Origin of the sequence: Pseudomonas monachiensis, assembly GCF_047345015.1 — a bacterium.
Classification (GTDB): domain Bacteria; phylum Pseudomonadota; class Gammaproteobacteria; order Pseudomonadales; family Pseudomonadaceae; genus Aquipseudomonas; species Aquipseudomonas monachiensis.
Genome location: NZ_CP178857.1, coordinates 1,401,901 through 1,457,915, shown reverse-complemented (window position 1 = coordinate 1,457,915; position 56,015 = coordinate 1,401,901). Strand labels below are relative to the sequence as shown.

Below are 56,015 nucleotides of genomic sequence, written 5' to 3'. Positions count from 1 at the left end.
AAAAGCCAACTCAGCCGAAGCTGAAATTCAGTAGTTTTTCCAGGCAGGCAGGGGAACAGCACAAAGCAGCTGATCAGCCCGAAATGCCAACGCCTGGCGGTGATACGACTGCGCACACCGGCGTGCTACTGACAGGTGGGGGGTAATGACTGATCTGCCCGGGCTGCTGATTCCCGCACGGCACGACGCCAGCGTTGACCGCTGAATCGACTACCGCGTTGATGAGGGATGCAGGCATTGGGCTGATCTTTTCTCGAAGGATAAAAAGTGAGTCCGAAACTCACCGTGCGCCGACTATAACCAGCGTACGACATGGATTGCAACGACTCGGCAACGACAGTCGGCACAGAGTCCGCATTGTGCGGTGGAGGAGCACTCAGGGATTACGTGAAGATCCATAAAAAACCGCTCACAACGAGCGGTTTTTTATTCTGTCTACGGCTTCAGCCGAACAACCAATACCCCAACAACGTCGCCACCGCCACCGCCAGCACCGGACGTAGTACGCGGTAGGCCTTGGGGTTGCGCCGCTTCAATTGCTTGACCACGCCACTGAATTTATCACTGGAACTCTTGCTCCAGGCATAGACCCGGTTAATCCCCCCCACACGCTCGTCGTCCAGGTTCTGAGGGGCTGTGGCGCGACCCAACCAGGTGCTGACACCGCGATTGACTCGGGTCATGAAGCGATTGCTCAGTGGACGCTCGATATCGCAGAACAGAATGACACGGGTCTTTTCCGTTTCATTCTTGACCCAGTGCACGTAGGTCTCGTCGAACATCACGTCTTCACCGTCGCGCCAGGCGTAAACCTGCCCATCGACAAAGATGCGGCAAGCATCGGAATTGGGGGTGGACAGGCCCAGGTGATAACGCAGGGAGCCGCCAAACGGATCACGATGCGGGTTGAGGTGGCTGCCGCCCGGCAGCAGCGCGAACATTGCACCTTTGACGCTGGGAATGCTGTTGACCAGTTCCACGGTTTTCGGACACAAGACCTCGGCGGAAGGCAGCGGTTTGTCATACCACTTGAGATAGAAACGTTTCCAGCCCTTCTTGAAGAACGATCCGAAACCGGCGTCGTTGTTCTTTGCCGCCGCGCGGATATACCCCTCGTCGAACAAGTGCATCGCTTCATCGCGAATCACCTCCCAGTTGTCCTTGAGCACATCCAGTTCCGGGAACTTGCTGCGATCCAGATACGGTTTCGAAGGCACACCGGAAAACAGGTACATCAAGGCGTTATAGGGGGCGAACAGTGCCGAATGGTTAACGAACTGGCGCAGAACCGGCAGGCGCGCCTTACCACGCAAATGCACATAGAGGGTGCTGCCGAGAAACAGCAACAACAACGATGCCTTCGCGGCAACCGATAAGGTCATCAACAACTCCTTTGAAGATAGACTGCACTGCACCACGTCTATTGCCCGACATGGCTGCCAGTATGATAAACACTACCGACCCGGTGAAAACCTGCACTTTTCAACATTCAATGTTAATGAATGTGCAACAAAGCATTTATTAACATAAGGTGCCTGAACGCTGGCTGATGTAATCCATCATCAACCGGACCAGTTCAATGGATCGCAACCAGCGATAACGCCTCAGCCATCACCGCCAGCCACAATCGGCCAATGTTTAGTGCTTACTGCTGATTCTCCTGTTCGGTAAACAGATCACTGAACAGCATGCTCGACAGGTAACGTTCACCGGAATCCGGAAGAATCACCACGATGGTCTTGCCCTGCATTTCCGGGGTCTCGGCCAGCCGAACGGCCACTGCCATGGCGGCACCGCAGGAAATCCCGCACAAGATTCCTTCTTCCTGCATCAAGCGCAAGGCCATGGCCTTGGACTCTTCGTCACTGACCAGCTCCACCCGATCGACAATCGACAAATCGAGGTTCTTCGGCACAAAACCGGCACCGATGCCCTGGATCTTGTGCGGGCTCGGCTTGATTTCGTCACCGGCCAGGGCTTGGGTGATCACCGGAGACACCACGGGTTCCACCGCCACCGAGAGTATCGGTTTGCCCTGGGTATTCTTGATATACCGTGAAACCCCGGTGATGGTTCCACCGGTTCCGACGCCTGCCACCAGCACGTCGACCGCGCCGTCGGTATCGTTCCAGATTTCCGGGCCGGTGGTTTTTTCGTGGATGGCCGGGTTGGCCGGGTTGTCGAATTGCCCCGGCATGAAGTACTTCGACGGGTCGCCGGCAACGATTTCACCGGCTTTCTCGATCGCCCCCTTCATACCCTTGGCCGGCTCGGTCAACACCAGTTCGGCGCCCAGTGCCTTGAGCACCTTGCGGCGTTCGATACTCATGGACGCCGGCATGGTCAGCATCAGCTTGTAGCCCCGGGCGGCGGCCACGAAGGCAAGGCCTATGCCAGTATTGCCGGAGGTGGGTTCGACGATGGTCATGCCCGGTTTGAGTTTGCCGCTACCCTCGGCATCCCAGATCATGTTCGCGCCGATCCGGCACTTTACCGAGTAACCGGGGTTGCGCCCTTCGATCTTGGCCAGGATGGTCACACCACGCGGCGCAATGCGATTGATCTGCACCAGAGGCGTGTTGCCGATGGAGTGGGCGTTGTCAGCGAAAATGCGGCTCATGGCTGGGTCCTTAACGACAGCATTGAAATAGGGCATCAAGGTAAGCCCTCTTGCCCGCAGGCGTCCAGTCAGGTCGAACGTCCGCTTATCAGTGCAGTCAATGGCTTTAGATCGCCAGAGATTTGCCGCCATGAAACGTCGATACAGTTGGCCCCTGCTAACCCTCATCGGCCTCGTTGTGTTGCTGATAACGCTCCACATCGCCTTGCCCTATCTGGTGCGCGACTACCTCAATGAGCGGCTGGCGAACATGGGCGACTACCGTGGCCAGATCACCGACGTGGACCTGGCCCTGTGGCGCGGGGCCTACAAAATCAACGGACTGAAAATCGTCAAGATCGATGGCAAGGTTCCGGTGCCTTTCGTCAACGCGCCGTTGATCGACCTCTCGGTCAGTTGGCATTCGCTGTGGTACGACCGGGCGGTAGTGGCCGAAGTGCAGTTCATCAATCCCGAGATCAACTTCGTCGACGGCGGGGCCAACAAGAAAAACTCCCAGACCGGCGAGGGTACCGACTGGCGCGCGCAACTAGGCAAGCTACTGCCCATTACCCTGAACGAAGTGCAGATCAACGATGGCAAGATCAGTTTTCGCAACTTCAACTCCAAACCACCCGTAAACATGAATGCCACAAAAGTGGATGCCAACATCTACAACCTGACCAACGTGGTCGACACCAAAGGCAAGCGTGATGCGCGCTTCAAAGGTAAAGCCCTGCTGCTGGGGCACGCGCCACTGGAAACCACGGCCACTTTCGATCCCTTGAGCGACTTCGAAGACTTCGAGTTTCGCTTGCGCACCACGGATATCGAACTCAAGCGTTTGAACGACTTCGCCGCGGCCTACGGCAAGTTCGACTTCAATGCCGGCCATGGCGACGTGGTGATCGAAGCCTCGGCCAGCAAGGGGCGACTGACCGGCTATATAAAGCCACTGCTGCGCGATGTTGATGTGTTCAACTGGCAGCAGGATGTACAAAACAAGGACAAAGGACTGTTCCGCTCGATTTGGGAGGCCCTCGTCGGCGGTACCGAGACCGTCCTGAAAAACCAGGGCAAAAACCAGTTTGCGACACGGGTTGAACTCAAGGGCAACGTGCATCAGAAAGATGTCAGCGCATTCCAGGCTTTTTTACAGATTTTACGCAATGGTTTCATCCAGGCATTCAATGCGCGGTATGAGCGACCCCAGCCGGATGCTGGCTAACTTTTGCGCGTGACGATGTACCGGCCGGTGTCTTCTGCCGCACGGGATGAATTCGTTTGCTGTTGCAGGAAGTCCCACCCCAGGCAGGCCAAGGCCAACGATCGCGGCACCGCTTCGCGACCACTGCTGTATCGGGTGATGCTACGGGTACTGACCCCCAGCGCTTCAGCCGCTTGATTTAGCGGCAACCCGGTGCGAGCACGCCAATCGATAAAGATTCGGGTGTTCTCGTCGGCTGCATTTTGCGCCAAGGCATCCAGGTAGAGAGTATCTGCACCAATCTGGATATCAAGTTCAGGCCATTCGACACTCCAGCCATCGTCACCCAACGCTACATACTCAAAAGCAACGCCCTGTAAAGGTTGCAGGCCTGGATAGGCATGCAGGTCGCGGCTCAAATCGAGCAGCAGCTGCTGGCCATCGATAAATGTCAGCGCCAGACGATAATCCGACAACGCTTGCACTGCCGATAGCCGTGGTCGTTTCATGGGTAGCATCGTTTCCAATCCTCCAGCAATTGAGTCTGGTGAGCTCTGACCCACTCCAGAGCTTCCCTGAGAATCAGCGGCGGCGCCTTGCCCACCATCACTTCGACAGTTTCCAGGCTCAACATGACGTCCAGCCCGCCACCCGTCAGATGAACGTGTGGCGGTGGATGATCCTTTTCGCGCAACTGAATGCGGTATGTATCTCGAAATCGGTATTTTGTAGACATGCCCGGCATGCTATCGCCAAAATGGCGATATCTCTATGCTGGCCAGTAACCGAGACTGAGTCAAGATGTGACGCCCCATTCAGAGACTGAATAAGCCGTCTGCGTTCACAGTCGACCGGGCAGCGCGTTATAGTCGGGGCTGACCATTTTATTGCGCCCCCGCCCTGCCTCGTTCAGGTCGGCGTTACCGTTCGAGGATTAGCAGATGAAGTTCGAAGGCACCCAGGCCTACGTCGCCACCGATGACCTGAAGCTGGCGGTCAACGCCGCCATCACCCTGGAGCGGCCATTGCTGGTCAAGGGCGAACCGGGCACCGGCAAGACCATGCTCGCCGAGCAACTGGCCGAATCCTTTGGCGCCAAGCTGATCACCTGGCATATCAAGTCCACCACCAAGGCCCACCAGGGCCTGTACGAGTACGACGCGGTCAGCCGCCTGCGCGACTCGCAACTGGGCAACGAAAAAGTCCACGACGTACGCAACTACCTGAAAAAGGGCAAGCTCTGGGAAGCCTTCGAATCCGAAGAGCGGGTGATCCTGCTGATCGACGAAATCGACAAGGCCGACATCGAGTTCCCCAACGACTTGCTGCAAGAACTCGACAAGATGGAGTTCTACGTTTACGAGATCGACGAAACCATCAAGGCCAAGAAACGTCCGATCATCATCATTACCTCCAACAACGAAAAAGAGCTGCCCGACGCCTTCCTGCGCCGCTGCTTCTTCCACTACATCGCTTTCCCCGACCGCACCACCCTGCAAAAGATCGTCGATGTGCACTACCCGGACATCAAGAAAGACCTGGTCAGCGAAGCGCTGGACGTGTTCTTCGACGTGCGCAAGGTGCCGGGCCTGAAGAAGAAACCTTCGACCTCCGAGCTCGTGGACTGGCTCAAGCTGCTGATGGCCGACAACATCGGCGAAGCGGTGCTGCGCGAGCGCGATCCGACCAAGGCTATCCCGCCGCTGGCCGGTGCGCTGGTCAAGAACGAACAGGACGTGCAACTGCTGGAGCGTCTGGCGTTCATGAGCCGTCGCGGCACCCGCTAAGAGGCTGATGCCATGCTGCTCAACCTGTTCAATGAAATGCGCGCAGCCAAGGTGCCGGTCTCGGTGCGCGAGCTGCTGGACCTGATCAACGCGCTGAAACAGCGCGTGACCTTCGCCGACATGGACGAGTTCTATTACCTGTCCCGGGCGATCCTGGTGAAGGACGAACGGCATTTCGACAAGTTCGACCGGGCCTTCGGCGCCTACTTCAATGGCCTGGAAAAGCTCGACGACCACCTGCAGGCACTGATCCCGGAAGACTGGCTGCGCAAGGAATTCGAGCGTTCGCTGACCGACGAAGAGCGGGCGGCAATCCAGTCCCTCGGTGGCCTGGACAAGCTGATCGAAGAGTTCAAGAAACGCCTCGAAGAACAGAAGGAACGCCACGCCGGTGGCAACAAGTGGATTGGCACCGGTGGCACCAGCCCGTTCGGCTCCGGCGGTTTCAACCCGGAAGGCATTCGGGTCGGTGATGCCGGCAAACGCCAGGGCAAGGCGGCTAAGGTCTGGGACCAGCGCGAATACAAGAACCTCGACGACTCGGTTGAGCTGGGTACGCGCAACATCAAGGTCGCGCTGCGTCGCTTGCGCAAATTCGCCCGTCAGGGCGCGGCGGAAGAACTCGATATCGATGGCACCATCGACCACACCGCCAAGGATGCCGGCCTGCTGAACATCCAGATGCGACCGGAGCGGCGCAATACCGTCAAGCTATTGCTGCTGTTCGACATCGGCGGCTCGATGGACGCCCATGTGAAGATTTGCGAGGAGCTGTTCTCGGCCTGCAAGACCGAGTTCAAGCATCTGGAGTACTTCTACTTCCACAACTTCATTTATGAATCGGTGTGGAAGAACAACATGCGCCGCACCTCCGAGCGCACGTCGACCATGGACCTGCTGCACAAGTACGGTGCCGACTACAAAGTGATCTTTATCGGTGACGCCGCCATGGCGCCCTATGAAATCACCCAGGCGGGCGGCAGCGTCGAGCACTGGAACGAAGAAGCCGGTTACGTGTGGATGCAGCGGTTCAAGGAGAAGTACAAGAAGCTCATCTGGATCAACCCGTATCCGAAGGACACCTGGGGCTATACCTCGTCGACCAATATCGTGCGGGATTTGATCGAGGACCAGATGTATCCGCTGACCCTTCGGGGGTTGGAGGAAGGGATGCGGTTTTTGTCCAAGTAGAAATTCGTCGCCTGTGAAGGCCTCTTCGCGAGCAAGCCCGCTCCCACATTGGTTTTGTGCACGACACAGATCAAATGTGGGAGCGGGCTTGCTCCGGGCGGCGATCCGACGAAGTTTTTAGCGGTGAGTGAAACGCTGCAAGTACTCGACCTGTTCGCGATGCGCCATTTCCTGCACCACCGGCCGCAACCGCACCTTCGCCCCCGGCAAACACTGCGCCAGCCTCGCCAGCGCCAACGGCGTCAACGCTCCCAATCGCGGATAACCGCCAATGGTCTGCCGATCGTTGAGCAACACAATCGGCTGCCCGTCGGGCGGCACCTGGACTGCCCCCAACGGAATACCTTCGGAAATCATCGGTTGGCCCTGGTACTGCAGCGCCGCGCCCAACAGGCGAATGCCCATCCGGTCGGCTCGGCTGTCGATGCTCCACACGCTGTTGAACGCATTGAACAGGCTCTGCCCGCCAAACTCGCCAATCTGCGCACCGAGCACCAGATCCAGCAATGGCTCACCGGTGAAATCCGGCACCCATTGGCCCGGCAACTCCCGGAGCAATACCAGCGAGTTCCCCGAGTAGCTCAAGGACGCGCCTTTACCCAGCGCATGGCCCATTCCGTCCAGGCCGCCGAGTTCCTCACGCACCACCGTCGCGCTGCTGCCCAGCACTTTCGGTGCATCAAACCCACCCGGCGCCGCCAGATAGGCCCGGGCACCGAGTAGCGGCCGGGTGAATTGCAAACGCTGACCTTTGTGCAACCTGAAACTGCGCCAAGGCGCCAGCGCCTCGCCATCCACCTGCGCACCCAAATCCGCTCCGGCCAGCGCCAGTACGCAATCATCCTCGGCAACGACGGTGAACCCGCCGAGGGTGATTTCGATCACCGACGCATCCAGTCCGTTGCCCAACAGCCAGTTGGCCCAAGACATCGAACGCCAATCGGCCGCTCCGCCCTGGGTCACGCCCAGATGCCGCACGCCGAATCGGCCGGCATCCTGCAACAGGCACAGCGCCGTACTCGCGTCAATCATCAGACGGCTCATGCCTGGGCCTCCAGTGGCGTATCGTCACCGCCCAGGTTAATGAATTCGGCATGGCCGACCGCTTCGAACCTTACGGTGTCACCGGGTTGCATCAAGCTGTAGCCGTCACGGTTGCGATCGAACAATTTGGTCGGCGTGCGGCCGATCAAATTCCAGCCCCCCGGCGACACCACCGGGTAAGCCGCCGTTTGTCGTTCGGCGATGCCGACACTGCCGGCGGCGACTTTCTTGCGTGGCGTGTTCAGACGCGGCGCGGCGAGCACCTCCTCCACCAACCCCATGAAGGCGAAGCCCGGCGCAAAGCCCAGGGCAAACACCTGGTACTCACGCTCGCAGTGACGACGGATCACCTCCTCCACCGCCAATCCGCTGCGTTGCGACAACAGGCTCAGCTCCGGCCCGACACTCAAGTCGTACCACACCGGCAATACATGGCAGGTACCGCGCGTACGCGCATTGGGCGACAGATCGATCAGTGCCAGGGCAATCAACTCGCGGGCCTGGGCGGGACTCAGTGCGTTCAAGTCGTAATGCACCATCAAGGTGGTGTAGGACGGCACCAGATCGATCAGATGCCCGGCGAATGCCGCGCGCAGACTTTCACTGGCCGCCAGCATCCACGGCATGTTGGTTTCGGCAATTTCATCGAACAGGCGCACCATCAGGCAATCCAGCGCCACAACCTCTACCCGCAGCTTCATGACGCGCTCTGCCGGTTCAAGGCTTCACGGATACGTTGCACGGCAGCGACCGAACTGGCGTTGTCGCCGTGCACGCACAGGGTATTGGCCTGCAAATGCAGGGCACTGCCGTCACTGGCGGTGAGCGGATCGCCACGGGCGATGGTCAGTGCCTGCCCGATGATTGTTTCCGGGTCGTGATGCACCGCTCCCGGCAGTTGTCGTGACACCAGCCTGCCGGCGCTGTCATAAGCACGGTCGGCAAAGGCCTCGAACCACAGGGTCACGCCGTATTCATCGCCCAGTTGTTGGGCGGCGCTGTTGTCGCGGGTGGCCATCAACATCAACGGCAGGTTGCGGTCATAGGACGCTACCGCTTGCAGCACAGCGCGCAGCAGTGTCGGGTTGGCCATCATGTCGTTGTACATCGCGCCATGGGGTTTGACATAGCTGACCCGCCCGCCCTGGGCCCGGCAGATACCGTCGAGGGCGCCGATCTGGTAATGCAGGATGTCTTGAAGTTCCTGGGTGGCATAGGCCATGGAGCGACGGCCGAACCCCACCAGGTCCTGATAGGCCGGATGCGCACCAACTTGCACACCGTGGCCGAGGGCCAGGCTGACAGTCTTGCGCATGATGCTCGGGTCGCCGGCGTGAAAACCGCAGGCGATGTTGGCGCAATCGATGAAGGGCATGATTTCCGCGTCCAGACCCATGGTCCAGCTGCCGAAACTCTCGCCGATGTCGCAGTTCAATAGCAGGCGGCTCACACTGAACACTCCTGTAGGCTTTATTCTTTTCAGCTGAGGGACATATCTATAAGACAGCCCCGCAGGTTATCAGTTACTGGGCGTCGAGTTGCTTGCCACGGGTTTCCGGCAGGCTCAGGGCCGCGAGGATCACCACGCCGTAGGAAACCGCCGCAAAGGCACCGATGCCTACACTCAGTGGCACGGTCTGGCTGAGCAGGCCGATCAGCAGCGGAAACAACGCCGCCAGCGCCCGGCCGATGTTGTAGCAGAAACCCTGGCCCGAACCGCGAATGCGTGTAGGGAACAATTCGGTCAGGAATGCGCCCATGCCGCTGAAAATCCCCGAGGCGAAGAAGCCCAGCGGAAAGCCCAGCCACAACATCACGCCATTGCTGACCGGCAGTTGGGTGTACAGCAAGACAATGGTGAACGAGCCCACGGCGAACAGGATGAAGTTCTTTTTGCGTCCGAGGATGTCGGTCAAATAGGCGCTGATGACATAACCGACGTAGGACCCGACGATCACCATTGCCAGATAACCGCCTGTGCCGAGTACGCTCAAACCGCGCTCGTTTTTCAGGAAAGTCGGCAACCAGGACGTGATCGCGTAGTAGCCACCCAGCGCGCCGGTGGTCAGCAACGAAGCGCGAATCGTGGTGAACAGCATGCCGGGGGCGAAGATCTCGTAGAACTTCGACGGATTGCTCGGCTCCTGTTTAGCCTTGGCCTCACGGTAGATTTCCGGGTCTTTCACCAGTCGGCGAACGAAGATCACGAAAATCGCCGGCACGATGCCAAGGATGAACAGCGCGCGCCAGGCGTCTTCCGGTGGCAATACCGAGAACAGTAGCGCATATAGAATCGCGGTCAGCCCCCAACCCAGCGCCCAGCCGGACTGCACCATGCCCACCGCCTTGCCACGGTCCTGGGCACGAATCACTTCGCCGATCAGCACCGCTCCGGCCGTCCACTCGCCGCCGAAACCGAATCCCATCAACGTGCGGGCAATCAGCAGTTGCTCGTAGCTCTGGGCAAAGCCGCAGAGGAAGGTGAAGAAGGCAAACCACAGCACGGTCAGTTGCAAGGTGCGCACACGACCGATGCGGTCGGACAGAATCCCCGCCACCCAGCCACCGATGGCCGAAGCGATCAGCGTGCTGGTGTGAATCAGCCCGGCCTGGCCGGTGGTGATGCCCCACATGGCAATCAGGGTCGGCACCACGAAGCTGAGCATCTGGGTGTCCATGCCGTCCAGGCCATAGCCGATCTTGCAGCTCCAGAAGGTGCGGCGTTCCTGCTGATTGATGTTGCGATACCAGTCGAAAGGTCCCGGGCGGGCCGAGGCTTTCGGAATGAAGGGGGTGTCGGGCGCACTCATGGCAAATCTCCGCGCTGATTTTATTGGTATTGTTCTGAGCCCCGACGACGCCTATCGTGGGAACCGGATGCGCCGATTTTTGGACGCGTGCCCCTGCTGCGTCCAACTAATAAAAACCCGCCTTAGACATAAGAAATCTTTATCCCATGAACCTGAAGTTTCTCGAGACCTTTGTCTGGGTCGCCCGACTCAAGAGTTTTCGCCTGACCGCCGACAAGCTCTTCACCACCCAGGCCTCGATTTCCAGCCGCATCGCAGTGCTTGAAGGCGAGCTCGGGGTAAAGCTGTTTTTGCGGGATTCACGCGGCGTAAGCCTGACGCCCGAAGGCCTCAAGGTGCTCGATTACGCCGAGCAGATGATGGACACCATGCAGGCACTCAAGCAGTCGATCGAGACCCGCTCGAGCAAGGCCGGACGGGTGCGCATCGGCGTGATGGACACGGTGATCCACACCTGGCTCAGCCCGCTGGTGGCGCAGATGACCGATCACTACCCACTGGTGGAAATCGAACTGGTGGCCGATACCTCGCTCAACCTCTGCGATCAGCTGCAAAAAGGCTTCCTCGATGTGATCCTGCAAACCGACCTGCTGCGCCAGGAAAGCGTGCGCAGCCTGGAACTGGCGAGCCACCCGATGGGCTGGATTGCCGCCAGCAACTCCCTGTACAACCGTGAGTATTCAGGCGTCGCCGATCTGGCGAAAGAGCGGATCATTACCTACTCGAAAAACTCTCACCCGCATCAGCAAGTGCTCGCCCTGATGCAGGCCAATGGCGTGACGGCGCCACGGCTGAATTGTGTGAACTCGGTGTCGGCGATTACCCGGCTGCTGCGCGACGGCTTTGGCATCGGCGCGTTGCCTCCGGTGCTGGTGGCCGAAGAGCTGGCACGGGGTGAACTGACCCTGCTGGACATCGATCAGCGACCACCCGACCTGCAGGTGGTGGTGTCGTGGCGAGTGGGCGTGGAATGGGTCGAGGAGATTGTGACGTTGTGTCAGCAAGTGCTGGAGGAATATGCGCGAAAGGTGGGAGAGCGCTACATGGTCTTGAGCAAACCCCTGGCCAGCCCCTGAAAAGGCGACCCCTAATGTCATAAGTAGTAATTGCTATCATTTGCATTAATATTTTGAAAATGTATTCTCTGCGCGCACTTAGCTAAATCACTGTCCAGAAGGAGTCGGACTCGATGCGCGCTTACACGCAAAAACAGCAGCAATTGCTCTCAAACTGGAGCGAAGCTCTCGGCACTCCGGCCTTCCAGTCCCAACGCATCACCCTCGACCATTTGAGCAATGCCCTGGAGCCCGCCGCGCAGCGCAGCTTCCAACGCCTGATCCAGGCGCTGTTTCGCGAAGGCCTGATCAACCCTGACGCCTGCGAATACGACGACAACAGCCGTTGCTGGTTGCCGCTTGGCGACGGTGCGCGGCTTTGCTTCGATCACCTGTCGAGCGGAAGAATGAACAGTTGGGACGTTCGCGGCAGCATCGTCCTGCACACCCCCGACAGCCTGCGCCACAAAATCCAGTTGCCCAGCGAACTGCTCGCTCACCTCGGCACTCAGCTCAACCCGCCCGCCTCCCCGCAGGTACTGGAACGTCTGGCCCGCGAACTGGACGATAGCTACAGCAACGACACCCTGTGCCTGGCGTTCCACCATGGATGGACCGAGCGCCTGAGAGAGCAGATCGACACCGAGCACGACGACAACTTACTCGCTTGGCTCAAAGCCAGCCCCGACCATCAGAACCCGACGTCATTGCTCGAACAGTGGGGCACGCTCGGCCACCCCTGGCATCCGAACTACAAGACCAAACTGGGCTTGAGCGCTGCACAGGTCATCGCGTTCTCGCCGGAATTCGAAGCGAGTTTTCCGATTCTGCTGTGCGCCCTGCACCGTCAGTACGCACACGTCGAGTCACTGGCCGGCACCGCCGATTACTGGGACTGGTGGCAGGGCCACTTCCCGCAGGCCGCTGAACAATTGCAGCACCATTTGCAGCAACGGGGCCTGGAGGCAGCGGACTATCTCCCGCTGCCGTCGCACCCATGGCAAGTCAATCAAGAACTGTCCAATTCGTTTGCCGGCGAGATCGCCGACAACCTGCTGATCGTCACCGACATCGTTGCCTTCACCGGCCACCCGACCATGTCCTTCCGCACGGTCGTACCTGAGGCCAGCCGCGTTGCGCCGATGGTCAAACTGCCGGTGGCCTTGCGACTGACCAGCGTACAGCGCACCGTGTCGCCGCGCTCGGCCCGGATGGGACCGCGCATCAGCCAACTGATATTGCAGATTCTCGATCATGAACCGCAGATTCAACGCCTGCTGAACATCGTGCCGGAGCGCATCGGCGTTCATTACGCGCCACAACCGGCCAATGACGAACGGTCCCGGCATGCCGCCGTGTTGTACCGCGACAACCCGCTGACCCTGCTGCAAGAAGGCGAACTGGCCGTGCCGGTCGGCAGCCTGTTCGCCGTCAACGAATTCGAACAACCGTTGCTGCGTGACTGGGTGCAACTGGCTCAGGGCCGTGAAGACAGCGAGGCCATGCTGGCGTTCTTCGATGATTACCTGTCGATTGCCGTCCCGAGCCTGCTGGGCATCTACCTGATGTATGGCGTGGCGTTCGAAGCGCACCAGCAAAACAGCTTCATGGTGATGGGTGCTGACGGGCAGTTGAATCGGCTGCTGCTGCGAGACTTCGGCGACATTCGCATTGATCGCAAAACCCTGCACGCCAAGGGTCTGGATATCCAGCTGCACGATCCGAAAATGACCCTGTTCGACGACGCCGGTTTTGTCCGCGACAAGCTCCTGCACACCACGTTCATGTGCCACCTCGGTGAGTTGACGTTGCTCTGCGCCCGCCACTGGAATGTGCCGGAAAACAGCCTTTGGGATCGCTTGGCCATGCACGTTGAACAGTGCTTCGAGAACGTGCGCGAGCACGTCGAACCGGCGCGCCGGGAAAGCGAGCGTCACGCCCTGCTGGAACAGGATTGGCCGGCGAAATCGTTCATGCGCATGCGCTTGCACGACAGCCACGCCGACATCGTCGGACGCCTGAGTAATCCGCTGCGAACCAACGCCAATGCTCGCTGATGGTCGTGCATTACGACTGCTGATCGTCATCCAGTTTGTCTCCATGGGCGCCATGGAAATGAGCGGCCCGTTCTGGCCCTTGCAGATCCAGCATCTGCTTGGACCAGAGGGCGCCGGCTACACCGCACTGCTATCGGCGCTGGTGTATGCCGGCCCGATGCTGGCGGCCATGCTGCTGACGCCAGCGTGGGGACGGTTGGGTGATCGCACCGGACACAAGCCGATGATCGTTCGGGCGTTGCTGGCACTTGCGCTGTGCCAGGGGCTGGCGGCGATTACCCTCGACCCGTGGCTGCTGGCGGGCATTCGCGTGATGCAAGGCGCATTGGCCGGTTTTCTCGCCGCCGCGCAAGCCTATGCCCTGACCTGTTGCGACAGCTCCCGGCGCGGTCACACCCTGGCCCGCCTGCAGTCGGCAACCGCCGTCGGCTCGCTGATCGGCCCGGTACTGGGTGGCTGGCTGATGGACATCTCGGGGTTTGCCCTGCTCTGTTATGGCGCGTCGGCGATTTGCCTGGTGTGTGCACTGGGGAGCTTTTTCCTGCCGGCCGACAAGGCGCGTGCCTCGACGAAGAAACCGGTTGCGCCTGTGGCCCTGCCTAAAGGCTGGCTCAGTGGAATCCTGTTGGTGATCGTGTTGATTCAAACCGCGAAGATGATGCCGCAACCCTTCTACGCGCTGTACGTCGCCGACATTCTGCGCGCGCCGGGCTGGCTGATTGGCGCTACTTACGCGGCGAGCGCCGCGACCCTGGCCATCTCCGCACCGCTGTGGGGGCGTCTGTTCGACCGCTGGCAGCCGGCTTACACCTTGCGCGTCATCGAAGGCGTTGCCTGGCTCTGCGCCCTGACGCTCGCGGCCACGGCACTGGCCAGCGAATGGCTGGGTTTTCTCGTCAGCCGGTTGGTCTGGGGCATCTGGCAAGGCGCACTGCTCCCCGTCGCCTATGCGCTGATCGCCAACACCGTGTCTTCAAGCCAGCAGGGTTTTGCCCTCGGCCTGGGCAACAGCGCGGCCAAGGCTGGCGCTCTGCTCGGTGCCGTCCTCGGCGGGATCGGCATGGGGCTGGTCGGGCTGGCCCACAGTTTCTGGTTGGTAGCGTTGACCTACGCACTGGCCGCCATCGGGATCCGCTGGGTGCGCTCTTTCAGCTCCACACCTGCCCCCGCAATCGTATCTGCCCACACTTATCACGACTAAAAAAAGACCACCTCATGACCCGAACCAAACTTTCCCTGTTGATTCCGTTGCTCGGCTCCGTCGGCGCCCAGGCCTGGGCCGAAGACACCGACCAGCAACCCGGCACCTTAAACATGCAGGCCACCGTCGTTTCCGCGACGCGCAGTGAAGCGACCATTGCCTCGATTCCAGGCTCGGTCCAGGTGATCGACGAACAACAGATCCGCCAACAGAGTGGCGCCGGGCGTCGGGTCTCCGACATCCTGGGGCAACTGGTTCCCGGCCTGGCGCCGTCCAGCGGCGGGATGAGCAACTTCGGCCAGACCCTGCGCGGGCGCAACATGCTGGTGTTGATCGACGGCGTGTCGCAGAACGCCACGCGTGACAACTTCCGCCAGCTCAACAGCATCGCACCGGCCAGTATCGAACGTATCGAGGTGGTTTCCGGCGCCAGCAGCATTTATGGCGCCGGTGCTTCCGGCGGTATCATCAACATCATCACCAAGCGCAATCAGGGTCAGGACCTCGCCTACAGCAGTAAACTGGGCCTGACCACCGGCAACAACCTCAACAGCAAGGGTTTCGCCTACGAGGCCTTTCAGAGTGCGACCGGGCGCAAGGATGCCCTGGACTGGTATGTGTCCGCCGACCTGACCCAGCGCAACGATCAGTACGACGGCAACGGCAATCGCATCCCTCAGGACACGTCCCAGGGCAGCAACATGGACACCGACACCTATGACCTGCAAGGTCGTTTCGGTTACGAACTGGATGCCGACAAAAAACTCAGCCTGTCGCTGCAGGACTACAAGGACCAGCAGGACACCGGCTACACAAAAGACCCGAACAACCGGCAAGAGGCCGTGGCGGTCAAAGGACTGAAACTCGACGACCAGCCCTACACCCATAACCAGGCGGCCAACCTCAACTACACCGACAACGACTTCTACGGCCAGGGCCTGCAAGTGGAAAGCTACTGGCGCCGGGCCGACGCGCTGTTCTTTCCGGACCTGTCGCGGGGCAAGGCCGGGATCTCCGACAACAACAGCGTGCAGGATGTGTACGGCCTGCGTGCAGCCATCGACACGCCGTTGCCGGCCATCGGCAGCGCCACGGGCAACCTGGTCTGGGGCGCCGACTATGATCACGAACGGTCCCGCCAGCGCGGTGACCAATACACCCTCAATGGGCTGACCTACACCAAGACCGGCACCACTTACGAGTTGGGCCCGGATATCGAAACCACCACCAAGGCGCTGTTCGGGCAGATGTCCTGGGACATCGGAGACTGGACCTTGCGTGGCGGCGTGCGCCGCGAATGGATCGAAAGCGATGTCTCCGACAGCATCGCCTACGGTCAGATCGTCCAGACCGGCGTACGCGCCATCCTGCCCGGTGACACCCTCAAATACGATGCCACGCTCTATAACCTGGGCGCGGTCTATCACCTGAGTGAACATCAGGACGTCTTCGCCAATTACAGCCAGGGGTTTTCGCTGCCGGACATCCAGCGCTTCTTGCGTGACGTGAACAGCACCTTCGACATCCAGAGCCTCAACGCCCAGGCCATCAAGGTCGATAGCTACGAGCTGGGTTGGCGCGGTGACTGGGACCAGTGGCAGGCCGACGTCACCGTCTATGAAAACACCTCGGACGTGACTCAGTTCTACGATGCCAATGAACGTGTCTTGCGTCTGATCAACCAGAAGGAGCGGGTTCGCGGCATCGAAAACAGCCTGACCTACCGCGCTACCGATCACTGGTCGGTGGGTGGCACCTATGCCTGGGCCAAAGGCGAAACCCAGCAGAACGGCAAATGGATCGATCTGCCGGCGACACGCATTTCTCCGGCCAAGACCACGCTGTTCGTCGGCTACACCGAAGACGACTACTCCCTGCGTCTGCAAGGCATGCACCTGGCCAGTTACGACGCCGCCGCCAAGGACAACAACGGGCGCGACATCGAAGGCTATACGCTGGTGGACCTGCTCGGCTCCGTGGACTTGCCGGTCGGTCGCCTGGAAGGCGGGGTGTACAACCTGACCGACCGCACATACGTCAACCTGTTCGCCCAGGCCAACGCCAGAGCGCCCTACCCCAACGCCGAAGGGCGTACCTTGAGCATGACCTATTCGATAGATTGGTAATCAAACAAGGAGCCGGCTTGCCGGCTCCTTGACGCTCAAGGGTGTTACAAGCCGCGCAAATCCCGCTCTTCGATCGGCCGGCTCTGGCGCAGACGCTTACCGCCCAACACCACCCAGTCAATCAGCCGGAACAGGCACTCGATCCCGAACGACAGCAGCAACGCGCCGCTCATACCCCAGACCATCGCTTCGGGCGTCAACAGGATCTGGTAGCTGTAGCCATTCCAGGTTTCCTTGCGGATATCCGGATCGGCAGCCAGCATCACCTGCAGGAAGCGGATGTACCACGGGCCCTGCATCGCCTGGAATTGCTTGTCCAGCGCCAGTTGACGAGTCAGCAGGTTGCTCAGGCTGTCGGCGTCACTGCGAAATATCGGGTCTTCGCTCGCGCGGTAGTGGGCCACCAAGGCTTGCATGTCCCCCTTGAAGAACTGATTGGCGGTGTTCTGGAAGCCGCTCAGGCTGGTCTGCGCCTCGATCAGGTGCGCCTCGACCCGTTTGGCATAATCGCTGATGAAGCCCGGCACCTGGACACCGATCAACAGGCCCGCCGCGAACAACACCAGCCGTAGATAACTGAGCAACATGCAAGGAGTCCTTATTCGGTCTGGCCCTGGCTGACGCATTCGCCGCGTCGCCACAGGCTCCATTGACCCGGTTCGTAACGGGTCCAGGTTTCGTTTTCGGTCAGGGGTTCGGTGGCGATGACGGTCACCACATCGTTCGGCGTGGTTTCGGCCTGAAAATCGACGATCACGTCGACATCTTTCAAGCGCGCCGGGCCAAACGGTGCGCGACGGGTGATTTGTGCCAGCTTGGTCGAGCAATAGCAGAACAGCCAGTCGCCGTCGCTGAGCAGGCAGTTGAACACGCCTTTGCTGCGGTACTCGGCGCAAGCGGCCACCAAGTCAGGCAGCAAGGCTTCGACCTCGACCGGCTCGGGAAACGCCGCACGCACACGGTTGAGCAAATCACAGAAAGCCGCTTCACTGTCGGTATCGCCGACCGGGCGATAGAAACTGGCCACTGGCTGGAAGTCCGCCAACTGGCCGTTATGGGCGAAACACCAATTGCGCCCCCACAGCTCACGAACGAACGGATGCGTGTTGGACAGGCAGACCTTGCCGACATTGGCCTGGCGGATGTGCCCGATCACCACTTCGCTCTTGATCGGATAGCGCTGCACCAGGTTCGCAACTTCCGACTCGCTGCTCGCAGCCGGGTCCTGGAACAGCCGCAGCCCACGGCCTTCATAGAAGGCGATGCCCCAGCCATCGCGGTGCGGGCCGGTACGCCCGCCGCGCTGCATCAGCCCGGTGAAGCTGAACACGATATCGGTCGGGACATTGGCGCTCATGCCCAATAACTCACACATGCTCGGACTCTCGCTCAATCGCAGGGGCAAGGTTACAGACGGGGTTCGACTCGCATCCGCTGAGGGCTGCTCGGCACAGGCGGACGACCGTAACGATCATCGCCGGCACCGCCAAACGGTTGATCGTCCTCGGGCTCATCGGCACGGGCGGCGGCTTTGGTGGCGGCCTCACGTTCCTTGCGGGCGTTGGAGGCGCGTTCGATAGGGAAACGGATCGCCACCAGCACCAGATAGAGGCCGAACGCGATCATGCTGTACATGAACAGATCGGAAATCGCCCGCCAGGCGTTGTTGCCGACCTTGAACAGCAGGTCGAGTGCGGTAATGGCGACAGCCGGTGCGACTTTGTCCTTCACCGGGTCGATGATGGTCGGGCTGAACAGCAGCACGGCCATCGCCAGCCGCAGCGGCTCGCGCAGCCAACGCCACATCCAGCGGGTCAAGCGCATCCACACCAACAGGCAGCCCAAAGCGGCGAAGGCGTAGAGGCCCCAAGCGATCAGATAGTCGTTCTCGGTCATGGTGTCCATGGCAAGGCAGGCAAAGAGGCGCTTATGATAACGGCTTTTCGCCCGTCAGGCTGCATCAATGCCTGACTGTCGGGTGCTATCCAGGTTGCCAAGCCCCTATTCCGTACACTGTTCGAGAGCCCTTCATGCCCCTATCCGCCACCATTCACGACGCTCCGATTGCCCGCAAGGCTGAAGGCTCCGATCCGTATGCCTGGCTGCAAGAGCGCGACACCGAGGCAGTACTCGACTATCTGAAAGCCGAAAACAGCTATCAGGAGGCGCAAACCGCCGACCAGGCCGGATTGCGCGAAACCCTTTTCGAGGAAATCAAGGGGCGGATTCTCGAGACCGATCTGTCCCTGCCCTCGCCGTGGGGACCGTATCTTTACTACACCCGCACCACGGCGGGCGATGAGTACGCCCGGCACTACCGCTGCCCGCGTCCGGCCGATGACAGCCTGACCCTCGACGAAAGCCGCGAACAACTGTTGCTGGACCCCAACGAACTGGCCAAGGGCGGCTTCTTTTCCCTGGGTGCGTTCAGCATCAGCCCGGACCATCAGCGCCTGGCCTACAGCATCGACTCCACGGGCGATGAGATTTACACGCTGTTCGTGAAGGAATTGTCCGATGGTCGTGTCAGTGAACTGGAATTCCAGGACTGCGACGGCAGCATGACCTGGGCCAACGACAGCCTGACGCTGTTCTTCGGCGAGCTGGACGACACCCATCGTCCGCACAAGCTGTATCGCTATCGCCTGGACGGCACGGCGGCCGAAGAAGTGTTCCATGAGCCGGACGGGCGCTTCTTCATGCATTGCTATCGTTCAAGCTCCGAGCAGCAATTGCTGCTGTCCGTGGGCAGCAAGACCACCAGCGAAGCCTGGGTCCTCGACGCCAACCAGCCGCAGCACGCTTTTACCTGCATCGCGCCACGGGTCGAGGATCATGAGTACGACGTCGACCACGGCGTACAAGACGGCCAATGGACCTGGTTCATTCGCAGCAACCGTGACGGCATCAATTTCGCCTTGTACACCGCCGCCGATACCGGAGCCGCGCCCACCGAAGCCGACTGGCAGAACCTGATCCCCCACAGCGACACGGTGATGATCGACGGGATCAGCCTGAACACCGGGGCCATGACCCTGAGCCTGCGGGTTGGCGGCTTGCCGGTCATTGAAGTTCACCCACAAGGCCGGGCGCCATATCGCGTGCAACTGCCGGATGCGGCCTACAGCCTGCATGTGCAAAACAGCCTGGAGTTCGAAAGCGACCGTATTCGCCTGCGCTACGAAGCGTTGAACCGTCCGGCGCAAATCCGTCAGCTTGAACTGGCGACCGGCGAGCAGAAAGTCCTCAAGCAAACCCCGGTGCTCGGCCCGTTCGATGCCGACGCATACGTCAGCCAGCGCCTGTGGGCCACCGCGCCAGACGGCACGCAAGTGCCCATCAGCCTGGTGATCAAACGCGCAGACCTGGGCAAACCCGTGCCGCTGTACCTCTACGGTTATGGTGCTTACGGCGAAAGCCTCGACCCATGGTTTTCCCATGCGCGCCTGAGCCTGCTGGATCGCGGCATGGCGTTTGCCATTGCCCACGTACGTGGCGGCGGCGAACTGGGGGAAGCCTGGTATCGCGCCGGAAAGCAGGAGCACAAGCACAACACCTTCAGCGACTTTATCGCCTGCGCCGAACACCTGATCGCCCAAGGCTTCACCACTGCAGCGCAGTTGGCGATCAGTGGAGGCAGCGCCGGTGGCTTGCTGATCGGCGCGGTGCTCAACCAACGGCCGCAGCTGTTTGGCGCCGCCATCGCCGAAGTGCCGTTCGTCGACGTACTCAACACCATGCTCGATCCTGACCTGCCCTTGACCGTGACGGAGTACGACGAGTGGGGCAACCCTGAAGAACCGGACGTCCATGATCGGATCAAGGCCTACGCCCCGTACGAAAACGTCACCGCGCAAGCTTATCCGGCGACCCTGGTGATCGCTGGCTACAACGACAGCCGCGTGCAGTACTGGGAAGCGGCCAAGTGGGTGGCGAAATTGCGCGCAACCAAGACCGACAGCAATCCCCTGCTGCTCAAGACTGAACTGGGTGCCGGGCATGGCGGGATGAGCGGTCGATACCAGGGATTGCGTGACGTAGCACTCGAATATGCATTTTTGTTCAAGGTTCTAGGCATTGCCTGAGGAACTTGGGCCGACGAACCGGTCTTAATTCCGCACAAGACAGGCCGATACACTGCATATCCCCATAAGAACGGCTCAACCCCGGAACAACAGACACTACAAAAAAGACCGTGACGACATGTCTGAACCAACCTTTCTGAACAACGAAATTCGCGACTGGCTGATGGATTGCGGCCTGTTCAATCAACTGCTGCCGGCGGACTTCGCCGCGGCTTCGGGCTATTTCAGTATCAGCACCATTGCCCAGGGCGAGGAGATTTTCCAGGAGGGTGATGCCGGCAGTTTCATGTGCATCATCCACACCGGTCAGGTGGCGGTGCAAAAAACCAACGCTGACGGGCAGCGAGTCACCATCGCCACGTTACGCAGCGGCCGCTCATTCGGTGAAATGGCCGTGCTGGATGGCGAACGGCGCTCGGCCAGTTGCGTGGCCGCGAGCAACTGCCAGTTGCTCAACCTGGGTAAGGACTCGCTGGAAAAGATGCTCAACGACGCACCGAAAATCGCCGCCAAAATCATCCGCGCCCTCGCCGTGTCCCTCTCCAAACGCTTGCGCATGGCCGACGGCCAACTGCTTTCGCAGCAGGTCTAGCCACCCGGTGACTTGGCTTTCGGCGGATTGGTCTCCAGGCCCGGCACGGGCTGGTCCTTGATCGGCGGGCTCGGCATCTCGATCGGCACCAACGGCGGACCGCTACTGCCGGGGCCGACTCTAGGCAAAGGCGCCGGGGTGATCTGCGGGTACGGTGTAGGCGTCGCGGTACCGGGCGAACCGGGCATCGGCGCGGGGCTGACGGGAATCGATTGCAGCTGTTGAGCCTGCACTGCAGTTATCGAGAGCGCGGCCAGGGCAATGACCGTTAGAATGGTGCGCTTCATCAATGGCTCCGTTGGCCTTGTCGTCATGAACAGGCTACTCCCAACTGCGTCTGTTTGCCCTCCCGAGTTCTGCCAATTTTCTTCAAGTGAGCCCCATGAAACGTTTCGTTCTGCTGGACACCACCCCCATCCCTGAAAACGGCGGCGCCCTGTGCCTGTTCGAATACGGCGAGGATTTTGTCATCAAGATCCAGGGCGGCGACGGCGGACAATTGATGAACACGCGCATGCACGGCTCCGAAGATGCCTTGGCCGAGATCCCGTGCCGCAAAGTCGCCGGCCGACCAGATTCACGAGTGCTCATCGGCGGCCTGGGCATGGGCTTCACCCTCGCTTCGGCGCTCAAGCATCTAGGCAAGACCGCCGAAGTGGTGGTCGCTGAATTAGTGCCTGGCGTCGTGGAATGGAATCGCGGGCCACTCGGCGAGAAAGCCGGAAACCCGCTTCAAGACCCGCGGACCGTTATTCGCATGGAGGACGTGGCCAAAGTCCTGCAGGCGGAGCCCCAAGGCTTCGATGCCATCATGCTCGATGTCGACAACGGCCCCGAAGGCCTGACCCAGAAAGCCAACAGCTGGCTGTACTCCGCCGGCGGCCTGAGCGCCTGCGCCAAGGCCCTGAGACCAAAAGGCGTGCTGGCCGTGTGGTCGGCCAGCGCTGACCGGCAATTTTCCGACAAACTGAAAAAAGCGGGTTTCAAGGCCGAGGAAGTACAGGTCTTCGCCCACGGCAACAAGGGCACCCGCCACACCATCTGGATTGCCGAGAAGCTCAAGGGCTAGGCTAAACTTCACCCTATAACCGTCATTAGTCTTTCTACAAAGGTGAACCCATGAGTTCGTCCACCCCGACCAACACTTCGAAGCTGGATCGCATCCTCGCCGACAACCAGCGCGACAAGGAAATGGGCTACCGCGACAAGGCCCTGAAGATGTACCCGCACGTCTGTGGCCGTTGCGCCCGTGAATTCTCCGGCAAGCGCCTGAGCGAACTGACCGTGCACCACCGCGACCACAACCACGACAACAACCCGCAGGACGGCTCGAACTGGGAGCTGTTGTGCCTGTACTGCCACGATAACGAGCACTCGCGTTATACCGACCAGCAGTATTTCGACGAAGGCTCGCTGAGCACGCCGAAAATCGCGAAGGCCACGCACAACCCGTTTGCGGCGTTGGCGGGGTTGATGAAGAAAGAAGACTGAAGTTCTTCGGTACCTGAACTGGCCTCTTCGCGAGCAAGCCCGCTCCCACATTGAATCGCGTCCGTCCGGACACCTCGGTCAACTGTGGGAGCGGGCTTGCTCGCGAAGACGGACGTCCACTCGCCACCAATCTCAAACCGAACACCCCCGCCCCAATCCCCGTATAATCGCGCTTTTTTCCCCAAAGGCACCCCGCTCGTGGCAGACAAACGGTACAGCTGCATTGGTTTGTATAACCCCAAATCACCGGAGAACGTCGGTTCGGTGATGCGCGCCGCTGGCTGTTATGGCGTGGCGTCGGTGTTCTACACCGGCAAGCGCTATGAGCGCGCGGCCGACTTCGTCACCGATACCAAGCGCGTGCACTACGACATCCCGCTGATCGGCATCGACGACCTGAAGAAAATCCTGCCCCTCAACTGTGTGCCCGTCGCCGTGGAACTGGTCGAAGGCGCCCGCCCGTTGCCGGAATATACCCACCCGGATCGCGCGCTCTACATCTTCGGCCCGGAAGACGGATCGCTGGATAAAGAGATTCGCGACTGGTGCGAAGACGTGGTCTACATTCCGACCACCGGTTGCATGAACCTGGCCGCCACGGTCAACGTCGTGCTCTACGACCGCATGTCCAAGGGGCTCAATACCCGCTCCGGGCCAAAATTCCGCTAATCGCCGCACATCCGATTGAACGAGCTGCCCGCCCCGGCTGTCAGCTTGACTATCGATCCCTGAAGCCTGGAGACAGACCATGAGCGAACTCAAACGCGTCGAGCGTATCGAATCCACCCCGTTCCAGAGCCCTTCCGAGCAGAATGTGCAGGGCTGGGAGCGCATCGGTTCCCTGGCCGGTGGCGTGGTGATGGTGGGCAAGGGGCTGCGACGTGGCGGGATCTTCGGCCTGATCCAGGTAGCCATCGGCGGCGTGGCCCTGGCCCGTGGCATTACCGGCCACAGCTCGGCGAAAAGCCTGCTGGAAAAGGGCCGCCAGGACATGAACAACGTGCGGGCGAAAATCCAGCGGGCGGGGGAAGAACTGAGCCAGTTGAAGGCCAATGCCGAGGCGGCGACCAAAACCGCCACCGTTACCGGCAATGATTCGTTGAAGTCGCCCAAAGCCGGGGTTTGATCAGGCTTGTCCGGCCGGGCTGATGGCCCTATCGTCGGAACGCCGCCCGGAGCAAGCTCGCTCCCCCAGGATTATGTGGCGTTCACAACATTTGTGTTCACCTCCAATCACTGTGGGAGCGAGCTTGCTCGCGATGACGGACTCACTGAATCAACTCGGTATTCAGTACCTTTGAAGAACCACCGATCACGCTCTCGCTGAGCTGAACAAACGCCTGGGTATCGATAACCCCCTGCCGCATCGCCCCGCGCAGCACATCATCCAGCGACCGCTTGTTGTGGGTTTTCAGGCGAATCTCACGATCCAGCTCCTGCAGCAACACCACCGCCCTGGTCACCTGAACAGTAGTGATCTGATCTCCACGCAGCGTGGTGACTTTCTGGCTGCTCCCGACCAGTTTGCCGTGCAGGCTCTCGTAGCGCTCATCGCTCATGCCGCCGGCCCGGCGCATCAGTTCGATGGCGTAATACTCGGCAAAGCCTTCGCTGATCCAGTCACTGCGCTGGGTGCCTTTGATCCGCCCGAACATCTGGGCCAATTCGCGGACCAGGGCACTGGTGCCGCTTTCGCTGACCAATGGCAGACGGCTGTTGAGGTAGATCGACTCGTGCGCCGACTGGCTGCCGCGCCACATTGGGTCATTGGCCCCGACGATCAGCAGTTTGCCCGGGTGTCGCGGATACAGCGCCTGCACTTGCGGCCAGACGAAGGTCAGCAGCGTCAGCACATCCATACGGCGCATGCCCTGCCCCAGCGGCGAGGCGACGGTGACCTCGGTCTCGCCCAGACGGGTACGGCGGCTGCCGAGCTGGCCAGCGAGCATCCAGCCCGTGGGCCGGTCGAACAGTCGGGAGGGGTTGTCGATACGGAATTTATTCGGGCCGATTCGTGGCCACGCAGTTTCAATGCTTTTCCAGCCACCGGGCAGCTCGAACTCCAGGCGTGCAACCAGTTCGATGCCGTCCTGTTGATCGAGTCTGGCAGCCGGCACCAGATCGTCGCCGCGCATCAACGCCCAGTTTGGCGTCATGCGCGTGTCAAAGCTGCCGTTCTTGCGCCCGTGGCTGATGTTCACGCGGTAGGTCAGGCTGGCCTTGTCGGCAGCCGGATGCCACACACCGCGCGCCGCTTTGCCGGGGGTCATCTGCCATTGGCCGTCAGCCTTGAAATCGCTGTAGTGGCTGCCATCGCCGAGGTCGAAATCCAGGCTGCGTACCGCCGAGCCCTGGGCGAGCGTCAGGCGCACTTCGGCCTGATCGCTCTGGGGCAACAGGCGCACGTGGTAATCCAGATTGACCTTGTTCGCAGCCCATACGGGCGAATTCACGGCCAGTAATCCAACGACCCACGCCTGCCGCCATCCCACAGCCATACACACTCCTTCGTGAAACGTTGAACCTCAGGCAGTCAGCCTGCGCGGAAAATCAGGTGATCTTCCCAGTCATCCTCCGGCACGCTGCCTTCGGCGAGCATGCGCCCGGACTGGGAAATCCGCTCGTGATGAACGGCATCGCGATCACCACACACAAGGTGATGCCACAACGGCAGGTCCTTGCCTTCACTGACCAGGCGATAGCCGCAGGTCGGCGGCAGCCATTTGAATTCGTCGGCCTTGCCCGGCGTGAGCTGGATACAGTCCGGCACGGAGTCACGACGGTTGGGATAGTCCTTGCACTGACAGGTTTTCAGATCCAGCAACTTGCAGGCGATGCGCGTGTAATAGACGCTGTTGTCGTCTTCGTCTTCAAGCTTTTGCAGGCAGCACAATCCACAGCCGTCGCACAGCGACTCCCATTCCTCTTGATCGAGTTGATCGAGGGTCTTGCGTATCCAGAACGGTTCTACTTTGGCGGCCATGGTTCGAGTATCGACATCAGGTGGTGAAAAGGCCGCCAGTCTAGTGCCCGTAGCCCCTTGGGCCAAGCATTGGCGACTGTCGGTAGAACGGGCTTGTCAGTTTTTGCGCCGCCAAGTAGGGTTTTGCGTTGCTCCCACTTTCAAACGTAGCCAGGAATCTCTTGATGAGTGCCAACCCACGCGTTGCCGATTACGCCATTCACCCTCAGTTCACCGAGCGCTGGTCGCCCCGTGCCTTCACTGGCGAAACGATTCCAGAGCAAACCCTGCTGAGCTTCTTCGAAGCCGCCCGCTGGGCACCCTCGGCCTACAACTCGCAACCCTGGCGTTTCCTTTACGCACGTCGCGACACGCCGAACTGGGAGCGTTACCTGGGCCTGCTGAACGAATTCAACCGCAGCTGGGCTCAACATGCGTCGGCCCTGGTGATCGTGATTTCGAAAACCACCTTCACCGCGCCTGGCGCCACCGAAGAAACCCCGGCCCTGTGGCACACCTTCGACACCGGTTCCGCCTGGGGCCACCTGGCCTTGCAAGCGAGCCTGAGCGGCTGGCACACCCACGGCATGGCCGGCTTCGACCAGGAGCTGACCCGCAAAGAGCTGAACATTCCTGAAGGCTACGCCCTGCACGCGGCCGTCGCGGTGGGCAAGCTGGGGGACAAGGCGAGCCTGGCGGATTACCTGCAAGCCCGTGAAGAGCCAAGCCCGCGTCGTCCATTGAGCGAGTTGGCGGCTGAAGGTGATTTCACCCTCTAACAGCAAAAGATCGCAGCCTGCGGCAGCTCCTACAGGTGTACACATAACCCTGTAGGAGCTGCCGCAGGCTGCGATCTTTTTTCGTTGCGCCTTAGTACCCGCGATCGAAATCCACTTCCCCGCGCAATGCCTCTCCCGCCTGATACGCCCGCAGGTTTTCGACAAACAGCTTCACCATCATCGACGGCGAAGTCGGTGCCGAGCTGTGGCCGGTCAGCAACAGGCCCCAGGCCGTCCAGAACGGATGACGCTGGGGCAAGGGCTCCTGACGGCACACGTCGATCACTGCGCCCGCCAGATGACCTTCCTTCAAGGCTTCCACCAGATCCGCATCGACCACCGCCACACCGCGTCCGGCGTTGATGAACAACCCGGTCGGTTTGAATTGCTTGAACAGCGCCGCGTCGTAGATATCGTGGGTTTCCACGGTGTTCGGCAGCAAATTGACCACGTAATCGACTTCGCCGACCAGCCGCGGCAGATCCGCCAGTGAACCGACCTCGATAAACGGTGCCTGCTCCCGCGCCGTGCTGGCAACGCCATACAACTCGACGCCAAACGGCACGAGGAACTGCGCGACACTTTGACCGATATCACCGATGCCGACGATCAACACCTTGCGTCCCGCCAGGCTCTGGACCTGGCGACTGTCCCACTTGCGCTCGACCTGGCTGACCAGTCGCGCCAGTACTTCACGTTCGTGACCAAGCATATACGTGAGCACGTACTCGGCCATGACCTGGCCGAAGATTCCGACCGCACGGGTCAGCCGATAGTCCCTCGGCAAACCATCGGCCAGCAGCGGCGTGATGCCGGCCCAGGTCGATTGCAGCCATTGCGGTTGATGGCCCTGGCGCAACAGGGTCGCCAGCAAATCAGGCTGGCCGAGCCACACCGGGCAATCGGCGGCCTGGCTGGCCAGTTCGGCGGAATCACCGCTGGTCAGCACCTCCAGATCCGGTGCCGCCTCGCGCAACAGTTGGGCGTACACGGGGTGGTCGTGTTCAGCAATCAGGACGCGCATGCTTCAAACCTTTCAAAAACGGTGCAGACGGCCGCCGACGGAGCAAGTGCTCCGCCGATGCTGCCAATCGCTAAAATCAATCAGTGTTTCATAACCACGCTGAACAGAGTCTGTCTGCCGCTCACATCGGATCGTTGCGACGCAACAACTCTTCCGGCAGGTGCTCGATATACTCGTCTTCGGCAGGTGGCATTTGCAGGTGATAGCCCTGTTTTTCGAGGTTATCCAGCACGACCGTGATGTCCTCGCGCGACAGTTTGCGCTCGGGGCTCAGCACCAGGTCGAACGCGTGGATGGCCTTGCCGAAGGCTGCCATCAGGGACTCCGGCACGCGCTCCAGAGCATCGCTCTTGAGCACATACAGGTACATTTCGTTTCTCTTCGAGCTGCGATAGATGGAACAAATACGTTTCAAGGCTGTTCTCCGGCGGTGGCCAGGCTGTCGAGCAGCGCCTGGCCCATCAATTCGCGGCGCCAGCCACGCAGCGAATCAGGCAATTGGTAGGGACCATTGGGGAAGCCACTTTTAAGCAGCGCTTCCAGGGTTTTCTTGCGCAGCATCAGTTCCGGCGCGATGTTCAGGCGCTCGGCTTCGGCCTGGCCTATGGCCTTCATTTGTTTGAGCAACGCAGCAGCATCCACCGGCAACGGCTCCGGCACGGCTGGCGGCCATTGATCAGGCGACACACTGCCAGAGCGCTTGATCAGATCAAGCAGAAACTCGCCGTCCTGACGCACGGTACGCGGGTGCATGTCTTCGATTTTCGCCAGGGCGCCGAGGTTATCCGGTTGCGTACGCGCCAGCGGCCACAACGAATGCTCGCGGATAATCCGGTTGCGCGGCAGATCGCGGACCCGGGCTTCCTTTTCGCGCCAGGCGCAGAGCTCACGCAAAACGGCGAGTTGGGCGCGGGACAGCTTCCAGGCCAGCTTGGCATCGCGATAGACCTCATACGGGTCGATCTCGCGGCGCAGGTTGGCCACCAGTTCGGCGCCGTCTTCCAGGACCCAGGCGTATTTCTCGTCAGACAACTTTGGACGCAGCTTTACGAAAACTTCAGCCAAATGCACGGCGTCTTCGGCGGCATAGCTGATCTGGGTTTCGGAAAGCGGACGTTGCAGCCAGTCGGAACGGGTTTCACCCTTGGGCAGGTCGATGCCGAGCACCTCCTGCACCAATCGCGAATAGCCCATGGAAAAACCGAGGTTCAGGTAAGCGGCAGCCAGCTGCGTATCGAACAGCGGCGCCGGCAGGCTGCCGGTCAGGCGTAGCAGGACTTCGAGGTCTTCGCTGCACGCGTGGACAACCTTGAGCACCGCCGGGTTTTCCAGCAACGCGGCCAATGGCTGCCAGTTGTCGATGGTCAGCGGGTCGATCAGATAGGCGCGAACGCCATCACCGATCTGCAGCAGGCCGGCGATTGGGTAGAAGGTGTCGACCCGCATGAATTCGGTGTCGAGGGCAACGAATGGCAACTGCTGCCACTCGGCGCACAACCGTCCGAGGCTATCGTTGTCGCGAATCCAGTGAATATCGATGGCCACACGGCTCTCCCTTGAAGAATGGCGCGCAGTATATATCGCCCCCGGCGATTTCCGCGCATCCACTGAACAAGAGCGTTAGCGAAAATTACTGCGTGACATAAAGAATAGTCCTACAAAGCCGAGCTAGCTGGTCTTACCCAGCACGTAGACCCGCATGCGCGCGCATCCGGGGAAAAAGTCCTGATGGCTGAGCAAACGGAAACCCGCCTGCCTGAACTCGCTTTCCACCTCGGTCTTGCTCGGTAACGGCCCTTCCACACCCGAACGCGCGCCCTTGAAAAGACCGTCGAGGCGCACCGCGACAATCACCGTATCGCGACTGACCCGGTAAAACTCGCCCAGCATCGCCAGACGATGTTGCGGGTTATGGAGGTGCTGGAACAGTTGCATGCAAAAAATGCAGTCAACCGCGTTCTCCGACAAGCCAATCGAGAACGCGGAGCTTTGGAAGGTCTTGACCCGCTTCAACAGGCTCTGCGAATGATGTGTCCGGGCATGATCGAGGATGTCCTGGGACGGATCCGTCGCGAGGATCACCCGATTCGCGTGCTCGGCCAGCACTGGCCAAAAACGCCCCACACCACAAGCCACATCAAGGATCAAGCCAGGCTCGCCAGCGACCTTGAGTGCATTGTGCACCAGGCGCTCCTCACGCCAGAGCGCCAGACGGCCGCCCAGATCCGGTGCTTGCGGCCGGAGGCAGACGCGCGCGTGCTCCTGGTCGTAGCGCCGGGCGATCTCAAGCTCGATGGCGGATGGGGGCTGAGCGGACATGTGCAATGGCTCTTGGTAAAAGTTCTACTGACCGCAGGTCGGCGGCCGCCGCGAGAAACAGAATGGGAGTGCTCAATCCTTGGCCAACACGCCGTCGGTCACTGGACCACGACATCCTGCAAACATGTCCAGATCCTGGTTGTAGACCTTGCTGTTGACCTCCAGCAGCCCAAGCATCGAATGGAACAGGTTGTCCTGGCTCAGGGATTTTTCACGGCTCTGTTGCAAGCAGCGGGTATCTACCGCAAACGATTTTTTATAGCTGTCGGAGAACCAGGCAAACATGGCTACATGCTTTTGCTGCTCCGGCGCCAGCATGTAAGGCGTGCCGTGGAGGAACAAGTTGTACTCACCCAGGGACTCGCCGTGGTCCGACAGATACAGCATCGCGGTATCCACTTTGTCCTGGTTGTTGCGCAGCAGATCAATCAAGGTCGACAGCACATGGTCGGTATAGACCAGGGTGTTGTCGTAGCCGTTGACGATACTTTCGCGACTGCAATTGTTCAGGGCATTACTCTCGCAAACCGGGGTGAAGCGCTCGAACTCTTTCGGGTAACGCTTGAAGTACTCCGGACCGTGGCTGCCCATCTGGTGCAATACCAGTACCGTGTCCTTGTCCAAGGTATCGATGAAATGCTGCAGCCCTTGCAGCAGGATTTCGTCGCGGCATTCACTGTTGGCGCACAGCGCCGGATCTTTCAGACTGCTGACGTCCTGAAGGGTGACGCGATCGCACGTACCTTTGCAGCCAGACTGGTTGTCACGCCAGATCACGTCGATACCCGCGTGCTTGAGCACGTCCAGCAGACCTTCTTCGTTCTTTGCCTTGCTGGCGTTGTAGTCCTTGCGCCCCATGTTGGAGAACATGCAAGGCACCGATACGGCGGTTTCAGTACCGCAGGAATGCACGTCGGTGAAAGCGATCAGGCCATCTTCCTTACTCAGTTTCGGAGTGGTGTCACGGTTGTAGCCAAGGATGCCGAAGTTTTCCGCCCGGGCACTTTCACCCACGACAAGCACCGTCAGGGATTTGCGCCCATGAGTTTGCCAGACCGGATTGCGCCGGGCATCTTCACCGAGCTTCACAAAAGGTTGATGTGCAGACGCGACCTGCTCACGCAAGAAACCAGCCGAGGCACCAATGTAGTTGCTTGGCACCACCATCAGGCGCAACTCGTGGTGATTGCGAAACAGCGAAGACAGGCCTTGATAGTTAACCAGTGCAACACCACCAATGACCGCTGCCGAGGCAAACGCCACCAGAACTTTACTGAGTAGTTCACGGTGCCAACGACGATAATTAATCGGCATCTTCCACAACAGCCAGGACGGTAAAACGCCGAGCAGAAAAATATAAACAAATAATTTGAGCGACAGTAAGTCACGCACTTCCGTGGCATTGGTTTCAGCGAAGTTACGCAACATGCCGGTGTCGATCAGAACACCATATTGGCTCATGAAATACGCCGCGCCAGCGCTGGTCATGAACAGCAGGGTCAGGACCGGCTTGAGCAGCGGCCGGAATGCCAGCAGGGTCAGCACAATGTTGAAAGCCGCAAAGATCATCACCCCGAAGGCCACGCGCATGACGATGCCTTTGCCATCGGACGCGGTGATTTCGAACAGGTGTTGCCAGAGTACATAATTGAAGCCAACTAACAAAAATGCACTGGCAATCAGCGTCACCCATTCGGGGCGCACGGATTTAATCTTAAGCATGAGTTTCGGCGGGTCCTGAAAAAAGGTGTCTTCGGCAAATGTGAAAATTTCATTTACCGAGACAGCCCTGATTTTAGGTAGCCAACCATCAATTTTTTGTGAAAAATAAGCCAACAATTAGTTGGCTTTTTTATCCCGCCTTACACTTACAGAGCATTTGAGAATGGTTCAGCCCTGATTCAGATCCGACTCAGGCCTGGTGCAAATACCAGCGCCAGTCCTGCTCACCGACCTCCCCCATGAATTGACGATATTCAGCGCGCTTCACCGCAAGGTAGACGCCGAGGAATTCGCCGCCGAAGGCTTCCCTGGCCCAACTTGAACCCTCCAGCGATCGCAAGGTGGTCAGCCAGTCTGTCGGCAACAGTTTCGCAGCCTGGGCATAGCCATTGCCTTCCACCGGCGCACCGGGATCGAGCTGTTCGCGGATACCGCGATGAATACCGGCCAGAATCGCTGCAGCCGCCAGATAGGGGTTGGCATCTGCGCCACAGATTCGGTGTTCGATGTGCCGGGAATACGCCGGCCCGCCAGGTACGCGCAGGCTCACGGTGCGATTGTCCACGCCCCAGGTGGCTGCCAGGGGCGCATAACTATTGGCCTGGAATCGACGGTAGGAGTTGGCGTTGGGGCAGAACAGCAACAGCGAATCGAGCAAGGTACTGAGCATGCCGGCGACGGCCTGCTTGAGCAGTGGCGTTCCATCCGGGGCCTGGCTGGCGAAGAGGTTGTTACCGTCCTTGTCCGCCAGGCTCACGTGCATGTGCATCCCGGTGCCGGCCAGGTCATCGAAAGGCTTGGCCATGAAGCAGGCTGTCATGCCGTGCTTGTGCGCCACCCCCTTGACCAGACGCTTGTAGCGCACCGCCTCATCCATCGCCTGTAGCGCGTCGGAGCGGTGCTCAAGGGTGATTTCCACTTGCCCCGGCGCGTATTCGGAAATGGCCGTGCGCGCCGGAATCCCCTGGAGCTTGCAGGCGCTGTAGAGATCGGCCAGGAATGGTTCGATCTGTTCAAGCTCGCGCAACCCATAGACCTGGGTACCGTGCGGACGCCCGCCATCGACATCCCGTGCCGGTTGAGGTCGGCCATTGCTGTCGCGTTGCTGATCGAGCAGGTAGAACTCCAGTTCCGCTGCCATGACCGGGTAATAACCGTCGGCCTGCAAACCCTCGATGACTTTGGCCAGCAAATGACGGGGATCGGCAATGGTGGCGGGCATTCCCTCCGTCGGGTGCATGCTGACCTGCACGGCTGCGGTTGGTATCAGACGCCACGGCATACGCGTGAGGCTGCCGCTGATCGGGTAGGCCCGGCAGTCGATATCACCGACGTCCCAGACCAGCCCGGAGTTTTCCACGTCGTCGCCGTTGATGGTCAAGCCGAGGATGGTGCTCGGCAATGGCCGCCCGCTTTCATACACCGCCAGCAACTCGTCACGATGGAGCAACTTGCCCCGTGGCACACCGTTGTTGTCGAGGATGAACAGCTCGAACATTTCAATGTCCGGGTTCTGCTCCAGAAAGGTCAGGGCTTCTTGTCGGGTGGCAAACGAGGTCGTGGCACAACTCATGGGAACTCTCTTTTTCCGTGTCAGACGGGCACCCAAAAGCACCCGCACGTTAATCCCGCCATCGAGCGGAATATGTAGGAACAATCAGCGGAAAAAGCAGGAATCCGGCGGGCGCGCATGGCGGCAATGCCACAGCGCCCAGAAAGCCAGTTCAGACGGAAGTGCAGAGAGGTTTGGCGCGGTGGCGGGCGTGAATCGACGACCAAGGCTCGACGCCCGAGCGTCGATGGATGCCTTGAGGTGGATTGCGACTGGCCAACCGTCCATAGAGAGAACCGCAGAAAACAGATGACCCGCAGCGTCACACGACAGCTTAAGTCGTTAAATCAGGATTTGAAGAACCTTGGATATCGTCTGGCTAAACATTTGGCTGCAACATGTATTTAATTTCTAAATACTTCGCCGGAATTTCTGATTTGCCGCCTCCAGGCCACGCGCGCCTAATCGGAACCCTATTGTTCAAGGTCCGATCATGGAAAACACCCGAGCCACTTCCCGCCCTGCCCTCTGGCTCATGTTCAGCATTGTCCTGGTTGCCCTGAACCTGCGCCCCTCCATGGCGGCTGTCGGGCCTCTGCTGTCGGCGATTCGCGACGACATTGCGCTGAGCTTCAGCCAGGCTTCACTGCTGACCATGTTGCCGGTGACGGCCATGGGACTGGCGATGTTCGTAGGCCTGCGCGTCAGCCAGCGATTCGGCGAGCAGCGCACGGTGGTGTTCTCGTTGCTGATCATCGGCGCGGCCACACTTTCGCGGTTGTTCCTTGATTCAGCCGCGCAGCTGCTCCTCAGCGCAGTGCTGGCAGGTATCGGGATCGCCTTGATCCAGGCCCTGATGCCGGCGCTGATCAAATCCCGCTTCAGCGACCACGTTGCCCTGTGCATGGGACTCTACGTCACGTCGATCATGGGCGGTGCCGCCATGGGTGCTTCCTTTGCGCCGCTGGTGATGGAGCGTACCGGCAGCTGGCGTATGGGCCTGGCGATCTGGGCCGTTCTCGCCGTGCTGGCGTTGCTCTTCTGGCGTAGCCAAAGCGCGGGGATGCCGACACTGGACTCGAGGGCATGCAGTAAAGGTTCGTACTTCGCCAATTCCCGCGCGTGGTTACTCGCTATTTTCTTCGGCCTGGGCACTGCGTCCTACACCTGTGTTCTGGCCTGGCTGGCGCCGTACTACGTGGAAAAGGGCTGGAGCGAACAGCATGCCGGATTGCTGCTCGGGTTTCTGACTGCCATGGAAGTGCTGTCGGGCCTGCTGACGCCCGTCATCGCCAACCGCAGCCGCGACCGCCGCGTCGTGCTGATGGTGCTGCTGACACTGATCATCGCCGGTTTCTGCGGACTGATTCTGAGCCCACGGCATTTGAGCCTGATATGGCCATGCCTGCTGGGGCTGGGCATTGGCGGCCTGTTCCCGATGAGCCTGATCGTATCGCTGGATCACCTGGACAATCCCGTGCGTGCCGGTGGCCTGACGGCATTCGTGCAAGGCATCGGCTACTTGATCGCCGGCCTGTCGCCGTTGCTGGCGGGGATCATCCGCGACCGGCTCGGCAGTTTTGAATGGGCCTGGTGGTCGCTGACGGCGGTCATGGCGCTGATGATGCTGATGGTTTTGCGCTTCAACCCAAGGCACTACAGTCGCCACATCCATTGATCCGGAGCCTGCCATGAAAACCACCGGTTTTGCCGGCGCTCACGCCAGTATGCTGCTTTGGGCCTTGTTGATCGCCGCATCGTTTTCCGCGGCGGCGCAAGTCAGCCAGGCCATCGACCCGATCCTGCTGACCGGTTTGCGCCTGCTGTTTTGCGCCTTGGTGTTTCTGCCACTGTTACTGCTCAAAAGCGATGCCGTCATGACCGCCCGCGCACTGTTCGGTCACGCGGTGCTCGGCCTGCTGCTGGCGCTGTACTTCGGTTCGCTGTTCGAAGCACTGCGCTACACCTCGGCCGTCAATACCGGGACGATGTTCACGCTGGTACCACTGATGACCCTGGGTTTCGAAGCCGTGTTGGCACCTGACAGCCGTCTGAAACGACGGATTGTGCCGATGCTGCTCGCCGCCGCTGGGGCAGTTTTGTTGATCATGAAAGGCACCGGCCCCAGCGAGTTGCCATCGCCCTATGCATTGACGGTGTACGGCATCGGTTGCCTGGCGATGGCGCTCTATGCCCCCCTCAGCCAGCGCCTGAAAGCCGATAGCCTCAAGGGACGCGGGCCGGTGCCCTTGACGTTCTGGAACATGCTGTTCGGTGCGCTGTTTCTGCTGGTGTTCTGTGGATTGAGTGGCGGTTGGCGCTCGGCATCACTACTGACGCTCAACGATTTCTATTGGCTGATGTACCTGGCGGTGTTCGCCACTCTGGCGACGTTCTGGCTACTGCACCGGGCCATCGGCGTGATCGCACCGTCCTCGGTAATTTCCTACATCTACGTGAGTACGCTGTTCATCACCTTGTTTCACTGGCTATGGGGGCGCCAGATGCCGCTGCCGCTGGAAATGGCCGGCGCGGTGCTGGTGGGTCTCGGCATGCTCGCGCTGTTGATGTCCAGCCGCCGCGCCGTGTCGGCGATGGTCCAGGGCTGACAGGGTCTTGGGCGAAACGTCCTGCAAGGCGTTTTCCCTGCTCGCTCATTCCGCTAGGATGATTCACCCACCTTGCACACGGTCAGCGCAAGGGACGTAGCGAGACGCCATGGATGCTGAACAGTAATTCGCTTAGAAAACTCGACATGCAGGACCTCATGGTGTTCGTCGCCGTGTATGAGCAGAACAGCGTCACAGCCGTATCCGAGACGCTTTGCGTCAGCCAGTCCACGGTAAGCTACTGCCTGAAAAAAATGCGCACCGGCTTCGAGGACGAACTGTTCATCAATACCCGTACCGATGGCATGCAGCCCACCGGCAAGGCCAGCGCGATGTACCCTCACGTGCTGAAAATCCTCGAAAGCATCAATCTGTGTCACGCAGGCTTACCCACATTCGATCCGGGCCTGCAACCCGTGACCTTCAATATCTGCGCACCGGAATACTTCGAGCAACTGATCCTGCCGCGCCTGTTGAAAACCTTCGACCTCGCCGATCTTCCGGTGATGGTCAATGTGTTCAAACTCCAGGCCGATATCCCAGCCGAAGCGTTGCGCGAAGGCAGCCTCGACCTGGTGATTTGCTTCGGCCCGAACTTTCATCGCAGTCACGTTGACTTCAAATCGCAGACGCTGCTCGATGATGATCTGGTGTGTGTTTTCGACAAGCACGCCACACCGACGGAACCACGCCTGAGCCTGCAAACCTATGTCGAACGTCGACATGTGTTCCCGACACCCTGGACGTCCGCCACCAACATGGTCGACGGCTGGCTCGCGCAGCAGGCACAACAGCGCCAGATCGTCGCACGCGCCAATAGCTACAGTGCAGCGCTGAAGCTGATTACCGGCACCGACTATGCCCTGACCCTGCCCCGGCGTATCCAGCGATTGCTGGCCAGTGCAGACACCTTCAATCACTGTGAAGCGCCCGAAGGCTTGCCGGGTTTCAGCCTCGACATGCAGTGGAACCAAAGTGTCGATCAGGACAGCGCCAACATTTGGCTGCGAGCGCAAATGATCCGGGCCTGCGTCGAGCAGGAAACGGCCTGATACTCAGTTGTTGATGGCGGTCTTGCTGTAGGAGTCGCGATCGATGTCGAGAATTTCCACGCACAACTGGACCTCAATGCTGCTCGGCCACTCACACAGGCCCTGCACTACCGCCAACAGGCTTTCAGACAGCTGTTTCTTGATCTCTGAGGAACGACCACTCAACAGCGCCAGTTTCACATGCACGAACGCCCGCTCAGCCAGTGCCGTGCCGACCTTGAACGTCTCGACCTTGACCGCGCGGCTCTTGATGTCGAATTCGGCAGCAAACTGACCGGAACCCACCAACGTATTGTTCAACCGCATCAATGCCACATCGGCATTCAGATCAGTCAGGTTGGCGGTGTATTCCATGTGCAGGTGAGGCATGAGTCAGTTCCTGTAAGTGGGTGGAAAGGTCGTACATATAGCACAGCGCCGCCCTGTTCATTCGGGCAGCGGCAAAACGGCACGCTCACTCATGAACGCTTCCAGGCGCGAGCGCAACCAGCGTTCGGCAGGGTCGGTATCGACATGACTGAGCCAGACCATGGACAGGTCCAGGGTGGGTGTCTGGATGGGAAAGGGTTCCTTGAACAGCACTCCCGATGCAGCCATCGCCTCGGCGGTGTAGTCCGGCAGGCTGGCAATCAGGTCTGTCCCGGCAAGCAGGGCCGGCAAAGAACTGTATTGCGGGACCGAGAGCACCACCTGGCGCGTTCGGCCGATGTCCGCCAGCCACTCGTCGGCGTAGCCACTGACGTTGGCGGTATGGGACACCAGCACGTGCGGCCGGGCGCAATATTCATCGAGGGTCAGCGGTGTGTCGGAGGCATCGGCGCGCAAAATGCTGGGCTGGATGTGCCGCAGCAACTTGCGCTTGGCATTGGCCGGCAAGCCACGGGTCTGGCTGATACCCACCGTGATATCGCCGGACGCCAGCAAATCGGGAATCCGCCAGTAATCGACATGCTGCACCACAAATACCACGTTGGGCGCTTCCTGGCGCAGCGCTCGCAGCAATGGCGGCAACAGGCCGAACTCGACATCGTCGGACAACCCGATGCGGAACGACATCGTGCTGCTGGCCGGGTCAAAATCATGGGTCAGGCTCAAGGCCACGGACAACGAATCCAGCGCCGGCGACAGGTGCCTGATGATTTCTTCGGCCCTTGCCGTCGGCTCCATGCGATGGCCAACACGTATGAACAGCGGGTCATTGAACATCGCACGCAAGCGGTTGAGCGCGGAACTGATGGTCGGCTGACCGAGAAACAGCTTCTCCGCCACCCGAGTGACATTGCGCTCGAGCATCAGCGTTTCGAATACCACCATCAGGTTGATATCCGCCTTGCGAAGTTCGTTGCGATTCATCCACTGCCCCCCGATCCCTAAATCTGCAGACAGTTTAGGTAGCGGATGCGACTGCCGTCTATCCGACTCAGGTCCAACAGCCTGACGCAGATTGAAAACGAAGCTGCCCTGAACGAGCAGCTTCATCCTCCTCAAACTAGATTTCCTTGATCGGGGTCTGCTCGCAGGTCCCCTTGATCAAACTGATTGCATGCAGGCAATCGGCCTTGTTGACGTACGCCTCCCCGCTGGCAATCGTTTCATGATTCCCTGCCCTCAACCGCCAACGCCATTGGCCCTTGCCAGTCAGGACAGTGCCGCGGATTTGTCTGTAAATCTCAAAATACATTGCTCGCTCCTTGCGATTGCTGGTGACCGCAGATCGGTGATCTGCGGTCGCCAGAGTAAAGGAGGCGCTTCCAGGGCGATTACTTGCAATGTCAGGGGATATTTCGCACAGGTGACCCTGAACAGCTGCGTGCGAACTTTCCTGCGGACAAAAACAAAACCCCAACTGCTTTCGCAATTGGGGTTTCGGAATTTAATCTTGACGATGACCTACTCTCACATGGGGAAACCCCACACTACCATCGGCGATGCATCGTTTCACTGCTGAGTTCGGGATGGGATCAGGTGGTTCCAACGCTCTATGGTCGTCAAGAAATTCGGGTACTGAGTCGTGGCCGGATGGCCTCGCTTCAGCAAATTGGGTATGCGATAGTTTGGTGCTTTGTGAGTATCTCGAACTTTCGGTTCGTTTCGTCTTCACACACCGCAATCTGATGCTCTTTCGAGTAGTCAAATTGCTTGGGTGTTATATGGTCAAGCCTCACGGGCAATTAGTATTGGTTAGCTCAACGCCTCACAGCGCTTACACACCCAACCTATCAACGTCGTAGTCTTCGACGGCCCTTCAGGGGACTCAAGGTCCCAGTGAGATCTCATCTTGAGGCAAGTTTCCCGCTTAGATGCTTTCAGCGGTTATCTTTTCCGAACATAGCTACCCGGCAATGCCACTGGCGTGACAACCGGAACACCAGAGGTTCGTCCACTCCGGTCCTCTCGTACTAGGAGCAGCCCCTCTCAAATCTCAAACGTCCACGGCAGATAGGGACCGAACTGTCTCACGACGTTCTAAACCCAGCTCGCGTACCACTTTAAATGGCGAACAGCCATACCCTTGGGACCGGCTTCAGCCCCAGGATGTGATGAGCCGACATCGAGGTGCCAAACACCGCCGTCGATATGAACTCTTGGGCGGTATCAGCCTGTTATCCCCGGAGTACCTTTTATCCGTTGAGCGATGGCCCTTCCATACAGAACCACCGGATCACTAAGACCTACTTTCGTACCTGCTCGACGTGTCTGTCTCGCAGTCAAGCGCGCTTTTGCCTTTATACTCTACGACCGATTTCCGACCGGTCTGAGCGCACCTTCGTACTCCTCCGTTACTCTTTAGGAGGAGACCGCCCCAGTCAAACTACCCACCATACACTGTCCTCGATCCGGATAACGGACCTGAGTTAGAACCTCAAAGTTGCCAGGGTGGTATTTCAAGGTTGGCTCCACGCGAACTGGCGTCCACGCTTCAAAGCCTCCCACCTATCCTACACAAGCAAATTCAAAGTCCAGTGCAAAGCTATAGTAAAGGTTCACGGGGTCTTTCCGTCTAGCCGCGGATACACTGCATCTTCACAGCGATTTCAATTTCACTGAGTCTCGGGTGGAGACAGCGCCGCCATCGTTACGCCATTCGTGCAGGTCGGAACTTACCCGACAAGGAATTTCGCTACCTTAGGACCGTTATAGTTACGGCCGCCGTTTACCGGGGCTTCGATCAAGAGCTTCGCGTTAGCTAACCCCATCAATTAACCTTCCGGCACCGGGCAGGCGTCACACCCTATACGTCCACTTTCGTGTTTGCAGAGTGCTGTGTTTTTAATAAACAGTCGCAGCGGCCTGGTATCTTCGACCGGCGTGGGCTTACGGAGCAAGTCCTTCACCCTCACCGGCGCACCTTCTCCCGAAGTTACGGTGCCATTTTGCCTAGTTCCTTCACCCGAGTTCTCTCAAGCGCCTTGGTATTCTCTACCCAACCACCTGTGTCGGTTTGGGGTACGGTTCCTGGTTACCTGAAGCTTAGAAGCTTTTCTTGGAAGCATGGCATCAACCACTTCGTGTTCTAAAAGAACACTCGTCATCAGCTCTCGGCCTTGGAATCCCGGATTTACCTAAGATTCCAGCCTACCACCTTAAACTTGGACAACCAACGCCAAGCTGGCCTAGCCTTCTCCGTCCCTCCATCGCAATAACCAGAAGTACAGGAATATTAACCTGTTTTCCATCGACTACGCTTTTCAGCCTCGCCTTAGGGACCGACTAACCCTGCGTCGATTAACGTTGCGCAGGAAACCTTGGTCTTTCGGCGTGGGTGTTTTTCACACCCATTGTCGTTACTCATGTCAGCATTCGCACTTCTGATACCTCCAGCAAGCTTCTCAACTCACCTTCACAGGCTTACAGAACGCTCCTCTACCGCATCATCCGAAGATGATACCCGTAGCTTCGGTGTATGGTTTGAGCCCCGTTACATCTTCCGCGCAGGCCGACTCGACTAGTGAGCTATTACGCTTTCTTTAAAGGGTGGCTGCTTCTAAGCCAACCTCCTAGCTGTCTAAGCCTTCCCACATCGTTTCCCACTTAACCATAACTTTGGGACCTTAGCTGACGGTCTGGGTTGTTTCCCTTTTCACGACGGACGTTAGCACCCGCCGTGTGTCTCCCATGCTCGGCACTTGTAGGTATTCGGAGTTTGCATCGGTTTGGTAAGTCGGGATGACCCCCTAGCCGAAACAGTGCTCTACCCCCTACAGTGATACATGAGGCGCTACCTAAATAGCTTTCGAGGAGAACCAGCTATCTCCGAGCTTGATTAGCCTTTCACTCCGATCCACAGGTCATCCGCTAACTTTTCAACGGTAGTCGGTTCGGTCCTCCAGTCAGTGTTACCTAACCTTCAACCTGCCCATGGATAGATCGCCCGGTTTCGGGTCTATTCCCAGCGACTAGACGCCCTATTAAGACTCGCTTTCGCTACGCCTCCCCTATTCGGTTAAGCTCGCCACTGAAAATAAGTCGCTGACCCATTATACAAAAGGTACGCAGTCACCCAACAAAGTGGGCTCCCACTGCTTGTACGCATACGGTTTCAGGATCTATTTCACTCCCCTCTCCGGGGTTCTTTTCGCCTTTCCCTCACGGTACTAGTTCACTATCGGTCAGTCAGTAGTATTTAGCCTTGGAGGATGGTCCCCCCATATTCAGACAAAGTTTCTCGTGCTCCGTCCTACTCGATTTCATGACTAAGAGATTTTCGCGTACAGGGCTATCACCCACTATGGCCGCACTTTCCAGAGCGTTCCGCTAATCTCAAAGCCACTTAAGGGCTAGTCCCCGTTCGCTCGCCACTACTAAGGGAATCTCGGTTGATTTCTTTTCCTCAGGGTACTTAGATGTTTCAGTTCCCCTGGTTCGCCTCTTGCACCTATGTATTCAGTACAAGATAACCATCTTATGATGGCTGGGTTCCCCCATTCAGACATCTCCGGATCAAAGTCTGTTTGCCGACTCCCCGAAGCTTTTCGCAGGCTACCACGTCTTTCATCGCCTCTGACTGCCAAGGCATCCACCGTATGCGCTTCTTCACTTGACCATATAACCCCAAGCAATCTGGTTATACTATGAAGACGACATTCGCCGAAAATTCGATTGAGCTCCTAAGAGCAACTCACAAATTTTACCTTAGCCTGATCCGTTACCAGTGAAAGTAACGTTCAGTCTATCTTTCTATCACATACCCAAATTTTTAAAGAACGAACTAGTCAAAGACTAGAAATCAACATTCACACTGGAATATTCATTTCTAAACTCTAACGAAGCAGACCACCTTAAAGGCTGGCCTCTCGTCTTCTTCAATGAATCAAGCAATTCGTGTGGGAGCTCATGGAGCAGCTGAGTCGTCGATTAAGGAGGTGATCCAGCCGCAGGTTCCCCTACGGCTACCTTGTTACGACTTCACCCCAGTCATGAATCACACCGTGGTAACCGTCCTCCCGAAGGTTAGACTAGCTACTTCTGGTGCAACCCACTCCCATGGTGTGACGGGCGGTGTGTACAAGGCCCGGGAACGTATTCACCGCGACATTCTGATTCGCGATTACTAGCGATTCCGACTTCACGCAGTCGAGTTGCAGACTGCGATCCGGACTACGATCGGTTTTGTGGGATTAGCTCCACCTCGCGGCTTGGCAACCCTCTGTACCGACCATTGTAGCACGTGTGTAGCCCAGGCCGTAAGGGCCATGATGACTTGACGTCATCCCCACCTTCCTCCGGTTTGTCACCGGCAGTCTCCTTAGAGTGCCCACCATTACGTGCTGGTAACTAAGGACAAGGGTTGCGCTCGTTACGGGACTTAACCCAACATCTCACGACACGAGCTGACGACAGCCATGCAGCACCTGTCTCAATGTTCCCGAAGGCACCAATCCATCTCTGGAAAGTTCATTGGATGTCAAGGCCTGGTAAGGTTCTTCGCGTTGCTTCGAATTAAACCACATGCTCCACCGCTTGTGCGGGCCCCCGTCAATTCATTTGAGTTTTAACCTTGCGGCCGTACTCCCCAGGCGGTCAACTTAATGCGTTAGCTGCGCCACTAAGAGCTCAAGGCTCCCAACGGCTAGTTGACATCGTTTACGGCGTGGACTACCAGGGTATCTAATCCTGTTTGCTCCCCACGCTTTCGCACCTCAGTGTCAGTATCAGTCCAGGTGGTCGCCTTCGCCACTGGTGTTCCTTCCTATATCTACGCATTTCACCGCTACACAGGAAATTCCACCACCCTCTACCATACTCTAGCTTGTCAGTTTTGAATGCAGTTCCCAGGTTGAGCCCGGGGCTTTCACATCCAACTTAACAAACCACCTACGCGCGCTTTACGCCCAGTAATTCCGATTAACGCTTGCACCCTCTGTATTACCGCGGCTGCTGGCACAGAGTTAGCCGGTGCTTATTCTGTCGGTAACGTCAAAACACTAACGTATTAGGTTAATGCCCTTCCTCCCAACTTAAAGTGCTTTACAATCCGAAGACCTTCTTCACACACGCGGCATGGCTGGATCAGGCTTTCGCCCATTGTCCAATATTCCCCACTGCTGCCTCCCGTAGGAGTCTGGACCGTGTCTCAGTTCCAGTGTGACTGATCATCCTCTCAGACCAGTTACGGATCGTCGCCTTGGTGAGCCATTACCTCACCAACTAGCTAATCCGACCTAGGCTCATCTGATAGCGCAAGGCCCGAAGGTCCCCTGCTTTCTCCCGTAGGACGTATGCGGTATTAGCGTTCCTTTCGAAACGTTGTCCCCCACTACCAGGCAGATTCCTAGGCATTACTCACCCGTCCGCCGCTGAATTCAGGAGCAAGCTCCTGTCATCCGCTCGACTTGCATGTGTTAGGCCTGCCGCCAGCGTTCAATCTGAGCCATGATCAAACTCTTCAGTTCAAACATCTTTGGGTTTTGAGAAAACCCTAAACTTGGCTCAGCAATCGTTGGTTACACCTTTGATTTCTCGCGGAGTAACTTGTGATGCTGATAATCTGTTGACTAGCAGTCTGACTCCACAAGCACCCACACGAATTGCTTGATTCAGTTGTTAAAGAGCGGTTGGTTAAGATCTTTCGTCTCAACCGAGGTGCGCATCTTACAGCGCATCTTTTCAATTTGCAACCTTAAAAGTTTCTGATTTTTCAACAAAATCAACTACTTAAACCAAGAGCCAGATCAAACTGCTCGTTAGCGGGAGGCGAATAGTACAGTATTTAAATACGTGGTCAACCCCCCACCTGAAAACTCTTCTGCCTTACCAAAGCGCCCGGGCTGCCACCACGAAAACCACCAGCACCTATATAAAGCATCGGACAGCACAGAATCCAAATCACGTCGCCTGGACATGCAGGCACAACGACGGCGAGAAAACACTACGACATATGGATACCCAGGAATCCCGAGAGCATGACGGGTATCGCGCGGAAAACGCCAGAGAACGCGCAGAACCGGAACGGACTGGCGCGGCATAAAGGGCACTTCATCCCGACCAACATGACAGAAACGAAAAAGCCCCTGAAATGTTTAACCATTTCAGGGGCTTCGTCTTGTTCAATAATGGCGGAGAGATAGGGATTCGAACCCTAGGTACCGGTGAAGGTACAACGGATTTCGAATCCGTCCCATTCGGCCACTCTGGCATCTCTCCAACGGCGCGCATCATAACAACACTTTCGCAGGAAGCGAACCCCCTAAGCGAAATATTTCTGTGCTATCAGATGCTTGCGTCGGTTAAAGCGGTACGCCCAGACGATTGGCGACTTCTTCGTAGGCTTCGATGACGTCACCGAGGCCCTGACGGAAGCGGTCCTTGTCCATTTTCTTGCCGGTGGCCTTGTCCCACAGACGGCAGCCGTCCGGGCTGAATTCGTCGCCCAGCACGATGGAACCATCGTGGAACACGCCGAATTCCAGCTTGAAGTCGACCAGCAGCAGACCGGCGTCGTCGAACAGCTTGCTCAGGACTTCGTTGACCTTGAGCGACAGTTCTTTCATGCGAACCAGTTGCTCGGCGGTGCCCCAGCCAAAGGCCACGACGTGGGATTCGTTGATGAACGGATCGCCCTTGGCGTCATCCTTCAGGAACAGTTCGAAGGTGTATGGGTTGAGCTTCATGCCCTCTTCAACACCCAGACGCTTGACCAGGCTGCCGGCGGCGTAGTTACGCACGACGCACTCGACCGGGATCATGTCCAGCTTCTTCACCAGGCACTCGTTGTCGCCCAGCAATTTGTCGAATTGGGTCGGTACGCCGGCCGCTTCGAGCTTCTGCATGATGAAGGCGTTGAACTTGTTGTTCACCATGCCTTTGCGGTCGAGCTGTTCGATGCGCTTGCCGTCGAACGCCGAGGTGTCGTTGCGAAACAGCAGGATCAAACGGTTAGCGTCGTCGGTCTTGTAAACCGACTTGGCTTTGCCGCGGTAGAGTTCTTCACGTTTTTCCATGATGGGCTCCGCTTGCTAAGTAGATGGGCTAGGCGATGTGTCGCCAGTCGAGCCCTGAATCTTGATCGGCCAGTTGCAGCCAGTCCGGGTCGCACCCGAGGGTGTCGACAAAACATTGCCGGGCCAGCTGCGGCAGGTTGTTCTTGCTGCTCAGATGGGCCAGGACCAGGTGTTGCAGATCTTTCCAGCCCAGCTCGGACACCAGGAATGCCGCCTGGTGGTTATTCAAATGCCCCAGCTCACCGCCCACCCGCTGCTTGAGAAAGTACGGGTAGTGACCGCGAGCCAGCATGTCACGGCAATGGTTGGACTCGATCATCAACGCATCGAGGTCCCGATAGCCGTCCAGCACCTTGTCACAATACGAACCCAGGTCGGTCAACAGGCCGAAGCGCCGTAAACCATCACTGAAAACATACTGCGTCGGTTCTTGTGCATCGTGGGCCACGGCAATGACACCGATGCTCAAGTCGCCGATTTGCAGCTGCTCGCCGCCGGCCAGAAAGCCTGCGGGTTCAATCGGTTTGCGCATCCCGCGCAAGGTCCCGCGACTGAGGTAGACAGGCAGATTGTAGCGCCGAGACAGCAAACCCACGCCATGCACGTGGTCGGCATGTTCGTGGGTCACGAGTATCGCGCTCAGCTGCGCAGGGTTCACACCCAGGCGCAGCAGGCGTTTTTCGGTTTCCCGCAGGGAAAAACCACAATCGACCAATACATACGTATCAGCGCTGGCTATCAGCGTGCCGTTCCCTTGACTACCGCTGCCGAGAACGGCAAAACGCATAGGATCAGCCCAGGTTGTCCTGAATCTTGCTCAACACTTTACGCGCCACGTCTGCCGGCGCCACGGTGTTGATGTTTTTCTCGACGGTGACCTGTACGTTCTCGCCAACCTTGCTCAGGCGAACCTGATAACGCTCGGCGCGGGCCTCAAGCTCTTCCTTGCTCGGCGCGCTGCCGAACAGGCCGCTGAAGAAGCCTGGCTTGTCGTCTTTGCTCTCGGCTTTTTCGGCCAGGTTGATGTAGTACAGGCCCAGGCTGCGGTTAATGTCTTCAACACGCCATTCGCCTTGTTCTAGCGCACGACCGACACTTGACCAGGCACGATCCAGATCGGTACCGACGTTCAGCACAGGGTTGCCGCTGCCGTCTTCACTCAGGCTGACACGGCTAGGCGCGTCGAAATCACGAGAGGCCAGCATGGAGACCGAACCGCCCTTCTCGGAGATACGACTCATGCTCACGAGCATGTCGTCGACCAGTGCCGCATCCAGGCCAGTGTTGACCGAACGGTTGGTGAAGGCCACGTCGGCGGTGCTGCCGGCAGGACGCTCGGCGCTGACCACATAGACTTCACTGGTGTTGCGCTGCACGCCCGGCTCGATGCGCACCCGCACGCGGGTTTCGCTGTCCGTGCTGACACCGGCCGCGCTCAGGCGCTTGGCCACGGCCGCGGACAGTTCATCGGAATGCTGCCAGGTCGTGGTGAATTCGCCGGTTTGCGGACGCTGTTCATCCAGACGGAAACCGTTGTCCTGGAAGAACTGAACGGCCACTGGCCAGATTTCAGCCGGCGGATTCTGCGCCAGGATGGAGCTGGAGCCGCCGCTCTTCTGCAGGGAGTAGGCACTGGCGTCGGCACCCGCGGTCAGCGGCTGTGGCCGAGGAACGATGTATTCGCCCTTGGCGGTGTCATCGGCCACGTTGCGCGGGATCGGCAACAGCGGATCCAGACGCTTGGCGTCATGGATATCCTGCGGTATTTGCATCGGTGCAGTCTGTTGCGCTTCCAGGTAATCGCTACCACGGTCACGGAAATAACCTTCCGGGCCCCAGACCCATCCACAGCCACTGGTGCTGGAGATAATCAAGGCAAGTGCGGAAAGTCCGGCCATTCGCTTCATGCGTTGTACTTCCTCAATTAAACCAGGACGCCGCACTGGCGCAGGGCCGTGCGCAGCGTTTCGTGACAAGGTGTGCTCAGCCAGGTCAACGGCAGGCGAATGCCTTCGTGCATCAGGCCCATTTCAACCAAAGCCCATTTCACCGGAATCGGGTTGGCTTCGATGAACAGGTCCTTGTGCAGCGGCATCAGTTTTTCGTTGATTGCCCGTGCGGTCTCGGCATCGCCCTTGAGGGCGGCCTCGCACAGATCGGCCATTTCACGCGGCGCGACGTTGGCGGTGACGGAGATGTTGCCCTTGCCGCCCATCAGGATCAGCTCGACGGCGGTCGGATCATCGCCGGAAAGGACGATGAAGTCCTTGCTTACGCCGTCGAGGATAGCCTTGGCGCGCTTGAGGTCGCCGGTCGCTTCCTTGATACCGATGATGTTCGGCACGGTGGACAGGCGGATCACGGTTTCGGCCTGCATGTCACAGGAGGTGCGACCAGGAACGTTATAGAGAATCTGCGGGATGTCGACCGACTCGGCGATGTGCTTGAAGTGCAGGTACAGGCCTTCCTGGGTCGGCTTGTTGTAGTACGGCACTACCAGCAGGCAGGCATCGGCGCCGGCTTCCTTGGCATTACGGGTCAATTCGACGGCTTCGCGGGTCGAATTGGCGCCGGTACCGGCGATCACCGGAATACGGCCATTGACCTGCTTGACTACCGCCTTGATGACGGCGATATGTTCATCGACATCAAGGGTTGCCGATTCGCCGGTGGTACCGACGGCGACAATGGCATGGGTGCCGTTTTCAAGGTGGAAGTCCACGAGTTTGCTGAGGCTGTCCCAGTCAAGACGCCCCTGTGCATCCATGGGTGTGACCAGTGCCACCATACTGCCCGCAATCATGAAACCGCTCCTGCCGGAAAAAGAGAGCCGTAATGGTACTGGCGCCAAGATGCTTGCACAAGCGAAGTACTGTGCTGCCGCCATTCCCCTTGGCGCCGGTTTTCGCTACCCTTCAGACTTTGATCGGTACAGACAAGCTCGTGCGTCGGGTTTCAGCCTCCATTTTCGGCATCACAAGCCCTGATCCAGCGTTGCCGCCTCTCGCTCCCGCCCTGCCGGAGCACGTCGCAACCTGCCTTCCGGGGTTTTCTGAATTCGCATCCGCAGGCTCGCTCCCGGCATAACGACCTCTGGACGTACCGACCGCTCATCGCTTTAGGAATGCTGCATGTCCACCCCCACAGTTCGCGAACAATTCCTTGTTATCAGTGCCCTCGGCGCCAACCCCATGGAGCTGACCAACGTCCTGTGCCGCGCCAGCCATGAAAACCGCTGCGCCGTTGTCACCTCTCGCCTGACCCGCCATGGCGAATGCAGTGCCCTGGTGCTGGAAATCTCCGGTAGCTGGGATGCCTTGGCACGCCTGGAAGGCAGCCTGCCTGTACTGGCCAAGCGGCATGCATTCACGGTCAACGTGGTGCGCAGCGCGGCCCTGGAAAACCGCCCCCAGGCCCTGCCGTACGTCGCTTATGTCAGCTCGGCCTACCGCTCGGACATCATCAACGAGCTGTGCCAGTTCTTCATGGACCACAATGTCGAACTGGAAAACCTGACCTGCGACACCTACCAGGCTCCGCAGACCGGCGGCACCATGCTCAACGCCACGTTTACCGTGACCTTGCCGGCCGGCGTGCAAATCAGCTGGCTGCGCGATCAGTTCCTGGATTTTGCCGACGCGCTGAACCTCGATGCCCTGATCGAACCCTGGCGCCCACAGAACCCAATGTAAGGAAGCTTTCATGGCCGTTGCCATCGACCAACCGGTTGCCGATTTCGAAGCCCCCGCCACCAGCGGCCAGACCGTCAGCCTCGCCGGCCTGAAGGGCAAGCAAGTGGTGATCTACTTCTACCCCAAGGACAGCACGCCGGGCTGCACGACCGAGGGGCAGGGCTTTCGTGATCAATACGCTGCGTTCAAGGCCGCCAATACCGAAGTGTTCGGCGTGTCGCGCGACAGCCTGAAATCCCACGAGAACTTCAAGTGCAAACAGGAATTCCCCTTTGAGCTGATCAGCGACAAGGACGAAGCCATCTGCCAGCTGTTCGACGTGATCAAGCTGAAAAAGCTCTATGGCAAGGAATACATGGGCGTGGATCGCAGCACGTTCCTGATCGACGCCAAAGGCGTGTTGCGCCAGGAATGGCGCGGCGTGAAGGTGCCGGGGCATGTTGATGCGGTATTGGCTGCCGCTCAGGCCCTGAATAAAGCCTGACCTTTAAAAGATCGCAGCCTGCGGCAGCTCCTACAGGATTACGCATTTATCTGTAGGAGCTGCCGCAGGCTGCGATCTTTCTACAATCTAAAGCAGCGGTGCCACCACCGGCTCCTTGCGCGGCCACGCATCCAGCACAGCCTTGAACAGCGTCGCCAGGGGAATCGCAAAGAATACCCCCCAGAAGCCCCACAACCCGCCAAACAACAGCACTGCGCAGATGATCGCCACCGGGTGCAGGTTGACCGCCTCCGAGAACAGCAATGGCACCAACACGTTACCATCCAGCGTCTGAATGATCCCGTAGACCGCCATCAGGTATATGAACTGATCGCTCCAGCCCCACTGGAACAGCGCAATCAAAAACACGGGTACGGTCACCACCACGGCGCCGACATAAGGCACCACCACCGAAATCCCCACCAGCAGAGCCAGCAGCGCTGCGTAGTTGAGTTCAAGAACAACAAAGGCGATGTAGGTCACGCCACCGCAAATGAAGATTTCGATGACCTTGCCGCGAATGTAATTGGCGATCTGCCGGTTCATTTCATGAGCGACCCGGGTGATCAACGCCCGCTCACGGGGCAGGTAACCGCGCACCCACTGGCCAATCATGGCCCGATCCTTGAGGAAGAAAAACACCAGGATCGGCACCAGCACCAGGTAGATCATGATGTTCACCAGCAACGGCAGGCTCGACAGCGAGAACGTCAGTGCCCACTGGCCAAACTTGCCGATTTCACCCCGCGCCACTTCGATGGCCCGCAACACCTGCTCGTCGGATACCAGGTGCGGATAGCGCTCGGGCAGCAACAGCAACAGCGACTGCCATTTGGCAAGCATGCCGGGCAATTCGTTGAACAAGGTGATCAGTTGGTGCCATAGCAATGGCACGACCACCACGATGAATACCAGCAACAGCCCCATGAACAATGCAAAGACCAGCCCCACCGCTGCCCAGCCCGGCACGCGCAAGCGCTCGAGGGTCACCACCAGCCCCTGCATCAGGTACGCCAGCACCATGCCCGCGAGCACCGGCGCCAGCATACCGCCCAGGGTCAGCACGACGGTGAATGCCAGAAATAGCAGGACAGCCAGCACCACCGCTTCTTCATCGGAAAAATAGCGCTGAATCCAGTCGCGTAACACTTTGAACATCAATAATCCTTAGGAGCAAACGCAGCCGAGTTCAGGCCTTTTTCAACCAGTAGCGGTAAACACCCGCATCATCTTCTTCACGAAGCAGGGTATGACCGGCCAATCGGGCAAAGGTGCGAAAGTCGCGCTGCGAACCCGCATCGGTGGCGATGACCTTGAGTACCGCACCACTGGCCAGCCGGTTGAGCTCCATCTTGGCCTTTAGCAACGGCAATGGGCAATTGAGGCCACTGGCATCCAGTTCAACGTCATGCTCTACAGCGTCGGTCATTGCATCACTCCGGGTCAGATGGTTGAGATGCCTAGAATATCTGGTCGCAACGCCGGTGTCCGGCTACAGTAAGGTCTTTGTCGACTAAGGCTTTGTGCATGACATTTTTGCGCCCTACCCTGCTGACGCTCGCTTGCCTGCTCGCCTCACCGGGCTTCGCCGACGACCTGCCGTCACTCGGCGACGCCAGTTCTGCCATTGTCTCACCGCAACAGGAGTACCAGCTCGGCCGCGCCTGGCTGGCCATGTTGCGCAGTCAGGTTTCACAGCTCAACGATCCGCAACTCAAGAATTACGTGGAATCCAGCGTCTACCGACTGTTGGAGACCAGCCAGGTCACTGACCGGCGCCTGGAGTTCATCCTGATCAACAGCCCGCAGCTCAACGCCTTTGCGGCACCCGGCGGGATCGTCGGGGTGAACGGTGGTTTGTTCCTCTACGCCCAGACCGAAGGCGAATACGCTTCGGTACTGGCGCACGAATTGGCTCACTTGTCGCAGCGCCACTTTGCCCGGGGCGTCGAAGCGCAGCAACGCATGCAAGTACCCATGATGGCTGCATTGCTGGCGGGTATCGTGGTGGCAGCCGCAGGTGGCGGTGACGCCGGGATTGCAGCCATTGCAGGCACACAGGCCGCCGCCATCCAGGAACAGCGGCGATTCTCCCGCCAGAACGAGCAGGAAGCCGACCGTATCGGCCTCCTCAATCTGGAAAAGGCCGGTTACGACCCCCGCTCGATGCCCAGCATGTTCGAACGCCTGGGGCGTCAGTACCGCTACGATGCCAAGCCACCGGAATTTCTGCTGACTCACCCGGTCACCGAGTCGCGTATCGCCGACACCCGCAACCGCGCCGAACAGTTTCCAGCGGGCGGCATCGAAGACAGCATGCGCTATCAACTGATTCGCGCGCGCGTCCAGTTGATCTATGAAGAAACCCCGGGGCTCGGCGCCAAGCGCTTCCGTGCCCAGCTCGACGAAAACCCGAAAAACGACGTGGCGCGCTACGGCCTGGCAATTGCCCAGATCAAGGGCGGTCAACTGAACGAAGCACGGGAAAACCTCAAGCTGTTGCTGGCCAAGTCACCCAACGAAATCATCTACAACCTGGCTCAGGTCGATCTGGATATCACCAATAATCGCCTGGCGGATGCCCAGTCCCGGGTTGACCGATTGATGGGCCAATACGCTGGCAACTACCCGCTGAACCAGATTCGCGTCGACCTGCTGCTCAAGCAAAACCGTACTGCGGATGCGGAGAAAGCCCTCGAAGGCCTGCTCAAATCCCGTCCGGATGACCCGGACGTGTGGTATCAGGTTGCCGAGACGCGCGGCCTGTCGGGCAACATCATCGGCCTGCATCAGGCTCGCGCCGAATACTTTGCGCTGGTCGGCGACTACAAACAGGCCATTCAGCAACTGGACTTCGCCAAACGCCGGGCAGGCAGCAACTTCCCGCTGTCTTCGCGGATCGACGCGCGGCAACGTGAGCTGATGGAACAGGAGCGCATGATCAAGGACATGATGGGCTGACGCCCCGGCGACAAAAACTCCGAAAAAAAACCGCCTCTTTCGAGGCGGTTTTTTATTCAACCAACAACCGGGTTATTCAGCCAGCTTGAAGGTGATGAAGCTCGCACGACCCTGACGCAGTACCCGCATCGACACCGAACGGTTCTTTGGCAGCGCCTTGGCGATGTCCGCGAACTCCTTGGTGGAACCGATGGCCTGGTTGTTCAGGTGGGTGATCACATCACCGGGCTGCAAGCCGATCAGGGCGGCAGGGCCGTCTTGCACCTCCTTGATCAGCACCCCCCCCTTGAGGTCGTAGGTTTTCTTCTGCTCGTCAGTCAACTCGACCACGGAAACACCCAGGCGATTGCTGCTGCGCTCGATGCCGGATTTTGGCAGCGCGTCCAGTTCCTTGCCTTCTTCCGGAATCGCGCCGACCGTCAACTCGACATTCTTGCGCTTGCCGTCACGAATCACTTCCAGATCGGCCTTGGTACCAGATTTCAATGCGCCAACGAGGTGCGGCAGGTCGGCCGACATAACGATTGGTTGACCGTTCATGCTCAGGATCACGTCGCCCACTTGCAGGCCGCCCTTGGCAGCCGGGCCATCATCCTGGATCTGGGCAACCAGCGCACCGGCCGGTTTCTCCAGGCCGAACGACTCGGCCAGGTCCTTGCTCACTTCCTGAATCACGACACCCAGCCAGCCACGGCTGACCTTGCCACCGGATTTCAGCTGATTGGAAACATCCATGGCCACGTCGATCGGGATCGCAAACGACACGCCCATGAAGCCACCGGAGCGGGTATAGATCTGCGAGTTGATCCCGACCACCTCACCGTTGAGGTTGAACAGCGGGCCACCGGAGTTACCCGGGTTGATCGGCACGTCAGTCTGGATGAATGGCACATAGTTTTCGTTCGGCAGGCTGCGACCTACGGCACTGACGATGCCTTGGGTCACGGTGTGGTCAAAGCCGAACGGCGAGCCGATCGCGACAACCCATTGGCCAGCCTTCAGGTCCTGGGATTTACCGAGCTTGAGCACGGGCAGATCCTTGCCTTCGATTTTCAGCAGCGCCACGTCGGAACGTGGATCGGTACCGATCAGCTTGGCTTTCATTTCGCTGCGATCGGCCAGGCGAACGAGGATTTCGTCAGCATCGGCGATCACATGGTTGTTGGTCAGGATATAGCCATCGGAAGAGATGATGAAACCCGAGCCCAGGGAAGTTGCCTCGCGCTGACGGTCACGAGGTGAGCGCGATTGTGGCGGCACGCCCCGTTCGAAGAATTCGCGCAGCATCGGCGGCAAGCCTTCGAGATCGGGCATTTGCTGGCTGACTTTGCGATCCGGCAGCTTTTGCGTGGTACTGATGTTCACGACTGCAGGCGAGGCCTGTTCGACCAGTTGCGTAAAGTCAGGCAATTCGACCGCTTGGGCGGTGACCGCCTGACCGAGCACCAGCACGGTGGCAATAATGGAAAGGCAGGATTTCAAGCGTGGTATCGACATACGGCTCCCGTTACGACGAGCATGGTTAAGCGATATGGAGCAAGGAACACCGGGAACGATACGCCGGTATTTTTGTTCCGGGAACAACAAACAAGGCCAGAGCCGAGGGGCTCTGACCTATAAGAAATTTACGGGATTTTTGCAAATTGAAATGCTCACGAAACATTTCGAATTCAGCTCACTGCTTGGTTGCAGCGGCGTCGGTGCGCATCGAAAGCGCTATCCGTTCAGCAGTACCGACCGGTATCTCGCCGACGACGGTCACCATCATGTCGCCCTGTGCCGTGGCCAGGCGCCGGGAAACCGCAACGGTCGGCCCCAACTGAGTACGGGTGTCGGTGACTGTTGCGCCATTCAACGGCTCGAGGAACACCGAAAAGCGCGTCAGGCCATCGTCATACATCAGGCTGTTGACCTGGGTCTTGGTCTGCGGATCCTTGCGAGCGGTGCTGCTGGTCAGCTCAAAGCCGGGCGGCAGCCAGTCGGAACGCCAGACCTGGGCAGACTTGACGGCAGAAGCCTTGTCACTTTCAAGATTGACCGGCTTGCAATCATTACTGGCCTGCAGGTCTTTTTCGGAAGGAGCGTCAGCGGTATCCAGTTGTGTGAACTGGAAGCGCTCCAACAACCGCCCCTTGTCGTCCAGCAGCAAGGACTTCAGAGGCAGGCCGGTCTCTTTATCCAGATGCAGTTCAAAACCGTAGCGGTGCTGATCGCGGGGTGTCAGCGATACAATCACCGCCGCACGCCCGGCCACACGCGACTTGCCGATGACGGCGAGGTCATACCAATTCTTGAGCTTTTGGGGATCGAGTGCACGGGCAGCGGAGTTCGGTGAGTCACCAAGCCCTGCTATCAGCGTGCCGCTGACGCATTGGGTTTGCCCATCAATGCGAACGACTTCCTGAGCGGAACCGTCGAGCTGGATCAAGCGCTCGCGGACCTTTCCATCCTGGACGAGGTGCCAGATGTTATGGGTAGAAAAACTACCGTTACGCTCGTAGACGAAAGTACCCTGAAAGCTTTGCTGTTGCTCTGCCTGGCCCAGGCGGGTCAACCAGTCCCGGGCTTCATCGGCTTGGGCTGGAACGATGAACCAGCCGCTGAGCAGAAGCGAAAGTAGAGGTATGGCGCGCATGATCCTCCTTAACGGTTTTCCAGGCTTGCGGCACGAGCGTACGGCAGAGCGCTCTCAGTGCCTTTCAGTGCAGCCTGTTGTGCGTGTTGGCGCAAGTACCCTGGCAGACGCTGATCGTGCCAGCCTGGCTGACCTTGCAATACGCCGCTGGCCATTGGGCCGGTAGCATCCGAACTCTCATTGTAGCCTGCCAGAACGGCTGGGCCTTTTACTTGAGGAACGGCCAGTCCGGGCTGGGTGGATTGCTGGGCCAATTCGACGCCGGCGATCTCATCCTGGTTGTACAGACGCACACCGGCGAGCACCGCCAGGGTCACGGAAGCAGCAACCGCCAGACGACCCAGGCTGCGCCATGGACCACGGGAGGCTTTTGCCGGTACGGCTTCGTCAGCCAGGGCAGCAGAAACAGCCGCGGCGATGTCCAGGCGTGGAAGCAGCAGATCCTTGTGCATCACTGCCCGAGCGATCTGATAACGAGCCCAGGTATCACGGGTTTCAACATCGTCACAGGCATTCAATACCCGACGCAATTCCAATT

The 56,015-nt window shown here is 58.9% G+C and carries 52 protein-coding genes, 1 tRNA gene and 3 rRNA genes (1 of these 56 running past the window's edge); 20 read left to right on the top strand and 36 right to left on the bottom strand.

Translation table 11 applies throughout. The features are described 5' to 3' along the window. Window positions 1–443: 443 nt before the first annotated feature. Both ACMDB8_RS06505 and cysK read right to left on the bottom strand, forming a co-directional pair. Window positions 444–1,382: an aspartyl/asparaginyl beta-hydroxylase domain-containing protein gene (locus ACMDB8_RS06505; protein WP_056721371.1), complete on the bottom strand. Its 939-nt coding sequence runs from the start codon at window positions 1,380–1,382 to the stop codon at window positions 444–446. A gap of 263 nt (window positions 1,383–1,645) precedes the next feature. After that, window positions 1,646–2,620: a cysteine synthase A gene (cysK, locus tag ACMDB8_RS06500; RefSeq protein WP_056721369.1), complete on the bottom strand. Its 975-nt coding sequence runs from the start codon at window positions 2,618–2,620 to the stop codon at window positions 1,646–1,648. Window positions 2,621–2,750: 130 nt separating this feature from the next. Between cysK and ACMDB8_RS06495 the strand changes: the two genes are divergently transcribed. Beyond that, a complete protein-coding gene (locus ACMDB8_RS06495; protein WP_056721367.1) occupies window positions 2,751–3,827 on the top strand; it encodes a DUF748 domain-containing protein in 1,077 nt (358 codons plus the stop codon). On the opposite strand, the gene ACMDB8_RS06490 is transcribed toward ACMDB8_RS06495, so the two are convergent. Together ACMDB8_RS06490 and ACMDB8_RS06485 are read right to left on the bottom strand one after the other, a co-directional pair. Beyond that, the gene (locus tag ACMDB8_RS06490; protein ID WP_056721365.1) at window positions 3,824–4,324 is read right to left on the bottom strand and encodes a DUF2442 domain-containing protein; all 501 of its coding nucleotides are present in this window, start codon (window positions 4,322–4,324) and stop codon (window positions 3,824–3,826) included. The genes ACMDB8_RS06495 and ACMDB8_RS06490 overlap by 4 nt on opposite strands. Beyond that, entirely contained in the window at window positions 4,312–4,542 is a 231-nt protein-coding gene (locus ACMDB8_RS06485) for a DUF4160 domain-containing protein (RefSeq protein ID WP_056721363.1), read from the bottom strand. Before ACMDB8_RS06485 ends, ACMDB8_RS06490 begins: the two co-directional genes overlap by 13 nt. Before the next feature lie 205 nt (window positions 4,543–4,747). On the opposite strand from ACMDB8_RS06485, the gene ACMDB8_RS06480 reads away from it, so the two are divergent. Continuing rightward, entirely contained in the window at window positions 4,748–5,593 is an 846-nt protein-coding gene (locus ACMDB8_RS06480; RefSeq protein WP_007911294.1) for an AAA family ATPase, read from the top strand. Window positions 5,594–5,605: 12 nt separating this feature from the next. Next, a complete protein-coding gene (locus ACMDB8_RS06475) occupies window positions 5,606–6,784 on the top strand; it encodes a vWA domain-containing protein (protein ID WP_056721361.1) in 1,179 nt (392 codons plus the stop codon). Window positions 6,785–6,901: 117 nt separating this feature from the next. Here the strand turns inward: ACMDB8_RS06475 and ACMDB8_RS06470 are convergent, their stop codons facing one another. From ACMDB8_RS06470 to ACMDB8_RS06455, 4 genes are all read right to left on the bottom strand, one after another. Beyond that, window positions 6,902–7,828, bottom strand: coding sequence for a biotin-dependent carboxyltransferase family protein (locus ACMDB8_RS06470; RefSeq protein ID WP_409079341.1), 927 nt, complete (start codon window positions 7,826–7,828; stop codon window positions 6,902–6,904). Next, window positions 7,825–8,529: a 5-oxoprolinase subunit B family protein gene (locus ACMDB8_RS06465; RefSeq protein ID WP_056721357.1), complete on the bottom strand. Its 705-nt coding sequence runs from the start codon at window positions 8,527–8,529 to the stop codon at window positions 7,825–7,827. Before ACMDB8_RS06465 ends, ACMDB8_RS06470 begins: the two co-directional genes overlap by 4 nt. Continuing rightward, window positions 8,526–9,278: a 5-oxoprolinase subunit PxpA gene (locus ACMDB8_RS06460; RefSeq protein ID WP_056721355.1), complete on the bottom strand. Its 753-nt coding sequence runs from the start codon at window positions 9,276–9,278 to the stop codon at window positions 8,526–8,528. The genes ACMDB8_RS06465 and ACMDB8_RS06460 overlap by 4 nt, the downstream gene beginning before the upstream one ends. 73 nt (window positions 9,279–9,351) lie before the next feature. Next, a complete protein-coding gene (locus ACMDB8_RS06455) occupies window positions 9,352–10,638 on the bottom strand; it encodes an MFS transporter (RefSeq protein ID WP_056721353.1) in 1,287 nt (428 codons plus the stop codon). A gap of 146 nt (window positions 10,639–10,784) precedes the next feature. Here ACMDB8_RS06455 and ACMDB8_RS06450 point away from each other — a divergent pair, with 146 nt between their 5' ends. The 4 genes from ACMDB8_RS06450 to ACMDB8_RS06435 all read left to right on the top strand — a co-directional run bounded on the left by ACMDB8_RS06450 (window position 10,785) and on the right by ACMDB8_RS06435 (window position 17,077). Then, window positions 10,785–11,714: a LysR family transcriptional regulator gene (locus ACMDB8_RS06450; protein WP_056721351.1), complete on the top strand. Its 930-nt coding sequence runs from the start codon at window positions 10,785–10,787 to the stop codon at window positions 11,712–11,714. Between the two features lie 113 nt (window positions 11,715–11,827). Beyond that, a complete protein-coding gene (locus ACMDB8_RS06445; protein WP_409079340.1) occupies window positions 11,828–13,750 on the top strand; it encodes an IucA/IucC family protein in 1,923 nt (640 codons plus the stop codon). Then, on the top strand, window positions 13,740–14,951 hold the full coding sequence (locus tag ACMDB8_RS06440) for an MFS transporter (protein WP_409079339.1): 1,212 nt from the start codon (window positions 13,740–13,742) through the stop codon (window positions 14,949–14,951). Before ACMDB8_RS06445 ends, ACMDB8_RS06440 begins: the two co-directional genes overlap by 11 nt. Before the next feature lie 14 nt (window positions 14,952–14,965). Further along, complete coding sequence (locus tag ACMDB8_RS06435; RefSeq protein WP_056721345.1) at window positions 14,966–17,077, top strand: TonB-dependent receptor; 2,112 nt, start codon at window positions 14,966–14,968, stop codon at window positions 17,075–17,077. 44 nt (window positions 17,078–17,121) lie between these two features. Here the strand turns inward: ACMDB8_RS06435 and ACMDB8_RS06430 are convergent, their stop codons facing one another. Genes ACMDB8_RS06430 through ACMDB8_RS06420 form a run of 3 tightly spaced genes read right to left on the bottom strand, consistent with a single transcriptional unit; the run spans window position 17,122 to window position 18,982 of the window. After that, window positions 17,122–17,664, bottom strand: coding sequence for a DUF2937 family protein (locus ACMDB8_RS06430; protein ID WP_056721343.1), 543 nt, complete (start codon window positions 17,662–17,664; stop codon window positions 17,122–17,124). An 11-nt stretch (window positions 17,665–17,675) separates the two neighbouring features. Next, the gene (locus tag ACMDB8_RS06425; protein ID WP_056721341.1) at window positions 17,676–18,452 is read right to left on the bottom strand and encodes a class II glutamine amidotransferase; all 777 of its coding nucleotides are present in this window, start codon (window positions 18,450–18,452) and stop codon (window positions 17,676–17,678) included. A 32-nt stretch (window positions 18,453–18,484) separates the two neighbouring features. Beyond that, the gene (locus ACMDB8_RS06420) at window positions 18,485–18,982 is read right to left on the bottom strand and encodes a hypothetical protein (RefSeq protein ID WP_056721340.1); all 498 of its coding nucleotides are present in this window, start codon (window positions 18,980–18,982) and stop codon (window positions 18,485–18,487) included. A gap of 125 nt (window positions 18,983–19,107) precedes the next feature. On the opposite strand from ACMDB8_RS06420, the gene ACMDB8_RS06415 reads away from it, so the two are divergent. Both ACMDB8_RS06415 and ACMDB8_RS06410 read left to right on the top strand, forming a co-directional pair. Continuing rightward, the gene (locus ACMDB8_RS06415) at window positions 19,108–21,162 is read left to right on the top strand and encodes a S9 family peptidase (protein ID WP_409079338.1); all 2,055 of its coding nucleotides are present in this window, start codon (window positions 19,108–19,110) and stop codon (window positions 21,160–21,162) included. Window positions 21,163–21,280: 118 nt separating this feature from the next. Continuing rightward, complete coding sequence (locus ACMDB8_RS06410; protein WP_056721336.1) at window positions 21,281–21,754, top strand: cyclic nucleotide-binding domain-containing protein; 474 nt, start codon at window positions 21,281–21,283, stop codon at window positions 21,752–21,754. On the opposite strand, the gene ACMDB8_RS06405 is transcribed toward ACMDB8_RS06410, so the two are convergent. Further along, window positions 21,751–22,041 (bottom strand): hypothetical protein, encoded by a 291-nt coding sequence (locus ACMDB8_RS06405; protein WP_056721335.1) that lies wholly within the window; start codon window positions 22,039–22,041, stop codon window positions 21,751–21,753. The genes ACMDB8_RS06410 and ACMDB8_RS06405 overlap by 4 nt on opposite strands. A gap of 95 nt (window positions 22,042–22,136) precedes the next feature. Between ACMDB8_RS06405 and ACMDB8_RS06400 the strand changes: the two genes are divergently transcribed. The 4 genes from ACMDB8_RS06400 (at window position 22,137) to ACMDB8_RS06385 (ending at window position 24,371) form a co-directional block, all read left to right on the top strand. Further along, on the top strand, window positions 22,137–22,823 hold the full coding sequence (locus ACMDB8_RS06400; RefSeq protein ID WP_056721332.1) for a spermidine synthase: 687 nt from the start codon (window positions 22,137–22,139) through the stop codon (window positions 22,821–22,823). 50 nt (window positions 22,824–22,873) lie between these two features. After that, a complete protein-coding gene (locus ACMDB8_RS06395; RefSeq protein WP_007898702.1) occupies window positions 22,874–23,245 on the top strand; it encodes a YajD family HNH nuclease in 372 nt (123 codons plus the stop codon). 198 nt (window positions 23,246–23,443) lie between these two features. Then, the gene (locus ACMDB8_RS06390; protein ID WP_007993783.1) at window positions 23,444–23,914 is read left to right on the top strand and encodes an RNA methyltransferase; all 471 of its coding nucleotides are present in this window, start codon (window positions 23,444–23,446) and stop codon (window positions 23,912–23,914) included. Between the two features lie 79 nt (window positions 23,915–23,993). Further along, the gene (locus ACMDB8_RS06385) at window positions 23,994–24,371 is read left to right on the top strand and encodes a YgaP family membrane protein (protein WP_056721330.1); all 378 of its coding nucleotides are present in this window, start codon (window positions 23,994–23,996) and stop codon (window positions 24,369–24,371) included. Window positions 24,372–24,513: 142 nt separating this feature from the next. Here the strand turns inward: ACMDB8_RS06385 and ACMDB8_RS06380 are convergent, their stop codons facing one another. Together ACMDB8_RS06380 and ACMDB8_RS06375 are read right to left on the bottom strand one after the other, a co-directional pair. Beyond that, window positions 24,514–25,743, bottom strand: coding sequence for a hypothetical protein (locus ACMDB8_RS06380; RefSeq protein ID WP_223541606.1), 1,230 nt, complete (start codon window positions 25,741–25,743; stop codon window positions 24,514–24,516). 35 nt (window positions 25,744–25,778) lie between these two features. Continuing rightward, entirely contained in the window at window positions 25,779–26,228 is a 450-nt protein-coding gene (locus tag ACMDB8_RS06375) for a YcgN family cysteine cluster protein (RefSeq protein WP_095945369.1), read from the bottom strand. A gap of 164 nt (window positions 26,229–26,392) precedes the next feature. Between ACMDB8_RS06375 and ACMDB8_RS06370 the strand changes: the two genes are divergently transcribed. Next, on the top strand, window positions 26,393–26,986 hold the full coding sequence (locus ACMDB8_RS06370) for a nitroreductase family protein (protein WP_056721323.1): 594 nt from the start codon (window positions 26,393–26,395) through the stop codon (window positions 26,984–26,986). 91 nt (window positions 26,987–27,077) lie between these two features. Here the strand turns inward: ACMDB8_RS06370 and ACMDB8_RS06365 are convergent, their stop codons facing one another. From ACMDB8_RS06365 to ACMDB8_RS06340, 6 genes are all read right to left on the bottom strand, one after another. Further along, window positions 27,078–28,010: a D-2-hydroxyacid dehydrogenase gene (locus ACMDB8_RS06365; protein WP_409079337.1), complete on the bottom strand. Its 933-nt coding sequence runs from the start codon at window positions 28,008–28,010 to the stop codon at window positions 27,078–27,080. Between the two features lie 121 nt (window positions 28,011–28,131). Then, complete coding sequence (locus ACMDB8_RS06360; RefSeq protein ID WP_056721318.1) at window positions 28,132–28,425, bottom strand: YcgL domain-containing protein; 294 nt, start codon at window positions 28,423–28,425, stop codon at window positions 28,132–28,134. Beyond that, window positions 28,422–29,555: a ribonuclease D gene (gene rnd / locus ACMDB8_RS06355; RefSeq protein WP_056721316.1), complete on the bottom strand. Its 1,134-nt coding sequence runs from the start codon at window positions 29,553–29,555 to the stop codon at window positions 28,422–28,424. Before rnd ends, ACMDB8_RS06360 begins: the two co-directional genes overlap by 4 nt. Window positions 29,556–29,678: 123 nt before the next feature. Beyond that, complete coding sequence (locus ACMDB8_RS06350) at window positions 29,679–30,329, bottom strand: class I SAM-dependent methyltransferase (RefSeq protein ID WP_056721314.1); 651 nt, start codon at window positions 30,327–30,329, stop codon at window positions 29,679–29,681. Between the two features lie 72 nt (window positions 30,330–30,401). Next, window positions 30,402–32,051, bottom strand: a complete 1,650-nt coding sequence (locus tag ACMDB8_RS06345; RefSeq protein ID WP_056721312.1) for a phosphoethanolamine transferase — start codon at window positions 32,049–32,051, stop codon at window positions 30,402–30,404. Window positions 32,052–32,241: 190 nt separating this feature from the next. Continuing rightward, complete coding sequence (locus ACMDB8_RS06340; RefSeq protein ID WP_056721310.1) at window positions 32,242–33,624, bottom strand: glutamine synthetase family protein; 1,383 nt, start codon at window positions 33,622–33,624, stop codon at window positions 32,242–32,244. 472 nt (window positions 33,625–34,096) lie between these two features. On the opposite strand from ACMDB8_RS06340, the gene ACMDB8_RS06335 reads away from it, so the two are divergent. The 3 genes from ACMDB8_RS06335 (at window position 34,097) to ACMDB8_RS06325 (ending at window position 37,264) form a co-directional block, all read left to right on the top strand. Continuing rightward, the gene (locus ACMDB8_RS06335) at window positions 34,097–35,281 is read left to right on the top strand and encodes a cyanate transporter (RefSeq protein WP_409079336.1); all 1,185 of its coding nucleotides are present in this window, start codon (window positions 34,097–34,099) and stop codon (window positions 35,279–35,281) included. A gap of 13 nt (window positions 35,282–35,294) precedes the next feature. Continuing rightward, complete coding sequence (locus ACMDB8_RS06330; RefSeq protein ID WP_223541604.1) at window positions 35,295–36,212, top strand: DMT family transporter; 918 nt, start codon at window positions 35,295–35,297, stop codon at window positions 36,210–36,212. Window positions 36,213–36,325: 113 nt separating this feature from the next. Then, complete coding sequence (locus tag ACMDB8_RS06325; protein WP_223541603.1) at window positions 36,326–37,264, top strand: LysR family transcriptional regulator; 939 nt, start codon at window positions 36,326–36,328, stop codon at window positions 37,262–37,264. Window positions 37,265–37,267: 3 nt separating this feature from the next. Here ACMDB8_RS06325 and ACMDB8_RS06320 read toward each other — a convergent pair whose 3' ends face one another. From ACMDB8_RS06320 to dapA, 11 genes are all read right to left on the bottom strand, one after another. After that, window positions 37,268–37,633, bottom strand: coding sequence for a 5-carboxymethyl-2-hydroxymuconate Delta-isomerase (locus ACMDB8_RS06320; RefSeq protein WP_409079335.1), 366 nt, complete (start codon window positions 37,631–37,633; stop codon window positions 37,268–37,270). A 57-nt stretch (window positions 37,634–37,690) separates the two neighbouring features. Next, window positions 37,691–38,617, bottom strand: coding sequence for a LysR substrate-binding domain-containing protein (locus tag ACMDB8_RS06315; RefSeq protein ID WP_056721301.1), 927 nt, complete (start codon window positions 38,615–38,617; stop codon window positions 37,691–37,693). A gap of 136 nt (window positions 38,618–38,753) precedes the next feature. Then, on the bottom strand, window positions 38,754–38,945 hold the full coding sequence (locus ACMDB8_RS06310) for a YegP family protein (RefSeq protein WP_056721298.1): 192 nt from the start codon (window positions 38,943–38,945) through the stop codon (window positions 38,754–38,756). Between the two features lie 196 nt (window positions 38,946–39,141). After that, window positions 39,142–39,257, bottom strand: a 5S ribosomal RNA gene (gene rrf / locus ACMDB8_RS06305). A 157-nt stretch (window positions 39,258–39,414) separates the two neighbouring features. Further along, window positions 39,415–42,308, bottom strand: a 23S ribosomal RNA gene (locus ACMDB8_RS06300). A gap of 312 nt (window positions 42,309–42,620) precedes the next feature. Beyond that, window positions 42,621–44,157: ribosomal RNA gene (locus ACMDB8_RS06295) — 16S ribosomal RNA — on the bottom strand. Together the 16S, 23S and 5S rRNA genes form the textbook arrangement of a ribosomal RNA operon. Window positions 44,158–44,818: 661 nt before the next feature. Next, window positions 44,819–44,908, bottom strand: a tRNA-Ser gene (locus tag ACMDB8_RS06290). An 83-nt stretch (window positions 44,909–44,991) separates the two neighbouring features. After that, window positions 44,992–45,705 (bottom strand): phosphoribosylaminoimidazolesuccinocarboxamide synthase, encoded by a 714-nt coding sequence (gene purC / locus ACMDB8_RS06285; RefSeq protein WP_007944067.1) that lies wholly within the window; start codon window positions 45,703–45,705, stop codon window positions 44,992–44,994. Between the two features lie 28 nt (window positions 45,706–45,733). Next, on the bottom strand, window positions 45,734–46,492 hold the full coding sequence (locus tag ACMDB8_RS06280; protein WP_056720652.1) for an MBL fold metallo-hydrolase: 759 nt from the start codon (window positions 46,490–46,492) through the stop codon (window positions 45,734–45,736). Between the two features lie 4 nt (window positions 46,493–46,496). Beyond that, window positions 46,497–47,612 carry an outer membrane protein assembly factor BamC gene (gene bamC, locus ACMDB8_RS06275; RefSeq protein WP_056720655.1) on the bottom strand — a complete coding sequence of 372 codons (1,116 nt, stop codon included), beginning with the start codon at window positions 47,610–47,612 and terminating at the stop codon, window positions 46,497–46,499. Window positions 47,613–47,629: 17 nt separating this feature from the next. Beyond that, a complete protein-coding gene (gene dapA / locus ACMDB8_RS06270) occupies window positions 47,630–48,508 on the bottom strand; it encodes a 4-hydroxy-tetrahydrodipicolinate synthase (protein WP_056720657.1) in 879 nt (292 codons plus the stop codon). A gap of 328 nt (window positions 48,509–48,836) precedes the next feature. Between dapA and ACMDB8_RS06265 the strand changes: the two genes are divergently transcribed. After that, a complete protein-coding gene (locus ACMDB8_RS06265; RefSeq protein WP_007979776.1) occupies window positions 48,837–49,397 on the top strand; it encodes a glycine cleavage system protein R in 561 nt (186 codons plus the stop codon). A 10-nt stretch (window positions 49,398–49,407) separates the two neighbouring features. Continuing rightward, window positions 49,408–49,881, top strand: coding sequence for a peroxiredoxin (locus tag ACMDB8_RS06260; RefSeq protein WP_110658539.1), 474 nt, complete (start codon window positions 49,408–49,410; stop codon window positions 49,879–49,881). Window positions 49,882–49,968: 87 nt separating this feature from the next. Here ACMDB8_RS06260 and ACMDB8_RS06255 read toward each other — a convergent pair whose 3' ends face one another. Next, complete coding sequence (locus ACMDB8_RS06255; protein ID WP_056720660.1) at window positions 49,969–51,039, bottom strand: AI-2E family transporter; 1,071 nt, start codon at window positions 51,037–51,039, stop codon at window positions 49,969–49,971. Between the two features lie 31 nt (window positions 51,040–51,070). Then, window positions 51,071–51,310, bottom strand: a complete 240-nt coding sequence (locus tag ACMDB8_RS06250) for a sulfurtransferase TusA family protein (protein WP_007996208.1) — start codon at window positions 51,308–51,310, stop codon at window positions 51,071–51,073. 98 nt (window positions 51,311–51,408) lie between these two features. Here ACMDB8_RS06250 and ACMDB8_RS06245 point away from each other — a divergent pair, with 98 nt between their 5' ends. Continuing rightward, entirely contained in the window at window positions 51,409–52,842 is a 1,434-nt protein-coding gene (locus tag ACMDB8_RS06245; protein ID WP_056720662.1) for a M48 family metalloprotease, read from the top strand. Between the two features lie 72 nt (window positions 52,843–52,914). On the opposite strand, the gene ACMDB8_RS06240 is transcribed toward ACMDB8_RS06245, so the two are convergent. The 3 genes from ACMDB8_RS06240 to ACMDB8_RS06230 all read right to left on the bottom strand — a co-directional run. Next, window positions 52,915–54,333 carry a DegQ family serine endoprotease gene (locus tag ACMDB8_RS06240; RefSeq protein ID WP_409079384.1) on the bottom strand — a complete coding sequence of 473 codons (1,419 nt, stop codon included), beginning with the start codon at window positions 54,331–54,333 and terminating at the stop codon, window positions 52,915–52,917. A 184-nt stretch (window positions 54,334–54,517) separates the two neighbouring features. Beyond that, window positions 54,518–55,477 carry a MucB/RseB C-terminal domain-containing protein gene (locus ACMDB8_RS06235; protein ID WP_056720666.1) on the bottom strand — a complete coding sequence of 320 codons (960 nt, stop codon included), beginning with the start codon at window positions 55,475–55,477 and terminating at the stop codon, window positions 54,518–54,520. Between the two features lie 8 nt (window positions 55,478–55,485). After that, window positions 55,486–56,015 carry the 3' portion of a sigma-E factor negative regulatory protein gene (locus ACMDB8_RS06230; protein WP_056720668.1) on the bottom strand. 58 nt of this gene lie beyond the right edge of the window, so the window shows 530 of its 588 coding nt (coding positions 59–588); the start codon falls outside the window, past its right edge; the stop codon is at window positions 55,486–55,488.

What these genes read in the sequence shown, in the direction of transcription:
- ACMDB8_RS06395 (WP_007898702.1), top strand. Translation starts at nt 22,874, where the DNA reads ATGAGTTCGTCCACCCCGACCAACACTTCGAAGCTGGATCGCATCCTC.
- ACMDB8_RS06255 (WP_056720660.1), bottom strand. Translation starts at nt 51,039, where the DNA reads ATGTTCAAAGTGTTACGCGACTGGATTCAGCGCTATTTTTCCGATGAA.
- ACMDB8_RS06245 (WP_056720662.1), top strand. Translation starts at nt 51,409, where the DNA reads ATGACATTTTTGCGCCCTACCCTGCTGACGCTCGCTTGCCTGCTCGCC.
- ACMDB8_RS06370 (WP_056721323.1), top strand. Translation starts at nt 26,393, where the DNA reads ATGAGTGCCAACCCACGCGTTGCCGATTACGCCATTCACCCTCAGTTC.
- ACMDB8_RS06380 (WP_223541606.1), bottom strand. Translation starts at nt 25,743, where the DNA reads ATGGCTGTGGGATGGCGGCAGGCGTGGGTCGTTGGATTACTGGCCGTG.
- ACMDB8_RS06490 (WP_056721365.1), bottom strand. Translation starts at nt 4,324, where the DNA reads ATGCTACCCATGAAACGACCACGGCTATCGGCAGTGCAAGCGTTGTCG.
- ACMDB8_RS06465 (WP_056721357.1), bottom strand. Translation starts at nt 8,529, where the DNA reads ATGAAGCTGCGGGTAGAGGTTGTGGCGCTGGATTGCCTGATGGTGCGC.
- cysK (WP_056721369.1), bottom strand. Translation starts at nt 2,620, where the DNA reads ATGAGCCGCATTTTCGCTGACAACGCCCACTCCATCGGCAACACGCCT.
- ACMDB8_RS06430 (WP_056721343.1), bottom strand. Translation starts at nt 17,664, where the DNA reads ATGTTGCTCAGTTATCTACGGCTGGTGTTGTTCGCGGCGGGCCTGTTG.
- ACMDB8_RS06320 (WP_409079335.1), bottom strand. Translation starts at nt 37,633, where the DNA reads ATGCCTCACCTGCACATGGAATACACCGCCAACCTGACTGATCTGAAT.
- ACMDB8_RS06260 (WP_110658539.1), top strand. Translation starts at nt 49,408, where the DNA reads ATGGCCGTTGCCATCGACCAACCGGTTGCCGATTTCGAAGCCCCCGCC.
- ACMDB8_RS06475 (WP_056721361.1), top strand. Translation starts at nt 5,606, where the DNA reads ATGCTGCTCAACCTGTTCAATGAAATGCGCGCAGCCAAGGTGCCGGTC.
- bamC (WP_056720655.1), bottom strand. Translation starts at nt 47,612, where the DNA reads ATGAAGCGAATGGCCGGACTTTCCGCACTTGCCTTGATTATCTCCAGC.
- ACMDB8_RS06400 (WP_056721332.1), top strand. Translation starts at nt 22,137, where the DNA reads ATGAAACGTTTCGTTCTGCTGGACACCACCCCCATCCCTGAAAACGGC.
- ACMDB8_RS06440 (WP_409079339.1), top strand. Translation starts at nt 13,740, where the DNA reads ATGCTCGCTGATGGTCGTGCATTACGACTGCTGATCGTCATCCAGTTT.
- ACMDB8_RS06410 (WP_056721336.1), top strand. Translation starts at nt 21,281, where the DNA reads ATGTCTGAACCAACCTTTCTGAACAACGAAATTCGCGACTGGCTGATG.
- ACMDB8_RS06375 (WP_095945369.1), bottom strand. Translation starts at nt 26,228, where the DNA reads ATGGCCGCCAAAGTAGAACCGTTCTGGATACGCAAGACCCTCGATCAA.
- dapA (WP_056720657.1), bottom strand. Translation starts at nt 48,508, where the DNA reads ATGATTGCGGGCAGTATGGTGGCACTGGTCACACCCATGGATGCACAG.
- ACMDB8_RS06235 (WP_056720666.1), bottom strand. Translation starts at nt 55,477, where the DNA reads ATGCGCGCCATACCTCTACTTTCGCTTCTGCTCAGCGGCTGGTTCATC.
- ACMDB8_RS06350 (WP_056721314.1), bottom strand. Translation starts at nt 30,329, where the DNA reads ATGTCCGCTCAGCCCCCATCCGCCATCGAGCTTGAGATCGCCCGGCGC.
- ACMDB8_RS06330 (WP_223541604.1), top strand. Translation starts at nt 35,295, where the DNA reads ATGAAAACCACCGGTTTTGCCGGCGCTCACGCCAGTATGCTGCTTTGG.
- ACMDB8_RS06425 (WP_056721341.1), bottom strand. Translation starts at nt 18,452, where the DNA reads ATGTGTGAGTTATTGGGCATGAGCGCCAATGTCCCGACCGATATCGTG.
- ACMDB8_RS06315 (WP_056721301.1), bottom strand. Translation starts at nt 38,617, where the DNA reads ATGAATCGCAACGAACTTCGCAAGGCGGATATCAACCTGATGGTGGTA.
- ACMDB8_RS06445 (WP_409079340.1), top strand. Translation starts at nt 11,828, where the DNA reads ATGCGCGCTTACACGCAAAAACAGCAGCAATTGCTCTCAAACTGGAGC.
- ACMDB8_RS06250 (WP_007996208.1), bottom strand. Translation starts at nt 51,310, where the DNA reads ATGACCGACGCTGTAGAGCATGACGTTGAACTGGATGCCAGTGGCCTC.
- ACMDB8_RS06455 (WP_056721353.1), bottom strand. Translation starts at nt 10,638, where the DNA reads ATGAGTGCGCCCGACACCCCCTTCATTCCGAAAGCCTCGGCCCGCCCG.
- ACMDB8_RS06435 (WP_056721345.1), top strand. Translation starts at nt 14,966, where the DNA reads ATGACCCGAACCAAACTTTCCCTGTTGATTCCGTTGCTCGGCTCCGTC.
- ACMDB8_RS06340 (WP_056721310.1), bottom strand. Translation starts at nt 33,624, where the DNA reads ATGAGTTGTGCCACGACCTCGTTTGCCACCCGACAAGAAGCCCTGACC.
- ACMDB8_RS06450 (WP_056721351.1), top strand. Translation starts at nt 10,785, where the DNA reads ATGAACCTGAAGTTTCTCGAGACCTTTGTCTGGGTCGCCCGACTCAAG.
- ACMDB8_RS06265 (WP_007979776.1), top strand. Translation starts at nt 48,837, where the DNA reads ATGTCCACCCCCACAGTTCGCGAACAATTCCTTGTTATCAGTGCCCTC.
- ACMDB8_RS06385 (WP_056721330.1), top strand. Translation starts at nt 23,994, where the DNA reads ATGAGCGAACTCAAACGCGTCGAGCGTATCGAATCCACCCCGTTCCAG.
- ACMDB8_RS06405 (WP_056721335.1), bottom strand. Translation starts at nt 22,041, where the DNA reads ATGAAGCGCACCATTCTAACGGTCATTGCCCTGGCCGCGCTCTCGATA.
- ACMDB8_RS06345 (WP_056721312.1), bottom strand. Translation starts at nt 32,051, where the DNA reads ATGCTTAAGATTAAATCCGTGCGCCCCGAATGGGTGACGCTGATTGCC.
- ACMDB8_RS06505 (WP_056721371.1), bottom strand. Translation starts at nt 1,382, where the DNA reads ATGACCTTATCGGTTGCCGCGAAGGCATCGTTGTTGTTGCTGTTTCTC.
- purC (WP_007944067.1), bottom strand. Translation starts at nt 45,705, where the DNA reads ATGGAAAAACGTGAAGAACTCTACCGCGGCAAAGCCAAGTCGGTTTAC.
- ACMDB8_RS06310 (WP_056721298.1), bottom strand. Translation starts at nt 38,945, where the DNA reads ATGTATTTTGAGATTTACAGACAAATCCGCGGCACTGTCCTGACTGGC.
- ACMDB8_RS06280 (WP_056720652.1), bottom strand. Translation starts at nt 46,492, where the DNA reads ATGCGTTTTGCCGTTCTCGGCAGCGGTAGTCAAGGGAACGGCACGCTG.
- ACMDB8_RS06470 (WP_409079341.1), bottom strand. Translation starts at nt 7,828, where the DNA reads ATGAGCCGTCTGATGATTGACGCGAGTACGGCGCTGTGCCTGTTGCAG.
- ACMDB8_RS06480 (WP_007911294.1), top strand. Translation starts at nt 4,748, where the DNA reads ATGAAGTTCGAAGGCACCCAGGCCTACGTCGCCACCGATGACCTGAAG.
- ACMDB8_RS06495 (WP_056721367.1), top strand. Translation starts at nt 2,751, where the DNA reads ATGAAACGTCGATACAGTTGGCCCCTGCTAACCCTCATCGGCCTCGTT.
- ACMDB8_RS06485 (WP_056721363.1), bottom strand. Translation starts at nt 4,542, where the DNA reads ATGTCTACAAAATACCGATTTCGAGATACATACCGCATTCAGTTGCGC.
- ACMDB8_RS06415 (WP_409079338.1), top strand. Translation starts at nt 19,108, where the DNA reads ATGCCCCTATCCGCCACCATTCACGACGCTCCGATTGCCCGCAAGGCT.
- ACMDB8_RS06325 (WP_223541603.1), top strand. Translation starts at nt 36,326, where the DNA reads ATGCTGAACAGTAATTCGCTTAGAAAACTCGACATGCAGGACCTCATG.
- ACMDB8_RS06420 (WP_056721340.1), bottom strand. Translation starts at nt 18,982, where the DNA reads ATGGACACCATGACCGAGAACGACTATCTGATCGCTTGGGGCCTCTAC.
- ACMDB8_RS06365 (WP_409079337.1), bottom strand. Translation starts at nt 28,010, where the DNA reads ATGCGCGTCCTGATTGCTGAACACGACCACCCCGTGTACGCCCAACTG.
- ACMDB8_RS06335 (WP_409079336.1), top strand. Translation starts at nt 34,097, where the DNA reads ATGGAAAACACCCGAGCCACTTCCCGCCCTGCCCTCTGGCTCATGTTC.